This window comes from Pseudoflavonifractor gallinarum, assembly GCF_014982855.1.
Taxonomy (GTDB): Bacteria; Bacillota; Clostridia; order Oscillospirales; family Oscillospiraceae; genus Pseudoflavonifractor_A; species Pseudoflavonifractor_A gallinarum.
The window spans coordinates 1-55,987 of sequence record NZ_JADCKF010000011.1 but is presented as its reverse complement, the minus strand read 5'-3'; the positions used below and the strand labels follow the sequence as shown (position 1 = coordinate 55,987).

The 55,987-nt window shown below is 63.8% G+C and carries 54 protein-coding genes (1 of these 54 cut by a window edge); 15 read left to right on the top strand and 39 right to left on the bottom strand.

The annotated features are described in order from the left end of the window. The 3 genes from INF37_RS12225 to hemW all read right to left on the bottom strand — a co-directional run. Positions 1-340: the 5' portion of a TraX family protein gene (locus tag INF37_RS12225; RefSeq protein ID WP_215654309.1), read on the bottom strand. It extends 149 nt beyond the left edge of the window; 340 of the gene's 489 nt are visible here — the first part of the coding sequence; the start codon lies at positions 338-340; the stop codon falls past the left edge of the window. 223 nt (positions 341-563) lie between these two features. Next, positions 564-3,656, bottom strand: a complete 3,093-nt coding sequence (locus INF37_RS12220) for a phosphodiester glycosidase family protein (protein ID WP_193538577.1) — start codon at positions 3,654-3,656, stop codon at positions 564-566. Positions 3,657-3,837: 181 nt separating this feature from the next. Next, positions 3,838-5,049 (bottom strand): radical SAM family heme chaperone HemW, encoded by a 1,212-nt coding sequence (gene hemW, locus INF37_RS12215; protein WP_186963517.1) that lies wholly within the window; start codon positions 5,047-5,049, stop codon positions 3,838-3,840. A gap of 197 nt (positions 5,050-5,246) precedes the next feature. Between hemW and INF37_RS12210 the strand changes: the two genes are divergently transcribed. From INF37_RS12210 to INF37_RS12195, 4 genes are read left to right on the top strand one after another with little or no spacing between them, the layout of a single operon-like run. Continuing rightward, entirely contained in the window at positions 5,247-6,191 is a 945-nt protein-coding gene (locus INF37_RS12210; protein ID WP_193538575.1) for an RluA family pseudouridine synthase, read from the top strand. 37 nt (positions 6,192-6,228) lie between these two features. Next, a complete protein-coding gene (gene mutY / locus INF37_RS12205; RefSeq protein ID WP_193538573.1) occupies positions 6,229-7,278 on the top strand; it encodes an A/G-specific adenine glycosylase in 1,050 nt (349 codons plus the stop codon). A 23-nt stretch (positions 7,279-7,301) separates the two neighbouring features. Next, positions 7,302-8,666 (top strand): aldehyde dehydrogenase, encoded by a 1,365-nt coding sequence (locus INF37_RS12200; RefSeq protein WP_193538572.1) that lies wholly within the window; start codon positions 7,302-7,304, stop codon positions 8,664-8,666. Between the two features lie 45 nt (positions 8,667-8,711). Further along, positions 8,712-9,281 (top strand): thymidine kinase, encoded by a 570-nt coding sequence (locus INF37_RS12195; protein ID WP_101691638.1) that lies wholly within the window; start codon positions 8,712-8,714, stop codon positions 9,279-9,281. Here the strand turns inward: INF37_RS12195 and INF37_RS12190 are convergent. Further along, a complete protein-coding gene (locus INF37_RS12190) occupies positions 9,267-9,449 on the bottom strand; it encodes a hypothetical protein (RefSeq protein ID WP_101691637.1) in 183 nt (60 codons plus the stop codon). The two genes, INF37_RS12195 and INF37_RS12190, sit on opposite strands and share 15 nt — an antisense overlap. 79 nt (positions 9,450-9,528) lie before the next feature. Between INF37_RS12190 and INF37_RS12185 the strand changes: the two genes are divergently transcribed. From INF37_RS12185 to INF37_RS12175, 3 genes are all read left to right on the top strand, one after another. Next, entirely contained in the window at positions 9,529-9,744 is a 216-nt protein-coding gene (locus INF37_RS12185) for a helix-turn-helix domain-containing protein (protein ID WP_101691636.1), read from the top strand. A 16-nt stretch (positions 9,745-9,760) separates the two neighbouring features. Further along, the gene (locus tag INF37_RS12180; RefSeq protein WP_193538570.1) at positions 9,761-10,651 is read left to right on the top strand and encodes a 4Fe-4S cluster-binding domain-containing protein; all 891 of its coding nucleotides are present in this window, start codon (positions 9,761-9,763) and stop codon (positions 10,649-10,651) included. A 66-nt stretch (positions 10,652-10,717) separates the two neighbouring features. Next, positions 10,718-12,136: an MATE family efflux transporter gene (locus INF37_RS12175; RefSeq protein ID WP_101691634.1), complete on the top strand. Its 1,419-nt coding sequence runs from the start codon at positions 10,718-10,720 to the stop codon at positions 12,134-12,136. 330 nt (positions 12,137-12,466) lie between these two features. Here the strand turns inward: INF37_RS12175 and INF37_RS12170 are convergent, their stop codons facing one another. The 4 genes from INF37_RS12170 to recG are packed head-to-tail and all read right to left on the bottom strand — an operon-like array spanning position 12,467 to position 16,479. Beyond that, complete coding sequence (locus INF37_RS12170) at positions 12,467-13,420, bottom strand: D-2-hydroxyacid dehydrogenase (protein ID WP_186963524.1); 954 nt, start codon at positions 13,418-13,420, stop codon at positions 12,467-12,469. A 48-nt stretch (positions 13,421-13,468) separates the two neighbouring features. Further along, positions 13,469-13,852 carry a C-GCAxxG-C-C family protein gene (locus INF37_RS12165; RefSeq protein ID WP_193538567.1) on the bottom strand — a complete coding sequence of 128 codons (384 nt, stop codon included), beginning with the start codon at positions 13,850-13,852 and terminating at the stop codon, positions 13,469-13,471. Positions 13,853-13,881: 29 nt separating this feature from the next. Next, a complete protein-coding gene (locus INF37_RS12160) occupies positions 13,882-14,340 on the bottom strand; it encodes a GNAT family N-acetyltransferase (RefSeq protein WP_101691631.1) in 459 nt (152 codons plus the stop codon). Positions 14,341-14,388: 48 nt separating this feature from the next. Then, positions 14,389-16,479, bottom strand: a complete 2,091-nt coding sequence (recG, locus tag INF37_RS12155; RefSeq protein WP_193538565.1) for an ATP-dependent DNA helicase RecG — start codon at positions 16,477-16,479, stop codon at positions 14,389-14,391. Between the two features lie 322 nt (positions 16,480-16,801). On the opposite strand from recG, the gene INF37_RS12150 reads away from it, so the two are divergent. Beyond that, entirely contained in the window at positions 16,802-20,236 is a 3,435-nt protein-coding gene (locus INF37_RS12150; protein WP_186963530.1) for a pyruvate carboxylase, read from the top strand. A gap of 69 nt (positions 20,237-20,305) precedes the next feature. On the opposite strand, the gene INF37_RS12145 is transcribed toward INF37_RS12150, so the two are convergent. The 3 genes from INF37_RS12145 to INF37_RS12135 form a co-directional block, all read right to left on the bottom strand. Continuing rightward, positions 20,306-21,673 (bottom strand): DUF4179 domain-containing protein, encoded by a 1,368-nt coding sequence (locus INF37_RS12145; RefSeq protein WP_193538563.1) that lies wholly within the window; start codon positions 21,671-21,673, stop codon positions 20,306-20,308. 2 nt (positions 21,674-21,675) lie between these two features. After that, the gene (locus INF37_RS12140; RefSeq protein ID WP_193538561.1) at positions 21,676-22,143 is read right to left on the bottom strand and encodes a sigma-70 family RNA polymerase sigma factor; all 468 of its coding nucleotides are present in this window, start codon (positions 22,141-22,143) and stop codon (positions 21,676-21,678) included. 134 nt (positions 22,144-22,277) lie between these two features. Continuing rightward, on the bottom strand, positions 22,278-22,568 hold the full coding sequence (locus tag INF37_RS12135) for a NifU family protein (protein WP_101691626.1): 291 nt from the start codon (positions 22,566-22,568) through the stop codon (positions 22,278-22,280). 157 nt (positions 22,569-22,725) lie between these two features. Here INF37_RS12135 and INF37_RS12130 point away from each other — a divergent pair, with 157 nt between their 5' ends. From INF37_RS12130 to INF37_RS12120, 3 genes are read left to right on the top strand one after another with little or no spacing between them, the layout of a single operon-like run. Further along, the gene (locus INF37_RS12130) at positions 22,726-23,076 is read left to right on the top strand and encodes a PadR family transcriptional regulator (protein WP_186963536.1); all 351 of its coding nucleotides are present in this window, start codon (positions 22,726-22,728) and stop codon (positions 23,074-23,076) included. Between the two features lie 13 nt (positions 23,077-23,089). Further along, positions 23,090-23,839 carry a permease prefix domain 1-containing protein gene (locus tag INF37_RS12125; protein ID WP_101691624.1) on the top strand — a complete coding sequence of 250 codons (750 nt, stop codon included), beginning with the start codon at positions 23,090-23,092 and terminating at the stop codon, positions 23,837-23,839. After that, positions 23,836-24,522 carry a hypothetical protein gene (locus INF37_RS12120; RefSeq protein ID WP_101691623.1) on the top strand — a complete coding sequence of 229 codons (687 nt, stop codon included), beginning with the start codon at positions 23,836-23,838 and terminating at the stop codon, positions 24,520-24,522. The genes INF37_RS12125 and INF37_RS12120 overlap by 4 nt, the downstream gene beginning before the upstream one ends. A gap of 61 nt (positions 24,523-24,583) precedes the next feature. On the opposite strand, the gene INF37_RS12115 is transcribed toward INF37_RS12120, so the two are convergent. The 27 genes from INF37_RS12115 to INF37_RS11985 all read right to left on the bottom strand — a co-directional run bounded on the left by INF37_RS12115 (position 24,584) and on the right by INF37_RS11985 (position 49,106). Beyond that, positions 24,584-25,168 (bottom strand): helix-turn-helix domain-containing protein, encoded by a 585-nt coding sequence (locus INF37_RS12115; protein ID WP_193538560.1) that lies wholly within the window; start codon positions 25,166-25,168, stop codon positions 24,584-24,586. A 55-nt stretch (positions 25,169-25,223) separates the two neighbouring features. Beyond that, on the bottom strand, positions 25,224-25,691 hold the full coding sequence (locus INF37_RS12110; protein WP_193538558.1) for an alpha-amylase: 468 nt from the start codon (positions 25,689-25,691) through the stop codon (positions 25,224-25,226). Next, positions 25,692-26,267: a DUF2313 domain-containing protein gene (locus INF37_RS12105; RefSeq protein WP_193538556.1), complete on the bottom strand. Its 576-nt coding sequence runs from the start codon at positions 26,265-26,267 to the stop codon at positions 25,692-25,694. Continuing rightward, entirely contained in the window at positions 26,264-27,319 is a 1,056-nt protein-coding gene (locus INF37_RS12100; RefSeq protein ID WP_193538554.1) for a baseplate J/gp47 family protein, read from the bottom strand. Before INF37_RS12100 ends, INF37_RS12105 begins: the two co-directional genes overlap by 4 nt. Before the next feature lie 13 nt (positions 27,320-27,332). Then, the gene (locus INF37_RS12095; RefSeq protein ID WP_186963544.1) at positions 27,333-27,677 is read right to left on the bottom strand and encodes a hypothetical protein; all 345 of its coding nucleotides are present in this window, start codon (positions 27,675-27,677) and stop codon (positions 27,333-27,335) included. Next, positions 27,668-28,048, bottom strand: coding sequence for a hypothetical protein (locus INF37_RS12090; RefSeq protein ID WP_235964328.1), 381 nt, complete (start codon positions 28,046-28,048; stop codon positions 27,668-27,670). Before INF37_RS12090 ends, INF37_RS12095 begins: the two co-directional genes overlap by 10 nt. A 1-nt stretch (position 28,049) precedes the next feature. Further along, positions 28,050-28,991, bottom strand: coding sequence for a hypothetical protein (locus INF37_RS12085; protein WP_193538552.1), 942 nt, complete (start codon positions 28,989-28,991; stop codon positions 28,050-28,052). Next, positions 28,991-29,554, bottom strand: coding sequence for a LysM peptidoglycan-binding domain-containing protein (locus INF37_RS12080; RefSeq protein ID WP_193538648.1), 564 nt, complete (start codon positions 29,552-29,554; stop codon positions 28,991-28,993). The genes INF37_RS12085 and INF37_RS12080 overlap by 1 nt, the downstream gene beginning before the upstream one ends. 34 nt (positions 29,555-29,588) lie before the next feature. Next, positions 29,589-30,155, bottom strand: a complete 567-nt coding sequence (locus INF37_RS12075) for a hypothetical protein (RefSeq protein WP_193538550.1) — start codon at positions 30,153-30,155, stop codon at positions 29,589-29,591. Then, complete coding sequence (locus tag INF37_RS12070) at positions 30,152-30,361, bottom strand: molybdopterin oxidoreductase (RefSeq protein ID WP_193538548.1); 210 nt, start codon at positions 30,359-30,361, stop codon at positions 30,152-30,154. Before INF37_RS12070 ends, INF37_RS12075 begins: the two co-directional genes overlap by 4 nt. Beyond that, the gene (locus INF37_RS12065; RefSeq protein WP_235964326.1) at positions 30,322-30,786 is read right to left on the bottom strand and encodes a hypothetical protein; all 465 of its coding nucleotides are present in this window, start codon (positions 30,784-30,786) and stop codon (positions 30,322-30,324) included. Before INF37_RS12065 ends, INF37_RS12070 begins: the two co-directional genes overlap by 40 nt. Continuing rightward, the gene (locus tag INF37_RS12060; protein ID WP_101691614.1) at positions 30,783-31,172 is read right to left on the bottom strand and encodes a hypothetical protein; all 390 of its coding nucleotides are present in this window, start codon (positions 31,170-31,172) and stop codon (positions 30,783-30,785) included. Before INF37_RS12060 ends, INF37_RS12065 begins: the two co-directional genes overlap by 4 nt. A 16-nt stretch (positions 31,173-31,188) precedes the next feature. Further along, a complete protein-coding gene (locus INF37_RS12055) occupies positions 31,189-32,223 on the bottom strand; it encodes a phage tail sheath C-terminal domain-containing protein (RefSeq protein WP_207730492.1) in 1,035 nt (344 codons plus the stop codon). Further along, the gene (locus INF37_RS12050) at positions 32,220-32,726 is read right to left on the bottom strand and encodes a hypothetical protein (RefSeq protein WP_186963549.1); all 507 of its coding nucleotides are present in this window, start codon (positions 32,724-32,726) and stop codon (positions 32,220-32,222) included. Before INF37_RS12050 ends, INF37_RS12055 begins: the two co-directional genes overlap by 4 nt. 4 nt (positions 32,727-32,730) lie before the next feature. Next, on the bottom strand, positions 32,731-33,042 hold the full coding sequence (locus tag INF37_RS12045) for a hypothetical protein (protein WP_101691612.1): 312 nt from the start codon (positions 33,040-33,042) through the stop codon (positions 32,731-32,733). Continuing rightward, positions 33,039-33,386, bottom strand: a complete 348-nt coding sequence (locus tag INF37_RS12040) for a hypothetical protein (RefSeq protein ID WP_193538546.1) — start codon at positions 33,384-33,386, stop codon at positions 33,039-33,041. The genes INF37_RS12045 and INF37_RS12040 overlap by 4 nt, the downstream gene beginning before the upstream one ends. Positions 33,387-33,414: 28 nt before the next feature. Beyond that, positions 33,415-34,446 (bottom strand): phage major capsid protein, encoded by a 1,032-nt coding sequence (locus INF37_RS12035; protein WP_193538543.1) that lies wholly within the window; start codon positions 34,444-34,446, stop codon positions 33,415-33,417. 25 nt (positions 34,447-34,471) lie between these two features. Then, positions 34,472-34,813 (bottom strand): hypothetical protein, encoded by a 342-nt coding sequence (locus tag INF37_RS12030; RefSeq protein WP_193538541.1) that lies wholly within the window; start codon positions 34,811-34,813, stop codon positions 34,472-34,474. 44 nt (positions 34,814-34,857) lie between these two features. Next, complete coding sequence (locus INF37_RS12025) at positions 34,858-35,784, bottom strand: hypothetical protein (RefSeq protein ID WP_193538539.1); 927 nt, start codon at positions 35,782-35,784, stop codon at positions 34,858-34,860. After that, positions 35,781-36,974: a phage portal family protein gene (locus INF37_RS12020; RefSeq protein ID WP_101691607.1), complete on the bottom strand. Its 1,194-nt coding sequence runs from the start codon at positions 36,972-36,974 to the stop codon at positions 35,781-35,783. The genes INF37_RS12025 and INF37_RS12020 overlap by 4 nt, the downstream gene beginning before the upstream one ends. An 18-nt stretch (positions 36,975-36,992) precedes the next feature. Further along, positions 36,993-38,249, bottom strand: coding sequence for a PBSX family phage terminase large subunit (locus INF37_RS12015; protein WP_193538537.1), 1,257 nt, complete (start codon positions 38,247-38,249; stop codon positions 36,993-36,995). Further along, positions 38,239-38,547 carry an XRE family transcriptional regulator gene (locus INF37_RS12010; protein ID WP_101691605.1) on the bottom strand — a complete coding sequence of 103 codons (309 nt, stop codon included), beginning with the start codon at positions 38,545-38,547 and terminating at the stop codon, positions 38,239-38,241. Before INF37_RS12010 ends, INF37_RS12015 begins: the two co-directional genes overlap by 11 nt. A gap of 401 nt (positions 38,548-38,948) precedes the next feature. After that, positions 38,949-40,400: an aldehyde dehydrogenase family protein gene (locus INF37_RS12005; RefSeq protein WP_193538535.1), complete on the bottom strand. Its 1,452-nt coding sequence runs from the start codon at positions 40,398-40,400 to the stop codon at positions 38,949-38,951. Between the two features lie 21 nt (positions 40,401-40,421). After that, positions 40,422-41,573 (bottom strand): iron-containing alcohol dehydrogenase family protein, encoded by a 1,152-nt coding sequence (locus INF37_RS12000; RefSeq protein ID WP_193538533.1) that lies wholly within the window; start codon positions 41,571-41,573, stop codon positions 40,422-40,424. A gap of 254 nt (positions 41,574-41,827) precedes the next feature. Further along, complete coding sequence (locus INF37_RS11995; protein ID WP_193538530.1) at positions 41,828-43,057, bottom strand: S-layer homology domain-containing protein; 1,230 nt, start codon at positions 43,055-43,057, stop codon at positions 41,828-41,830. A gap of 28 nt (positions 43,058-43,085) precedes the next feature. Beyond that, positions 43,086-48,020, bottom strand: coding sequence for a fibronectin type III domain-containing protein (locus INF37_RS11990; protein ID WP_193538528.1), 4,935 nt, complete (start codon positions 48,018-48,020; stop codon positions 43,086-43,088). 279 nt (positions 48,021-48,299) lie between these two features. Continuing rightward, entirely contained in the window at positions 48,300-49,106 is an 807-nt protein-coding gene (locus tag INF37_RS11985) for an AraC family transcriptional regulator (protein WP_180956730.1), read from the bottom strand. Between the two features lie 645 nt (positions 49,107-49,751). Here INF37_RS11985 and INF37_RS11980 point away from each other — a divergent pair. The 4 genes from INF37_RS11980 to INF37_RS11965 all read left to right on the top strand — a co-directional run bounded on the left by INF37_RS11980 (position 49,752) and on the right by INF37_RS11965 (position 54,989). Beyond that, the gene (locus INF37_RS11980) at positions 49,752-51,182 is read left to right on the top strand and encodes a GntP family permease (RefSeq protein WP_193538526.1); all 1,431 of its coding nucleotides are present in this window, start codon (positions 49,752-49,754) and stop codon (positions 51,180-51,182) included. Between the two features lie 182 nt (positions 51,183-51,364). Then, complete coding sequence (ilvD, locus tag INF37_RS11975; protein WP_101691598.1) at positions 51,365-53,086, top strand: dihydroxy-acid dehydratase; 1,722 nt, start codon at positions 51,365-51,367, stop codon at positions 53,084-53,086. Between the two features lie 200 nt (positions 53,087-53,286). Next, positions 53,287-54,180 (top strand): dihydrodipicolinate synthase family protein, encoded by an 894-nt coding sequence (locus tag INF37_RS11970; protein WP_193538524.1) that lies wholly within the window; start codon positions 53,287-53,289, stop codon positions 54,178-54,180. Beyond that, complete coding sequence (locus INF37_RS11965) at positions 54,180-54,989, top strand: SDR family NAD(P)-dependent oxidoreductase (protein WP_101691596.1); 810 nt, start codon at positions 54,180-54,182, stop codon at positions 54,987-54,989. The genes INF37_RS11970 and INF37_RS11965 overlap by 1 nt, the downstream gene beginning before the upstream one ends. A gap of 87 nt (positions 54,990-55,076) precedes the next feature. On the opposite strand, the gene INF37_RS11960 is transcribed toward INF37_RS11965, so the two are convergent. Continuing rightward, the coding region (locus tag INF37_RS11960) for an electron transfer flavoprotein subunit alpha/FixB family protein (protein WP_193538522.1) at positions 55,077-55,987 on the bottom strand (911 nt) is incomplete at its 5' end.

The following is a 55,987-nucleotide window of genomic DNA, read 5'->3' as shown; positions in this document are numbered from 1 at the left end:
AATTATATCCCAGCATGACCAGCGTCTCAAACCGGGTCGGATAGGGCACATAGGACAGCGCCAGCAGCACGGCCGAGCCGGCCAGCCACAGCCCGTTGCGCAGAGCGACCCGGTCCCGCAGGACGTAGGCCGTGAGCATAAAGGGCAGGACTATGATCCCTCCCTCTGCCAGAACGGCCCCCAGGACCAGGACGGCGGCCACACCGCCGATACACAGGACCTTTTTCCCCCGGTGTGGGGTGTTCCTCCCCTGCTCCAGGATGTTCAGCATCAAAACGCCCAGCGCCAGTGTGAAGAAGATGTTATTGGATATATACAGCCCCTTCGAAGCGCCCAGCATGTGATAGAGCGCATTTCCCGCCGCAGCGCGCAGCAGGGCCGATTGTAACAGGTCCGGTCATGCTCCGTCAACACACCCAAGGGAATCCATCGCTTTTCTTTATGAAAACGTAAGATATTCTCTTTTACCACGAAAAACTGCCGCTCCCCGGAGTGTTCCGGAGAGCGGCAGTTTTGCTTCAGCTTCTCATGTTGGCGGCCTGATCCCACCCGGTCGGGAGGGCTCAGCGCATGGTATAGAGCATGGTGGCCACTTCGCCGCGGGTGATGGACTGGTTGGGATTGAGCTTGTTGCCGTATCCCGACACCACGCCCTGGCCCACCAGGATGCGGACATAGTCCAGGGCCCAGGCGGGCACGTCTCCCGCGTCGGCCGCGGTGAGGGCGGGGGCCTCATACCCCTTGGCCTGGGTCCGGCCCAGAATGGTCATGACCTCCACACGGCTGATGTTGGCATTGGCGTTCAGGTAGAGCTTTCCGCCGCTCTCGCTGCCGCTGAGGATGCCCAGGCTGTACATGGCCTTGATCTCTCCCAGGGCCCAGGCGGGCGCCTGATCGGCGTCGGCAAAGGGCAGCTCCACATCGGCGTACTGCTCCAGATCCAGGTCCAGCCAGCGGGCCACCAGGGCGAAGAACTCGCCACGGGTGATGTTCCGGTCGGGGGCAAAGGTGAGGGGCTCGCCCGGTGCCCCGGTGCCGGAGGTCACGCCGGTGTCATAGAGGTAGGTGGCATACTTGGCCGCCCAGTGTCCCGTCATATCGGTAAAGACATTGGCATGCGCTGCGTCGGGGGCGATGTCTGCCGAGGCCCGGGCCAGATTGCCGCTGGCGTCGCTGGCGGTCACGGTGACCCGGTGGGCCTTCCCATCCGAGGCGGGCAGGGTGGCACTCAGGCTGTTGGTGCTCTCGTTCCAGGTCACCTCCAGGGGCGTGCCGTCATAGGTGGCCTCCACATTTTTGGCGTAAATGGTCTTATCCACATCGTCGGTGACGGTGGCGGTGAGCTGGCTGCCCGAGACCTTTACCGTCACATTGGGTGCGGCATTGTCCTCCATCTGCTGGTTGGCGGTGGTCAGCTGGTCCACCCAGATGGTGCCCTGGCTCTGCGCTCCGCCGCCGTAGATGATGTTCAGTCCGCTCAGCGCGGTAGCGCCCTGCGGCAGCTCCACCGAGATCTTCTTCCAGCCGGTGAAGTCCAGTCCGGTGAGAACCACAGGCTCCACCGCGGCTCCCTCGCCGCTGCCCACGGTCACGCTGGCGGTCAGGCTGTTGCCCGAGCCGTCGCCGTAGACCCACAGGTCCAGTCTGCGCTCCCCGTCGGTGATGGGCAGGTTCACGCTCAGGGCGGCGGTGCCGTTCTGGGCGGCGTCATAGTCCAGACGCACGCTCTGGCGGCCAAAGCACACGTGCTCCAGTCCGGTCTCGGGGGCGGCGGTGACGGTCTCGCCGCTCACAAAGGCGGACAGGTCGCCCTCACAGTTCTCCAGGGGCAGGATGTGTCCGGCCACGCTGACGGGGATGCTCACGCTCTTCCCGCCGGCGCTCACGGTGAGGGTGCCGCTGGCTCCCTCGCTCCCGGCGGTAAAGACGCCGTTGGGGTCCACGCTGCCCACCGCCGGATCACAGGTCCAGGTGTAGCTGCTGTCCTGGGAGACCAGGGAGAGCTTCCGGTAGACCGCGTCGGCCTTCAGGTTGACCTGCTCTCTGGGCGCCACATTGAGGGAGGTCACAGACTTTCCGCTGCTCTCATTCCTCAGGGAGATGGAGTCGGGGGTCTTGACCACCGTCATGGTGGCGCTTCCCTCCGCGCCGCCGCCGCTGGCGGTGACCTGGGTGGTGCCGCTCTCACTGCCGGCGGTAAAGAGGCCGTCTGTGGTGACCAGTCCGTCCCCATTCTGGATGAAATAGCTCACCGGTGTGGTGTCGCTCATGGGGTAGTAGGCGGTGTCCAGGGCCTGGGCGGAGAGCTGGATGCTGCTGCCCGCCAGGAGCATAGCGTCGCTGGGGGTCACATAGTAGGAGCCCAGGACTCCGGTGGCCGTCAGGGTGGTGGTGAGGAAAATGGCGGTGCTGTTGGCCCGCTGGGAGCCGCCCGAGGGCTTGTTCACCACGCCCAGGGTGCTCTCGCCGGGATAGGTGGCGCCCAGGGTGGTGGAGCCGCCGCCGTCCAGAGCCACTGCCTCCACGCAGCCCAGCTCGATCAGGCGCATGGCCACCTGCTCCAGCGTCGCGCCCACGCTGTACCCGGACTGGTCCCCGTCAATGGTGTAGAAGACGACGCTGCCGTCTGCCTTCAGACCGATGGCGGTGCGGGCCCGGCGGGTCTTGGCGTTGGGGTCGTTGATGAAGCTGGCGTAGTCCACCTGTCCGGCGTTCACCAGGCGGCTGGGGGCGCCGGTGGCCTCCACCGCCTCGGTCCAGCGGGTGTCGCTGGTGGCAAAGTCCACCTCCACCGTGTCCCCGGCCTTGAGGGCCTTGAGGGGGGCGGTGGCCGCCTCGCCGCTCTTATTGTTGACCGTCAGGACATATTTCCCGCTGGGGATGGCGATGGAAGAGTTGGATTCCAGCACCTGGTCCACGGTGAAGGTCATGCGGCTCATGACCGCGGGGGCCTCCCGCCGGGTGAGGACCGCTCCGTCCTCCCGGGTGACGGTCTCGCCCACTCCGTCCAGCACCGGGGTGAGGATCACGTCCACGCCCGCGCTGGTGTTGTTGGTGGTGCTGCCGAAATCACTGTTGAGGAGCACATACCCGCCCGTATCGCTGCGCACTTTATTGAGGCCGCCGGCGATGTTGTAGGTCTGGCCCCCGAAGTTGGCCCGGACGGCGATCTTGGGCTGGCCGATGAAGGCCGTCCCGTCCTCCCGGAAGCCGATGCCGTAGTACCAGGAGCCGCCCCCCTGGGAGCTGTCGGCCGACGGGGTGGAGCGCAGGATGCCGTCGGTGATGATGACCCCCTCGGGCGCTCCGGTGGAGAAGGAGTAGTAGCCCCCGTTGATGCCGCCGACCACCCGTTTGCCCTGACTCTCCAGGGTCTTGGCCATGGTGGTGAGGGTCTCCCGGCTGGTGATGCTCTTGCCGTAGGCCATGGTGGGCCGCACGTCGGCGTTGGGGGTATAGGTCAGATAGTTCTCGGTGCGCAGGTCGGAATAGGTGTCGCTCCAGAAGATCTGGAAGTCCACGCCCGTCCCGGGAGAGAGTCCCACGCTGCCGCTGTGGATGTCATGTCCCAGCGCCACCGACGCAGAGGCCGCGGTACTCCCCACCATGACCAGGGCCATGGCCGCGGCGGCGGCGCGCTTGCTCCAAATGCTCATGTACAAAAAACCTCCTTGGCTGTTCACAGCCGGTCCAATCCCGATTCCTCACCAGCCGGAGAGACCCTCTCCGGCCAGGAAAAGGCGCCCGGGCAAACCGCTCCGGGCGCGCCAATACTTTGTTATGTTAACACATCGCCGCTCATTTGTAAACCGAAAGCCGTCTTTCTCCCCGATTTTCTCAGGATTGGCCCGGTTCCGTGTCCCGGACGTTCCGGCGCAGGCGGGGAAGCAGGGTGTCCAGGGCCGCCTTCTCCTGGATCTCCAGCAGGGCGCCGATGAGCTGGTTGGACACCAGGAACCCCTGGGGCGTAAAGTACCACCGCCGGTCCTGCCGGGCGGCCCAGCCCCGGCGCTCGTACTCCTCCAGCTTCTGCTCGATGGGGTCGAAGTTCATAAAATACTCCCGCCGGTACTCCCACTCCTCGATGCCCCGGGTGGTGCGCAGTCGGAGCATCAGATACTCCCCGCCCCGCTCCCGCTGGGGGATGAGCTCGGACTCGTCCACGATGTTCCCGCCGTGGAGCACCCCCTCGATATAGGCGTCCAGGTCCCGCACGAAGGAGTAGCGCCGTCCTCCGAAGTCGGAGTGGGCCCCCGGCCCGAAGCCGATGTAGGGCCGTCCCATCCAGTATTTCAGGTTGTGCCGGGACTGGAAGCCGGGCCGGGCGAAATTGGAGATCTCATACTGCTTGTATCCGGCCTTGGCCAGCCGCTCCACCATCCACAGGTACATGTCGGCCTGCATGTCGTCGTCGGGGAGGATCTCCCCCCGCTCCACCCGGGTGTAGAGGGGTGTCCCCTCCTCCACCTTCAGGCCGTAGCAGGAGAGGTGCTCCGGCTCCAGGGCCAGGGCGCTCTCCACGCTCTCCTTCCAGGCCTCCATGCTCTGGTGGGGCAGGCCGTAGATGAAATCCAGGCTCACATTTTTGATCTTGGCCTCCCGGGCGGCCTGGACCGCGGCCTTGGCCTGGGCAAAGGTGTGGGGCCGGTGGAGCCCCTCCAGGTCCCGGTCGCAGCAGGACTGCACCCCCAGGGATATGCGGTTGACCCCCGCCCGGCGCAGGCGGCAGAGCATCTTCTTCTCCACGCTGTCGGGATTACACTCCACGGTGACCTCGGCGTCCCGGGCCACGTCAAACCGGCGGCAGACCTCGCCCAGCAGCTCCCGCAGGCGCTTCTCGCCGTAGTAGCTGGGGGTGCCTCCGCCAAAATAGATGGTATCGACCTGATGGCCTCGGGCCAGAGGGGCCGTCTCCCGGATGTGGGCGATCAGCGCCTTCTGATAGTCGTCCATCCGCCCCTCCCGTCCGGCCAGGGAGTAAAAGTCGCAGTAGTCACATTTGCTGCGGCAGAAGGGGATGTGGATATAGATTCCGAGTTTTCCAGCCATACAGGTACACCTTCCGATCAGGGTCTTTCTATTCTCTATATTTTTTTATTATACCCTGTTTCTCCCCAGTTGAAAAGCGTTTCCAGCTTCTTCCGTATCCGGCAGGGCGGCGGCCTTGACTTTTCCGCCCCCCCTGCTATACTTCATATACCCGCTCCCGCCCGGCCGGGAGCCCTTTGCACACAGGAGGAATCGGCATGGAAGATCATTCTCCCCGGCGGCTCACCCTCACCGTCTCCCCCGCCCAGGAGGGGAGCACCGTGGACACCCTGCTGCGGCGGACTCTGGGCCTGTCAGGCACCTCGGTGAAGCGGGCCAAGCGCGTGCCCGGCGGCATCCAGCTGGACGGCGTCTCCGTCTTTGTCACGGTCCGGGCCCGCTCCGGGCAGCAGCTCTCCGTCCTGGTGGGGGACACCGAGGCGGATGAGACCCTCGTCCCCACCCCCGGGCCCCTGGACATCCGCTATGAGGACGCGGATATTCTCCTCCTCAACAAGGCCCCCGGGGTGGCGGTCCACCCCAGTCCGGACCACTTTGACCATACGCTGGGTAATTTTGTGGCCTATTATTACAAAACGTCGGGGCAGATCGCCCGGTTTCGCCCGGTCAACCGGCTGGACCGGGGGACCTCTGGCCTCATGTGCGTGGCCAAGCACGCCCACGCCCACGAGCTTCTCAAGGAGCAGCTCCACACTCCCGCCTTCCGCCGGGTCTACCTGGCCGTGTGCGAGGGGTGCCCCCCATCCGACCGGGGACTGGTGGATGCCCCCATCGGCCGGGCGGAGGACTCCCTCCTCCGGCGGGAGGTCCGCCCCGACGGCGCCCCCGCCCGCACCCGGTATGAGGTGCTCTCCCGGGGCGCGGGGCGGAGCCTGGTGCGCCTGGAGCTGGAGACCGGGCGCACCCACCAGATCCGGCTCCACATGGCCCACCTGGGCTGTCCGCTGACGGGGGACTTTCTCTACGGCCGGGAGGAGCCCCACCTCATCCCCCGTCCCGCCCTCCACTCCTGGCTTCTCTCCCTGCGCCACCCCATCACCGGGGACGTGCTGGAACGGACGGCCCCCCTGCCCCCGGACCTGCTCCGCCTGCTGGAGATTTCTTCCCTCTCTCCCTCTCTTGAAGGCCCGGAGCGGGTATGATAGAATAAGGGGCAAACTCTTTCCCCGGAGGACAATCGTGAATCAACTTGAACAGCTTCCCATCCCTCTGCTCCAGTGGTTTCAGGAGCACGCCCGGGTGCTCCCCTGGCGCAGCGATCCCACCCCCTACCACGTGTGGATCTCGGAGATCATGCTCCAGCAGACCCGGGTAGCGGCGGTACTGGACTACTACCGCCGTTTTCTGGACGCCCTCCCCACCGTGGCCCATCTGGCCGCCGTGGAGGAGGATACCCTTCTCAAGCTCTGGCAAGGACTGGGCTACTATAACCGGGCCCGCAACCTCCAGAAGGCCGCCCGGCAGATCATGGAGGAGTTCGGCGGGGTCTTTCCCGCCTCCTACGAGGAGATCCTCTCCCTGGCCGGGGTAGGGGAGTATACGGCGGGGGCCATTTCCTCCATCGCCTTCGGCATCCCGGTCCCCGCGGTGGACGGCAATGTTCTGCGGGTGGTGGCCCGGATCACCGGTGACCGGGGGGACATTCTGAACGCCGCTACCAAGGCCCGGATCCGCGCCGCCCTGCTGGAGACCATGCCCAAACAGTTCCCGGGTGCCTACAACCAGGCCCTCATGGAGCTGGGCGCCCTGGTGTGCCTGCCCAACGGCGCGCCCCTGTGCGAGCAGTGCCCCGCCGCTTCCTTCTGTACCGCCTATCAGGAGGGGCTCACCGGCGAGCTCCCGGTCAAGGCCCCCAAGAAGGCCCGCCGGGTGGAGAAACGGACCGTGTTTCTCCTCTTCCACGGCGGCAGGGTGGCCCTCCGCCGCCGCCCCAAGCGGGGCCTGCTGGCGGGACTCTGGGAGTACCCCAACGAGGTGGAGGCCGGCCCCGCCGCCCTGGAGGCCTGGGGCGTCACCCCCCGCACGCTGGAAGCGGGGGGCGCTGGAAAGCACATCTTCTCCCACATCGAGTGGCACATGCATGCCCTGTTGGCCGAGACGGCGGACGACACCCTCCCCGACGGCTGGGTCTGGGCCGACGGGCGGGAGCTGGAGGAGGTCTATGCCATCCCCAACGCCTTCCAGGCCTTCTCAGATACCGTATCCGCCCGGCTGCGTTCCTCCCTCTGACATCACACACCAAAGGAGCGACTATGAATTTTACCGCCTTGATCGCCGCCCAGCGGCGCTACTTCAACGAGGGCCTGACCCGGAGCATCTCCTTCCGCCGGGAAATGCTCCTGCGCCTGAAACGGGGCCTGGAAAAACATGAGGATGCCCTCCTCTCCGCTCTGGAGCAGGACCTGGGCAAGTCCCGCTTTGAGGCCTACGAGACCGAGCTGGGCATCGTCCGCTCCGAGCTCCGGGACGCCTGGAAGCACCTGGAGAAATGGGCCCGCCCCCGCCGGGTGCCCACCCCCCTCTCCCAGTTCCCTGCCGTCAGCCGGGTCTACCGGGAGCCCTTCGGGGTGGCCCTCATCCTCTCGCCCTGGAACTACCCTCTCCAACTCACCCTGGTTCCCCTCATCTCCGCTCTGGCGGCGGGGTGTACCGCGGTGGTGAAGCCCTCGGCCTATGCCCCCGCCACCTCCCAGGCGGTGGCCGACCTGCTGGGGGAGGTCTTTGAGGAGCGCTATGTGGCCTGCGTCCAGGGCGGACGGGCCGAGAACGCCGCCCTGCTGGAGGAGCACTTTGACTTCATCTTCTTCACCGGCAGCACCGAGGTGGGGCGCACCGTCATGGCCGCCGCCGCCCGGCATCTGACCCCGGTGGCCCTGGAGCTGGGGGGCAAGTCCCCCGTCATTCTGGCCCACGACGCCGATCTGGACCTGGCGGCCCGGCGCATCGTGTGGGGCAAGTTCCTCAACGCGGGCCAGACCTGTGTGGCCCCCGACCATGTTTGGGTCTCCGCCGAGGCCAGGGACTTTTTTGTGGAGAAGCTCAAGACCTGTATCACCCGCTTTTACGGGGAGCGGCCCCTGGAGAGCCCCGACCTTCCCCGCATCATCAACGACAAGCACTTTGAGCGTCTGCTGGGCCTCTTAAAGTCGGGAACCACCGCCTGCGGCGGCGCCTGGGACGCCTCTTCCCGGCGCATCGAGCCCACCGTCCTGGTGGACGTCACCGAGGACATGCCGGTCATGGGGGAGGAGATCTTCGGCCCCATCCTGCCGGTGCTCACCTATGAGGATCTGGACGAGCTCGTCCTCCACCTGCAGAGCAAGCCCCGGCCCCTGGCCCTGTACCTCTTCACCCGCAACCACTACCGGATGGACCGCATCAGCGCCCTGCTCCCCTTCGGCGGCGGATGCGTCAACGATACCATCGTCCACCTGGCCAACGGAAACCTGCCCTTCGGCGGCATCGGGGAGAGCGGCATGGGCCGCTGCCACGGGGAGTGGGGCTACCGCACCTTCTCCCACGAGAAGGGCATCCTGCGCAAGTTCTCACTGGACATTCCGGTGCGCTACCCGCCCCACAAGGGCAAGAGCCTGAGCACGCTCAAGAAACTCATGTGACCATATCAGAACCTATACAGAGAAAAACGGGGGAATGGAACGACCATGGCAAAGCTGTATTTTCGCTACGGCGTGATGGGGTCCAGCAAGACCGCCAACGCCCTGATGGTGCGCTATAATTACGAGGAGCGGGGGCAGGACGCCCTCCTGGTCAAGCCTGAGCTGGACCAGCGGGACGGGGCCCGCTTCGTGGCCTCCCGGGCGGGACTGAGCCATCCGTGCATCTATTTTACCGACCTGATGAAAAAGACCCCGGAGGAGCTCAAGGCCTACGCCTGTATCATTGTAGACGAGGCCCAGTTCCTCACCCGGGAGGAGGTGCGCTACCTCACCGACCTGGTGGATGAGCAGAACATCCCGGTCATCTGCTACGGCCTGCGGGCCGACTTCAAGGGGGACCTCTTCCCCGGCTCTCAGGAGCTGCTCTCCTGCGCCGACATCATCGAGGAGATCAAGACCATCTGCTGGTGCGGCAAAAAGGCCACCTGCAACGCCCGCTTTGACGAGCACGGCAACGTCCTCAAGGAGGGCGAACAGGTGGTGCTGGGGGCCAACGACCGGTACATCGGCCTGTGCCGCAAGCACTGGAAAGAGGGCAATCTAGGGCCGAAGTAACTCCCCGGCGGTGCTCTCCAGCATGAGGAGTACCCCCAGCCGGAATCCCTCTTCAAAGGCGTAGCGGCTGTGTCCGGCCACGGGGTTGTCCCGCAGCTCCTCCGGCCAGCGCTCCGGCTTGGGATAGCCCACAAAATAGTCGTAGAGTAAGTTAATCATCAGCGACATATTTATCCCTCCACAATATACAGTCAACTGTGTATTGTGATTTTAACACACAGTTAACTGTGCGTCAAGGAGGCCGCATATGTTTTCACAGCGGATTCGTCAGCTCCGCCAGGAACGGGGACTGACGCAGACTGAAGTGGCAGAGGAAGTTCACCTCTCCATGCGGGGATATCAGGACCTGGAATTGGGCCGAAAGCCAAAATATGATACCCTCCTCCACATCGCGGATTTTTACGGCGTGTCAGTGGACTGGCTGATGGGCCGCACCCCGCGCCGGGAGGTCTGGAAGGAATGAGAAAGGAAGGACCGCCATGATCTGCAATCTCTGTCCCCGGAAGTGCGCCGCCCTGCGCACCGACACCCGCGGGGAGGGACGCTGCGGCATGCCCTCCCTTCCCGTGGTGGCCCGGGCCGCCCTCCACCAGTGGGAGGAGCCGCCCCTCTCGGGCACCCGTGGGGCGGGCACCGTCTTTTTCTCGGGCTGCCCGCTGGGGTGTGTGTTCTGCCAGAACGAGTCCATCAGCCACGAGAACTTCGGCCGCCCCATCTCGGTGGAGCGGCTGCGCGCCATCTTTCAGGAGCTCATCGGCCAGGGTGCCCACAACATCGACCTGGTGAATCCCACCCACTTTGCCCACGCGGTGCTCCAGGCCCTGGAGGAGCCCCTGCCCGTGCCGGTGGTGTGGAACTCGGGGGGGTATGACGCGCCGGAGACCCTCCGCGCCCTGGAGGGGAAGGTGGACATCTACCTCCCCGACCTCAAGTACCTCCGCCCCGAGACGGCGGCGCGCTACTCCGACGCCCTCGACTATCCGGAGGTGGCCTGTGCCGCCATTCTGGAGATGTACCGCCAGACCGGCCCCTGTGTCTATGACGAAGAGGGCCTGCTCCGGCGGGGGGTCATCATCCGCCATCTGGTCCTCCCGGGGCGGCTCAGTGAGGCCAAGGCCGTCATGGACTGGGTGGCCGAGCACTTTGAACCCGGTCAGGTCCTCTTCTCCCTCATGAGTCAGTACATCCCCTGGGGCCGGGCGGCGGAGTTCCCCGAGATCAACCGGAAGCTGCGCCCCTCTGAGGCCCGCAGCGCCCGGCAGTACATGGATGCCCTGGGTCTTTCGGGCTTTACCCAGGAGGACTCCTCCGCTGCGAGTACCTTCATCCCCTCCTTCGATCTCATCGGGGTGGAGAAGCCTGCCCTCTGATTTTCCCGCAATTTCCGAAAACGTTTCGTATATTCGACTTTATTTTCAACTGTTAGGAGTGAATTTATGGCCCTGAGTCGTTTTGGCTCCAACCCGCGTATGAAGGTCATGTGGCATCTCTCTTGGCCTGCCATCATCGAGCAGGTGCTGGCCACCATGGTCAGCTATGTGGACACCGCCATGGTGGGCGTGCTGGGCGCGGCGGCCACCGCCTCGGTCTCGGTGAACGCCTCCTCCATCTGGCTCATCAACGGCATTCTGGCCGGGATCGGGGTGGGCTATTCGGTGCAGGTCTCCAACGCCATCGGCGCGGAGGACGACGCGCGGGCCCGGCGCATCATCCGGCAGGGCATCCTGGCCACGGTGGTATGTGGTATGGCCGCCCTGCTTCTCTTCCAGCTGCTGGCCCCCTTCATTCCGGTCTGGCTGGGCGCGGAGCCCTCTGTCCGTCCCACCGCCACCGCCTATCTGCGCTGGTACACCCTCTGTATGCCCTTCGCCGCGGCCAGTGCCATTTTCTCGGCCATCCTGCGCTGCATGGGCAACACCAAGACCCCGCTGATCTTCAACTTCTCGGCCAACCTCATCAACCTGATCCTCAACTTCTTCCTCATCTATGAGACGCGCACCGTCACCGTGGGCGGATTCTCCCTCACGGTCCCCGGTGCGGGACTGGGGGTGGCCGGAGCGGCCATTGCCTCGGCGGTGGCCTGGGCCTTTGCCGGGTCCATGCTGCTCTACGTGGGCATCCGCCAGGGCCCCCGCTTCCAGGTCCGGTTCCGGGAGGGCTTCCGGCCCGACAGCAGCATCATCCAGATGGCCCTCCACCTGGGCCTCCCCTCCGCCCTGGAGCGTGCCACCATCAACCTGGGCCAGATCGTCATGACCGCCCTGGTGGCCTCCATCGGCACGGTGGCCCTGGCGGCCAACCAGATCGCCACCACCGCCGAGGGCCTGTGCTATCTCCCGGCCTACGGCATCTCCTACGCCAGTGTGGCCCTGGTGGGCCAGTCGGTGGGGGCCCGCTCGGCGGAGAACGCCCGGGCCTACGGCTCCCTCTCAGCCAAGGTGGCCCTGGTGCTCTGCACCGGCCTGGCCGTCCTGCTCTTCCTCTTCGCCCCGGCCCTGGCCTCCCTCTTCAACTCCGATCCCCAGGTGGTGGAGCAGTCCGCCCTGATGCTGCGCATCGTCTGCTTCGCTGAGCCCTTCTTCGCCCTGTCCATCGTGCTCTCCAGCAACCTGCGGGGCGCCCACGATGTGCGCTACCCCATGGTGGTGGGGCTCATCTGCATGTGGGGCGTGCGCATCGTCCTGGCCCCCATTCTGGTGATCTACGGCAAGCTGGGCCTGGCCGGCGTGTGGATCGCCATGAGCGTGGACCTGATCCTCCGGGGCATCCTGTGCACCCACCGCTGGCACAGCGGAAAGTGGGTCCACATCGCCGGACTGGACGCCCAGCCCGCGGTCCACACCACGCCCTCCTGATGTGGATAAAAAGAAAAAACACCGCCCGTCTCCTGTTGTGAAGAGACGAGCGGTCTGGCTGTCGATAACGTGTATTTCTGCGCTTTGTGCTGCAAGCGCCTCGCAGAGTTCCGCCGTCCGCAGACGGCGGAAGAAGGTCAAATCGTGTTTTCCGGCGGCATGTACGTCGGAAAACACACTTCTCAGGCCACAAGTGTGCGAGCGAAAGCGAGTGCGCGCAGCGGCCTGTATCCCCTCGAAAAAATGCTTGCATTTTTGAGAAGCGTGTCGAAGTTTTTCGACACGCTAACTGCCCGTCTCCTGCTGCACAGGAGGAGACGGGCGGTATTTTTATTTCATCCGGTTGCGGAGCGGTTCTCCGGCCAGATAGCGGCGCAGGTTGTCCAGTGCGATTTCCACCAGCCGGTCCCGGATGGCGGGAAGGTGATCGCCCCCCGCCACGTGGGGGGTGATGAGGCAGTGCTCGGCCCGCCACAGGGGATGGTCCTCGGGCAGGGGCTCCGGGGAAGTCACATCCAGGCCGGCCCCCCAGAGGTGTCCCTCCTCCAGGGCCTGGGCCAGGGCGTCGCAGTCCACGGCGCTCCCCCGTCCGGCGTTGAGGAGGATGGCGTCCTCCTTCATCCGCCCGATGCGGGCCCGGTCCATGAGCCGGTCGGTCTCCGGGCTGTGGGGGAGGACCAGGGCCACCACGTCCGCCTTGGGCAGCCACTCGTCCAGCGCGGACAGGGGGTGCATCTCGTCGATGCCCTCCGCCCCCCGCTCGGGGGAGCGGCGCAGGCCCACGGTATGTGCCCCCATCCCCTTGACCAGTCGGGCAAAGGCGGAGCCGATGTCCCCGGTGCCCGCCACCAGTACGGTGGCTCCCGCCAGCGTCTTGACCTCTCCCAGCGGTGCCCAGCAGTGCCGGTTCTGGGTGTCCCGGTACTGGTGCAGGCGCTTGCACAGGGCCAGAAGGGTGGCGAACATATGCTCGGACACCGCCTGCCCGTAGGCCCCCACGGCGGAGGTGAGCATGGCCCCCTCCCGCAGCACCCCCTCCTTCAGATAGGGGTCCACCCCAGCGCTCCAGGTCTGGAGCCAGCGGAGCTGTCCGGCCTTTGCCACCCGGTCCGTGGGGGCACAGCCCAGAATGACGGTGGCCCGGGCATACTCCTCCTCGGGGGCCTCGGGGGAAAAGCGGGTGGCCGCCACCGGGCGGAAGATCTGTTCTACGCCGGGCGCGGCCGCTGCAAAGGCCGCGCGCTCCTCCCCGGTCAGGGGCAGAAAATTCAAAATCGTTTCCATGACGGGACCTCCTCCCTATGATGCGTCCTGATGGCGCAGGCGGGATATTTACTCTCCCAGCAGGTCCTGGAGGATCTCCACCGCGTCGTAGACCATCCGGTCGCAGTGGGGCTTGCGCTCCTCGCCGTTCTCCTTGGCCCGCTGAAGGAGCCCCGCGCAGTCCAGCGCCTGGTTCTTCTCCCGGAAGCGGCGCAGCAACTCCCGGCTCTCGGCCTCTCCCTTTCCGGCCATACCCAGCACCATGAGCGCGCCGGTCACGGCCCCGCAGGTGGAACCGTGGCGCATCCCGGCACCGAAGTGGGCCCCCAGCTGGAAGGCGGCCTTCTCGTCCAGGCCGCACTGATCTGCAAAGGGCAGGAGCACCGCCTGGGCGCAGTTATAATGTACGTTGGTATCGCCCCGCAGCGCGCGGCAGGCTTCCATTCGATCCATACAATGATTCTCCTTTTCTCACAATTGGCTTAGGCCTGGAGGTCGCCCTCCAGCACCATCTGGCGGTAGTCCAGGAACTGGAATCCCAGCCGCTGGTAGAGCCGGATGGCCCCCTCGTTCACGTCGGTGACCTCCAGACGGATGCGGGGGTAGTTGGGGTACTGCTCCTTCACCCAGCGGAACACGGCGGTGCCGTAGCCCTTGCCCCGGCAGGCGGGGGTGAAGTACATCTCCTCAAAAAAGACGCAGCGGCCTCCCACCTCGCCGGAGTAGCACTCGGTGAGGTAGGCATAGCCCACGGCCTGCCCGTCCTCCACCAGGAGCATGCCCCGGAGGAGGGGCTCAGCCGGGTCCACCGCGTCCCGGAAGGTGCGCTCCAGGACGGCGGGGTCGGTGTCGTGGTCCACGGCGGGACTCTGGTAAAAGGCCTGGACCATGGGCATGACCACATCGTGGTCAGCGGCGGTCATGGCGCGGATCTCAAACATATGGATTTCCTCCTGTGTGATCGTGATTTGAATTTGTTGTTCGGTCCATCAATTAAAGATGTCGGCGTGCTCGGTGAAGAGCCGCCGGATCTGCTCCTTCAGGGGCTGGTGCTCCGGCCGGTCCAGGGTGGGGTCCTCGGCCAGCAGAGCCTGGGCGGCTTCCTGGGCCTCCTTGAGCAGGCGGGTGTCCCCGGCCAGGTCGGCGATGCGCATCTGGGGCAGGCCGTGCTGCCGCTTGCCGAAGAAGTCACCGGGTCCCCGGAGCTTCAGGTCCTCCTCCGAGATGCGGAAACCGTCGGTGGTCTGGGTGAGGACTTTGAGCCGGGCACGGGTCTCCTGGTTCCGGTTGGAGGTGATGAGCACGCAGTAGGACTGGTGCTTTCCCCGGCCTACCCGGCCCCGGAGCTGGTGGAGCTGGGAGAGGCCGAACCGATCGGCGTTCTCCACAATGATGAGGGAGGCGTTGGGCACGTCCACCCCCACCTCGATGACGGTGGTGGAGACCAGCACATCCAGCGCGCCCCCCGCAAAGGCGGCCATGGCGGCCTCCTTCTCCCTGGGCTTGAGCCTGCCGTGGACAAAGCCCACCCGCAGGTCGGGAAAGACCCCCTCCTGGAGGTCCTTGGCGTAGGCAGTGACCGCCTTCAGGTCGGCAAAGCCGGGGGGCGGCTCCACCCCTTCGGGGGAGGGCTGGGCCTCCTCCACCGCGGGACAGACGATGTAGACCTGCCGCCCCTCGGCCACCTGCCGCCGGACGAACTGATACATACGCGCCCGCTTGTCCTCCCCCACCAGGAAGGTCTCCACCGGGGTGCGCCCCGGGGGGAGCTCATCGATGACGCTCACATCCAAATCCCCATAGATGATGAGGGCCAGGGTACGGGGGATGGGGGTGGCCGACATGACCAGCACATGGGGGGAGAGCCCGCCCCCCTTGGCCGCCAGGGCGGAGCGCTGCCCCACGCCGAAGCGGTGCTGCTCGTCGGTGATCACCAGGCCCAGCCGGGCAAAGTCCACCCCCGCGGAGAGGATGGCGTGGGTACCCACCAGCAGGTCGATCTCCCCGGCGGCCAGGGCGGCGCGGACCTTCTTCTTCTCACTGGCGCGCATGGAGCCGGTGAGAAGTCCCACCCGCAGACCCGCCGGTGCGAGCACCCCCGACAGGGTGCGGAAGTGCTGCTCGGCCAAAATCTCGGTGGGGGCCATCAGGGCGGCCTGCCACCCGGACTTCCAGGCCAGGAAGCAGCAGGCCGCCGCCACCATGGTCTTGCCCGAGCCCACATCGCCCTGGACCAGCCGGTTCATGGGGCGGCCCGAGGCGCAGTCCTCCGCTGCCTCCCGGATGGCCCGCTGCTGGGCCTGGGTGAGGGCGAAGGGAAGGAGCGCAAAAAAGGGCTCCAGGCTCTCCCGCTGGAAGGCAGGGCCGGACGCCCCCTCCCGCCGGGAGCGGAGAAAGGCCAGACCGCAGGAGAGGTAGAAGAGCTCCTCAAAGATGAGCCGCCGCCGGGCCAGATCCAGTGCCTCTTCGGAGACTGGAAAGTGGATGTTCTGGTAGGAGTAGCCGCAGGCGGCCAGGGCGTGCTCCTGCCGCACCCGGAAGGGGAGGATCTCGGGCATCTCCTGGGCGCAGTCCTGGGCGCACCGGAGGGTGAGCCCCGAGAGCAGGTTGTTGGAGATCCCCGCCGTCAGGGGGTAGATGGGCATGATCCGCCCGGTGAAGCGGGGGCGGTCCTCCGGCTCAAAGACCGGGTTGGTCATCCTCCGGCGGGGAGGCAGGCCCTCCACCATACCGTAGAAGATATAGCTCTCCCCGGGGACCAGGGCGTTTTTCACATAGCCCTGGTTGAAGAAGGTGATCTCCATGGAGCCATGGGCGTCCACCACCCGCACCTTGGTCAGCTCCAACCCCTTGCGGACGTAGGAGCGGCGGGGCGGCTCGGCCACCATGGCGGCCACGCACACGGGGAGCCCCACCGGGGCCGCCGCGATGGTATAGTGCTTCCGCCGGTCCTCATAGTCCCGGGGGAAATAGCGCAGCAGATCCTCCACGGTGGCCAGGCCCAGCTTCTCCAGCCGGGCCGCCCGCGCCTCCCCGATCCCGGGCAGCTCCCGCACGCCGGAGCCCAGGGTCAGTTCCATGCCGATCCCTCCTCTCCCCGGGCAATATCCTTTAGTTTACCACAAATCATCGGACAGCGGCAAGGCCGTCCCCGCCGCCGGAAGACTCTGGTGGTTTTTCCCAAGGGTTTCTTCCTTCGGGCACGGAATCCTGTCTCTTCTACCAAAAATGCAATTTTGACATAAAAGGATTGCAAAACCAAGAGTCTAGACTTATAATATTCGTAAAACAAATGGCTGTTTTGAAGGAAATAAAGGCAAATTCACCGAAGCATCCCAAGAATGCACAGCAAGGTATTGCAGGAATTCCTTCATATTAATGCAAGAAAGGACGGTATTCCCCATGGCAGAACACTCCTTCGGAAAAGTCCTGGTGGCAAACCGCGGCGAGATCGCCATCCGCGTCTTCCGCGCCTGCTACGACCTGGGACTTCACACGGTGGCCATCTATTCCAATGAGGATACATACAGCCTTTTCCGCACCCGTGCGGACGAGGCCTATCTCATCGGGGAGAACAAGAGCCCCCTGGGCGCTTACCTGGACATCCCCGCGATCATCGACCTGGCCAAGCGGCGCAATGTGGATGCCATCCACCCCGGCTACGGCTTCCTGAGCGAGAACGCCGACTTTGCCCGGGCCTGTGAGGAGGCGGGGATCGCCTTCATCGGCCCCTCCTCCAAGATCCTGGGCCAGATGGGCGACAAGCTCACCGCCAAGGCCATCGCCCACGCCTGCAACGTCCCCACCATCCCCGGCTCCACCCAGCCCCTGAAGGACGGGGACGAGGCGCTGGAGAAGGCCATCTCCTACGGCTTCCCCATCATCCTCAAGGCGGCCGGCGGCGGCGGCGGCCGCGGCATGCGCCGCTGCGACAGCCCCGAGGAGGTCAAGCCCGCCTTTGAGCTGGTCAAGAGCGAGGCCAAGAAGGCCTTCGGCAACGAGGACATCTTCATTGAGAAGTACCTGGTGGAGCCCAAGCACATCGAGGTGCAGATCCTGGGCGACCAGTACGGCAACGTGGTCCACCTGGGCGAGCGCGACTGTTCCCTCCAGCGCCGCTACCAGAAGGTGGTGGAGTTCGCCCCCGCCTGGTCGGTGCCCGAAAAGACCCGTCAGGCCCTCTACGAGGACGCCGTCAAGGTGGCCAAGCACGTGGGCTATGTCTCGGCCGGCACGGTGGAGTTCCTGGTGGACAAGGACGGCAACCACTACTTCATCGAGATGAACCCCCGCATCCAGGTGGAGCACACGGTCACCGAGATGGTCACCGGCATCGACCTGGTCCGGGCCCAGATCCTCATCGCCGAGGGCAAGCCCCTCTCCACCCCCGAGATCGGCATGGCCAGCCAGAGCGATCTGAAGATGAACGGCTACGCCATCCAGTGCCGCGTCACCACCGAGGACCCGGCCAACAACTTTGCCCCCGACACCGGCAAGATCACCTCCTACCGCTCCGGCGGCGGCTTCGGCGTGCGTCTGGACGGCGGCAACGCCTACACCGGCGCAGTGATCTCCCCCTACTACGACTCCCTGCTGGTCAAGGTGACCTCCTGGGACTCCACCTTTGAGGCGGTCTGCCGCAAGGCCCTGCGCGCCATCAGCGAGGAGCATGTCCGCGGCGTCAAGACCAACATCCCCTTCGTCACCAACATTCTGAACCACCCCACCTTCCGGGCTGGCAAGTGCCACACCAAGTTCATCGACGAGACCCCCGAGCTCTTCGAGTTTGAGAACAGCCGGGACCGTGCCACCAAGGTGCTCAAGTACATTGCCCAGATCCAGGTGGATAACCCCTCCGCCGAGCGGGTCCAGCGGGACATCCCCCGCTTCCCGCCCTTCGAGCACACCCCGCCCAAGTGCACCGGCCTCAAGCAGCTTCTGGACGCAAAGGGCCCCGAGGCCGTGCGGGACTGGGTGCTGGATCAGAAGAAGCTCCTCATCACCGACACCACCATGCGCGACGCCCACCAGTCCCTCCTCTCCACCCGGGTGCGCACCCGGGATATGCTCAAGGGGGCCGAGGGTACCGCCGAGATCCTGAACGACTGCTTCTCCCTGGAGATGTGGGGCGGCGCCACCTTCGATGTGGCCTACCGCTTCCTCCACGAGTCCCCCTGGGAGCGGCTGGAGATGCTGCGGGAGAAGATCCCCAACATCCCCTTCCAGATGCTTCTGCGCGGCGCCAACGCCGTGGGCTATACCAACTATCCCGATAACCTCATCCGGGCCTTCGTCCGGGAGGCCGCCCGCACCGGCATCGACGTGTTCCGCGTCTTTGACTCCCTGAACTGGATCCCCGGTATGGAGGTGGCCATGGACGAGGTCCTCAAGCAGGGCAAGCTCTGCGAGGCCACCCTCTGCTACACCGGCGACATCCTGGATCCCAAGCGGGACAAATACACCCTGGATTACTATGTGAAGATGGCCAAGGAGCTGGAGCGCCGGGGCGCCCACATGCTGTGCATCAAGGATATGTCCGGCCTCCTGAAGCCCTACGCCGCCAAGAAGCTGGTCACCACCCTCAAGAACGAGGTGGGCCTGCCCATCCACCTGCACACCCACGACACCTCGGGCAACCAGGTGGCCGCCTACCTGATGGCCGCCGAGGCCGGCGTGGACATCGTGGACTGCGCCATCGACTCCATGTCCTCCATGACCAGCCAGCCCTCCATGAACGCGGTGGTCTCCGCCCTCCAGGGTCAGGAGCGGGATACCGGTCTCGATCCCGAAAAGCTCCAGAAGCTCTCCGACTACTGGGCCGACGTGCGCCTGCGCTATGAGAACTTTGAGGCCGGGATCAAGAACCCCTCCACCGACATCTACCGCTACGAGATGCCTGGCGGCCAGTACACCAACCTCAAGAGCCAGGTGGAGAGCCTGGGCCTGGGCCATCAGTTCGAGGACGTCAAGGAGATGTATGTGAAGGTCAACCACATGCTGGGCGACATCGTGAAGGTGACCCCCTCCTCCAAGATGGTGGGCGACCTGGCCATCTTCATGGTGCAGAACCAGCTCACTCCCGAGAACGTCGTGGAGCGGGGCGAGGCCCTCACCTTCCCCGACTCGGTGGTGTCCTACTTCAAGGGCATGATGGGCCAGCCCGCCTGGGGCTTCCCGGAGGATCTCCAGAAGGTGGTCCTCAAGGGCGAGGAGCCCATCACCTGCCGCCCCGGCGAGCTGCTGGAGCCCATCGACTTCGACAAGGCCCGGGAAGAGGTCCAGAAGTTCTACCCCGAGGCCTCCGAGCGCACCGTCATCTCCTGGTGCCTGTATCCCAAGGTGGTGGAGGAGTTCTGCCGCCACCGGAAGGAGTACGGCTACATCATGCGCATGGGCAGCCATGTGTTCTTCAACGGTCTGGCCCTGGGCGAGACCAACAAGATCAACATCGAGGACGGCAAGACCCTGGTCATCAAGTACCTGGGCCTGGGCGACCTGAACGAGGACGGCACCCGCAACGTGCAGTTCGAGCTCAACGGTATGCGCCGCGAGGTGGCCGTGCCCGATAAGCACGCGGTCTCCCAGGTGCGTCCGGTCACCATGGCCGACCCCGAGGACAAGAGCCAGATCGGCGCGTCCATCCCCGGCATGGTCTCCAAGGTGAGCGTCAAGCCCGGCGACACCGTGGAGGAGAACCAGGTGGTGGCCGTTATCGAGGCCATGAAGATGGAGACCAGCGTGGTGGCCCGCAAGGCCGGCACCGTGGACCAGGTCCTCATCCAGGAGGGCTCCTCCGTCAAGGCGGGCGAGCTGCTCATGACCATCAAGCTCAAGTAAATCGATCTGTCCATAAAAGTGGGGCATGGCCTTTCGGCCATGCCCCACTTTTATCTGTTTTTCCTTTTCTTACCAAAGCGTTACTTCCATCGGCTCTTCCAAAGTATGCCGCTGTGTAAACTGAAGGTCCAGCTCCACGGTGCTCCATGGATAATCCTCCAGGGTCAGGAGCTGGGCAAACCACCCGTCCGGGATGACCGTTTCATCGGAGGTGCCGCTCCAGAGGCTCTGCTTCCACCGGTAGCTATACCGCCGGATCGACCGCTCCTCCCCCGGCTCTCTCCAGTAATCCGTGCCCAAGAGCCCATAATAGTCGCTTTCTTCTTGTTCCGCCAGGACTGCGATCTCGGCGATCCGGTCGCTGATCCGGTGAGTATATATCTCCATCCCCTCGGGCAGCACGCCCTCCACCGCTCCGGTCTCCAGATTCACCGTCACACGCTCCCGGCCCTGGTCCAACCATTCCAGCCGGGTGACAGAGAGCGTCAGATGAGCGGGATCGGAAAAATAGATGGTGTCGCACATCCGGCGGCTACCGATGGCTCCCACCGAACCGGCAGGATTGTCCTCGTACCGCCGCCCGGTCTCATCTTCCAGATAGAAGTCCATCCCGGCCAGACGGGCGGTGTTGTCCGGGTGCTCCTCCACCGTCAGGCGGCCGTGGGTGGGATAGCTGTCCAGGCCAAAGCGCAGGCGCTGTCCGTCCACCTCCACCCAATCCCCTACAGGGAGGGAACGGCAGTCGTTCAGGCTTTGGGTGTCCATCGGGAAGGTAAAGACGAAAGTGGCCTCCGGCTCTTCCCCATCCGCACTCTCCGTCCCGGGCGCTGTCTCCGGAGCGATTCCGTCGGTCTGGCGCTGCCCTTCCACCCGACACTCCATCCGCATCTCCTCCGGGAACTGGAAGGAGTCGTCGGCCACCAAGCTCACCGCATTGGCCAGGGTATCTCCCGCAAAACTGACGCTGGAGATCCCCAGTCCCCCCTGGAGTTCCTTCCCCGCTCCATCCAAACATTTGGCCTTCACCAGGTAGCTCTCATAGGGCCCCTCCGCCTCCATGAAAAAGCTGATCTGCCCCTGGTCCAGGATCAGGTATTCCAGACGCAGGGTAATGCCATTGTCGGTCTGGCTCTGGCCGATATACTGGGCGTAGTCGTGCTCCACCGCTGCCTTCAGGCTGGGAGAGAGGGCCACAGCCGCCATCAGCTCCCGCAGCCCCGGCACGCCGCTGCACGCCATGGCAAAGGGCATGGAGGTGTTCACCAACACCACAAAGGCGGTGAACACGCCTGCCAGACTGGCCGCCGGGATCCCCAGCCTCCTCCCCCAGCGCCGGCGGCGCCGGCGGGCGAGTGAGCGCTGCACCGTGTACTCCAGCGCGGGCGGGGTCTCCTCCAGCTCCCGGAGGATGGCTTCATATTCCTGTCTCCGATCCATGCTCACACCTCCTGTTCGCTCAGTTCCAGCCGCAGCAGTTCCAGGGCCCGCCGCTGCCGGGTGGATACCGTTCCCGCCGGAAGCTCCAGCGCCCGGGCGGTCTCCGCCAGGGTATACCCGGAGAAATAGCGCAGCACGATGACCGCCCGCAGCTCCCGGGGGAGTCGCTCCACTGCCTCCCGCAGCGGAAGGGCGTCAAAGGCCTCCACCGCCGTCTCGGGCAGCTCTTCCATGGCCCGCTCCCGCTTGCGCCGGCGCAGCTCGCTGTTGCACACGTTGATGAGGATGCGGGTGAGCCAGGTGTCGAAGTAGGCCGGCTCCCGCAGCTTTCCACAGGCCAGCAGGCCCTTGTAGACCGCCTCGTCCACCGCATCCAGAGCGGCATGCTCCCCGCCCAGATAGAGCCGGGCCGTCCGGTAGAGCCGCACCTTGAGTACCTCGGCCCGCCGGATGTATTCCGCTTCCTTCACAGCCCTTCCCCCCTTCCACCCATTAGACGCGGTTCCGGCTCCCTTTCATTGCCCCCAACCAAAAATTTTCTTCCCGAGACAGCAAAAATCCCCGGCGGAGGTCCGCCGGGGCTCAGCTTTTCGGTATGCTTCTCTCAGCGCTTCCACTTGGGGTCGCCCCGGAGGATGGACTTGGCCTGCTCCCACAGCTCGTCGCTGACCGTCTGGTCCACCACCACCTGCTTGATCTCGGGCAGGGCCTCCATGAGCTCGGCCTGGATGACGCTCTCGGTGGTCAGGTAGGCCGAGGGGCAGTTGGAGCACTGGCCCAGGAGCTGGATGTGGACCACGCCCCCCTCGTACTTGAGCACCTTCAGGTCCCCGCCGTGCTCGGCCAGCTTGGGGCGCACCTTTTCATTCAAAACTGCTTCGATCTTCTCCAGCATCGTTGACACTCCATTTCCGGTCACATAGTTCCCTTTTACCATACCATTTCCGGCCCAAAAATACAATTCCAAAATTTCCGCCGCGCCTTGACATACCTCGATTATCTAGGTAAAATATACCTAGATAAGAAAGGTATACGGAGAAAGGAGGTCCCACATGAAACCCGACAAAAATCTGCTCTCGGGCAGCACCACCCTGCTGGTCCTCTCCCTCCTCGCCTCGGGGGACAAGTACGGCTATGAGATGATCGCCGCCCTGGAGGAGAAGAGTGACCACACCTTTACCCTGCGGGAGGGCACCCTCTACCCCATCCTCCACGGTCTGGAGCGGGAGGGGGCGGTCACCGCCTATGAGAAGGAGGCCCCCTCGGGCCGCAAGCGCCGGTATTACCACATCACCCGGACCGGTCTCACCCTTTTGGGGGAGAAGCGGGAGGAGTGGCGCACCTTCCGCCATCTGGTGGATGCCATTGTGGCCGAGGGGGAGGGCTCCCTCTCCCCGGCATAACGGGGGTGCTCCTATGCTGAATCCCTTTTCCCGCTACTGTGAGCAGGTGTGCCGTCTCATCCGTTCCAAAGACGGCCGCGCCGCCGTGACCGAGGAGCTCACCGCCCATCTGGAGGACCATGCCGCCGCGCTGGAAGACCGGGGCGTCCCGCCCGACGTGGCCCGGGAACGGGCCGTGCAGGCCATGGGGGACCCCTACGCCCTGGGCGCCGCACTGGACCGGCTCTATCCCTACTGTCCCCGCCGTCTCCCCATCCTCTTCACCGCCCTGGCCCTTCTCTTTCTTCTCTTGGGCGCGTTTCTCCTCTCCCACGGCTTTCCACTGGAGGAGCGGTTTCTCTTTCCGGGAGATTACCCCTCTCCGCCGGAGGAGCCTGTCCTCTCCACTGGCACAGCCCGAGGCACCGGGCGGCTGGGGATCTACACTATCCGCGCGGAGGGAAGTGCCTCCCTGGTCCTGCCGGACTACGAGGATGCCCGGCGGGAGGTCCATATCCCAGTCACCATCTCCCACCCCCAGTTCTGGCTGGAACACCCCGGCGACGGGCTGGAGTATGCCAACGCCACCGAGCTCTCGCCTTCCTCTTATCGGCTGAACGTCCGCTTTTCTCCCCAGTGGTCCCGGCTGCTGACCACCGGCGGGGAGCTGATCTTTTCCCTGGAGGAGGACGCATCCCCCACCGCCCCCCTGTCCCTCCGGGCCTGGAACGGCGAGCAAGTCACGTTCACCGTGACCTGGGATAAGGAGGTGGGTGCAAAATGAGACGACGGATTCTCTGGCTCCGGGCCTACTGGCCCCTTCTGGCCAGCCTCCTGTTTCTGGTCTTCTCCCTGCTCTTCCTGTGGGCCTGCACCGGCTTTGCCATGCCCACCCAGGAGCTGGCCCTGGTCCGTCTGGAACAGCAGGCCATCCTTCCCCGGGGCACTACGGTCGCCCGGGGCAGTGTCCGGATGGAACACGCCTTCCCGGCGGACGATCCCCCCAGCTCCTTCACCTGGGTCCTCCGGCAGTATGAGGACGGATACCGGCTTTTCAAACTACAGCACTTCCTGGGGCTCTGGCGGGATACCTCCACTCCGTGGCTGGATACCAACTTTCCCCTCTCCGAGCCGCTCTGTCTGACCATATTGGAAAACTCCATGTATAACGAATCTCTGGGGTGGAAGGACGGCATGCCAGATTGGACCTGGTATTCCGAGATCTGTGCCCTGGCCTTTACCACCGACCCGGCGGTGGAGCGGGTAGAAGCCACCGTGGGCTGGCGGGGCGGAGCTCAAAACGGGGACCATCTCACCACCCTCTCCCTCACCGAGACCGCCCCGGACAGCGGGATCTGGCTCCTCCAGACCGATGTCTCCATGCCGGACAGCGGTTCTCTCTCCTATACCTGCCGGGCCTACGATGCCGCCGGTACCCTTCTCTGCACCTATTCCAACGAGGATTGATCGCTTTTATGATAAAAAGCCCTGATCCCGGACATATTCATGTCCGGGATCAGGGCTTTTGTCACAGCAGTTGATAGAACAGTCCGTGCTCCGTGCAGTAGTGGAGCAGCTTTCCATGGCCTCTGCGCGGAATGCGCACCTGCATCTCCCACTCCGGATAGGTGCGGATGAGCAGGCACCGCTCCCCCGTCACAAAGGCCACAAAGGAGAGAAAATGCCCCTTCTCCATGGGGTGTTCCGCTGTGAGGAACCACTCATCCTCCACCGCCTCCGCTTGAAGCCGATGGGCGCCCTCCGCTCGCTGGGGCGTGAGGGCCTCCAGCCTCCGACCGCAGCAGGAGACCGAGGCCTCCCCGGTGGCTGTCACCACATTGCCGCAGTGGGGGCAGACAAAAAAACGAATTCGCTTCATACTGTCTCCCTTCTCCCGGCTGGGCTCCAGATCTCCCGAGAGCATCCGCTCCAGGTCCACTCCAAGCCGGGCCGACAGGGCGGGCAGCAGGGACACATCGGGACACCCCTGGGCACACTCCCACTTGCTCACCGTCCGGTCACTGATGTGCAGGGCCTCCCCCAGCTCTCTCTGGGTCATGCCCCGCTCCCGCCGGGCCGCCCGGATCAGGGCGCCGATCTTTTCACAGTCCATGTGCTGCTCGCCTCCTCGTCCCTCTCAGTATACCCTATGCCGCTCCCGGGCGCAATCAACGCTGCGTGGAGTCCGCCTGCCACACGCCCGGGGTGTTGGGCGGCCACACATTGCCGTCCACCAGAGAGACATAGACCACGCCCTCATACTCCACCTTTGCCCCCTTGGGGTAGGCGTCGTGGGCCCCCAGAGGCTGCCGCCACAGGGGGATGGCCTCCGGGTCCTCCTCGGTCACCCCCAGAGGGGTGTAAAGGCTGGGCGTGGAGGAAATCGGCCAGTCGGCCTGGGAGGTATGGTCCTGCTCCACCCGGTAGAGATTTCCCTCCCCGTCGGCAATGCGCCCCCCTCTGGCGTAGTATATCCCCGGGCTCCACTCGTCGAACAGATCGGCTACCGTACTGGCGGTGCCGTCATCCAGCTGTGCGGCCCGGATGCGGGCCAGACGCTCTATGGCCTCCTGCACCCGGTCGCTCTTTTCCTTGGTATAGCGGATCACATGCCGCCCCTCTTGTTCTGCGCGCACTCAGATCTCCTCCTTCACCAGTTTCTCCAGCTCTCCCCAGCTCAGTCCCATTGCCTCGATCTCCCCCCAGCAGGAAAACCGTTCCTCCAACATCTTCCAGGTAATATACCAGTACACATATCGGATGAGCAGATGGCAGGGCAGGATGTCCTCTAAAATTTCCCGGATCTCGTCAAATCCATCCGGAATGCCCGGCACATCGGGAAAGCGGACCTCCACGGTCCCGGGGGTATCCGTCTCACTGACCACCGCGTTGACGCCGCATCCCCGAAGGTTGTCGTTGATGGCCGCCAGGGTGAAGCTGTCCCCGCCGATCCGCAGCAGGGCAGCCAGGGCCTCTCGCCGGTCCTGGGGGGTCTGTGCCACCGGGCGGCGGCGCAGAAGGGACTCGATCTGGTCCAGTCCCCAGCTCTCCGCCGTGGTGAGGAGCATCTCTCGTTCCAACTCCTCCAGCGCTCCGGCAGGACCGTCCAGCGCCATGCCGATGCTCTCCAGCTCGGCGCCGTTGAGGGTCCCCTCCAGCCGGTAGACCCGCAGGGGAGCCAGCATCTCTTTCAAATAGCGGGCACAGCTCATGGCATCTCCTCCACGGTCACGCCGCTCAGCCGCGGCAGTTCCTGGGGCTGAAGGACCACGTCGGCCTGGGGCGCCGTCACCGTGCAGTTGCCCACGGCGGGGACGGAGAAGACCCGTCCGCTCAGCTCAGCCCGCAGGACGCTCTGGCCCAGCCGGGTCCCATCAAACCAGCTCTCCACCGCCGTTTTGGCCCCCGCCTTGGCCTCCTCCATGGAATAGCCCTGTGCGGGAGCCACCTGGACCGACACGGCCACCTCTCTGGGCGTCGGAGCCTTCACCTGCACATCCACGGCGATCTCCCGCCGGAGCTGGAAATAGGCCCGCACTTCTTCCAGCAGGTCCTCTCCGGGCAGTCCCTGCCGGGTGGAAATCACCACGTCCACCGTCCCCACGCCCCGGCTCCGGGGGAGAACAGCGGCGGCGGCCACCTCCTCAAAGGACATGGCCCCCTGCTCGTAGAAGGCGGCGTTGGCCCCATTGGGCATCCGCCGGAAGGTCTCCAGCACCCGGGCGCGGAGCTCCTCGTCGGTCTCGGCCGCGCTTCCCCCGGTAAAGGTCTGGGGATTGCTGCACCGGCTCACCCCCACCGGCGGGAGGGCCATCATGGTCACCGTCTCCGCACCCACATTGCCGCCGCTCCCGGTCTCCACCGCGCGGGCAGGCACATCCACCTGGAGGGAGCCTGCCGGGACCGTGGCGTCCTCCAGCGTCTCAAAACGGATCAATCCCGCCGTCATACACACCGTCCCGGCCGGGATGAGCACACCGGTCTCGGCGGCGGCCGCCAGGAAAAAACGGATGATCCCCTCGGCGGCGGCCGCCTCCCGCCGCTCCACCCCCCGCAGCTGGGCGTGCTGATCCAGCCATTCGCCTGTGGCCGTCTGGGGGAAGCACTGCCGGGTCACCCAGTCGCTCTGTACATACAGGGCGTGGACCTGGGCCGCCACCGCATACAGACGCACCGCCAGATCGCTCTCCCCGGTCATGGCCGTCCCGGTCAATCTCTGGAACTCCGCGAGCATCTCGCGGTAGAGTTCCTCCATCTCTTTCATGTCCTCTCCCCTCTCATAGCGCGAGTTCCGCCTCCAGGGGCGTCCCTTGCCAAGTCAGGCGCACGGTGAGCCAGGGCGTTCCTTCCCGCTCCTCCAGTACGCACTCATCGATCTCCAGATCCCGCTCCCCGGCTAGTGCCTGGGACACATACTGCGCCGCCAGAGCCGCCCGTTGCTGTTCTTTTGCCCGGGGAAGCCGCCACAGCTCGCTCCCCACCTGGGGCAGCAGGGGAAAGGCCCCCCGCCGGGCACTGAGCTGGAAGAGGACCCGCTGGAGGATCTCCTCGCCCCCCTCGCTCCGCTTTACGCCGCCCCGTCCGTCGGATACATAGTCCCCGTTCTGCATCATCAGCTCCATATCTCTCCCCCTCCCGTCCCCGGTAGGGGGACACCGTTGACCAGTACGTCACCCTCCAGCCGGATGGTACCGTCCGCCCCCAGGGTGATGGAGGCGCCGCCCTCACTCTGGATCCGCACCTCTCCGGGCGCTACATTGGCCGTTATTCTGGTACCTGCCACACAGGCCCCCTCCCCCTGGGCGCCGGTCTTGAGGACCAGGACCTCTGCACCCAGGGCGGGCCGCCAGCAGTAGCCGCCCGGGGCAAAGACGGGCAGGTCCCGCCGCTCACCGCTCTGATAGACGGCGGCCGGGTCCCCCTCCAGGGTGACCACACCCACCTGGGCGGGACTCTCCCACCGTTCCGGCCTTTTCTGGGACAGCCACATCATATCACTCCTCTCGTATCAGCTTCAGCTCAGTAAAGCCGCCCTCCCGGCCCACACCGGTCTCACAGGCGCGTACCCGCCAGCACCCGGTCAGCCGCGGGCGGAGCACATCCAGGTTCAGGCGGTCTCCCACCCAGGCGGCCCCGATCCCGGCCAGACGCAGGGTGAGGACCTCCTGTTCCCGGGCAGACTCTCCGATCTGATAGGACCCGCTGTACCGCATGGCCTCATAGCCCCGCGTTCCGGGCAGGGTGAGGACCTGTCTGCACCGCCCGCCCCGGGCCAGGAAGGACTCGTTCCGCACTGTCTGGGACACGGTCCCCATCCGGTCCCGCACCAGAACCTCGGAGAGTACCCCGTACCGTTTTTCCCGCCAAACTGCGGAGATCAGTGGGGTCTTCCCGCTTAGGGTGCGCTCGGTTCCGCTCCTCCATCCATCCAGGTGGAGGACCCCCTGCCGGTCAAACCAGGGTTCCACTCCGTTGCAGCGATGGACAAAGGTCTCCACCGCCGTCCAGGCGCTGGCGCCATTTTCCACCGTGAATCCTTCCACCGCCCGCAGGCTCTCTCCTCCGGTGCAGCGGATGCCGTAAGGCTCCACATACCCCCGCCGGATATCCTCCCAGACGGCGGCCTGATACTGGGCCCCCACTGTCTCATTGTCCAAGAGCAGCGCCGCCATCCCCCGTCCACAGAGGGTGAGGAGGCCGCCCCGGGCATCCCAGCTGGTCTCCACCTCGTCCAGCCGCCCGGTAAAAAGGCGTTCTCCTCCCTCCTCGGCCCAAAAGGTGACCCCCTCTCCCCAGAGCGCGCTGCGACTCTCCCCCCAGGTGCACTGGAGGGTAAAGCTGTCGCAGGGGGTCCCCACACCGTAAGAAAAGGTCCACTCCAGCGCCTGGGGCAGCCTCTCCTTCCGGCCGTCCCAGGTCTCGATCCAACACTCCATCAGGAAATCCGCACCTTCTCTCCCACCCGGATATAATTGGGGTTTTTGATCTGGGGATTGCGTGTAATGAGGTCCGTGAGGGATATCCCGTAGGCCTGGGCGATGCTCCACAGGCTCTCGCCCCGCTCTACCGTGTGCCAGGTCTCCCCCGTTCCGGTATTGGTGCTCCCCTGGCCGCTCGAAGAGGCACTCCCCGTCCCGGCCATGGTGATACCGGTGTTTTCCTCCTCAAAGGTCTCCCAGAAGGTAAAGGTATAGCTCACATAGTCTCTGCGGGGCTCCTGCCGAAGAGACAGCTCCACAAAATAGGCCTTTGCACACTGCCACACCGGGTGGACCAGCAGCCCCGGCCCCTCCCGGTAAAAGACAGAGGCCAGCTTTTGGAACTGGGCATAGGCGTCCTCCCCCACGAACTCCCCCTCTCCCCGCATCACCCGCCGGGTGGGTCCCAGATCCTGGAGGTGATAGCGCCCGAAGGGCACCTTGTTCACCGCCATACTCCGCTGGTATTCAATCGTATAGGTCCTGGGATTGTGGGGCCAGGTAAATTCTTTGTAGCGCATGGCGCTCAGCATGCTCCATCCTCCTTCTCTCCGCTCAGTAGAGTGGACGGGCCCCGTCATAGCGCCGGGCGTCCCGCTCCACCAGCCGGTCCAACTCTCCCACCGGGAGGGGGGCGGCCCCTTCCTCCGGCTCGGTCCGGCTCAGCAGCAGCCCCCCTGCGTTTCCCCGCTGACGGGCATAGGCCACCGCCGCCTGTCCCATCTTCAGCTGAGGATAGATCCCGCTCTCCCGGTGAGCAGTCCCTGAACTGTATCGGGGGGACGCCCAACGGGGAAATGGGGATGTGTTTCCACTCCGGAGCACTTCCAGGACGCTCTCCTCCCCGGAGGCTCCCCCCTCCGGAAGGGCTTCCTCCGCCTGGGCAGAGGGCTCCTCTTTTTCCTCCCAGACAGGCTCCCGCTGCACCGCCGCTCTCTCTGTCTCCAGCCACGCCGGAAAGGAGTCCGCCGCTTCCGGTGCAACCATTTCCCCCTCCGGAGCGCGCTCTGCCCTTCCTTTTTTCCACACCGTGCCGCCCTCCGGTGGAAGTTCCAGGGAAGCGGTCTCTTTCTCGTCCTCCCAGACCTGTTCCTCCAGGAGCATCGCCAGATAGTCGATCATGGCCTCACCCCCCGGCTCAACGCCGCAAAGCGCTCAGGATCAAAGGCCGCATTGTGGCTCTCCTCCCAGAGGCCCGTGGGCTCCCCGCACACGGGACAGCGGCCCTCCTGGGCCTGGCTGCGGCAGGTGGGACAGAGCCGGGCCAACTCCTCCTCGTCGTCCAGCATCAGGTGGAGGGCGCACCAGAGGTAATCCCGCTCCAGCATGGCTGCGGCCCGCTCCTCGCAGGGCAGCACGCCGAAGGTCTTGAGCACACGCCAGCGCAGCCGTTCTTCCGGCGTGTGCTCCAGGCTTTTTTTAGGGCAGCGGCCCTCTCTTCCTCCCGGATGGAGGGATTTTCCGCCCGGTCAAATTCGGCCCATCGGCGGGCCAGGTCTCCGATGCGCCGGGCACTCAGCCCCTCCAACACCGCGCCCCCGTCTGGAAAAACCGGAACGCCGTCCTTCTCCAGCGCCCGGGCCAGGAGGCAGGCGTTGGCGCAAAGGGCCTTCTCCCGGCCATTGCGCGCCAGCTCTTCGCTCTCCCGCCCCGCCTCCAGGGTCTCCCGGGCGGAGAGGAGGCGCAGGGTATACCCCTCCCCCGCCTCCAGCCGCCGGGCGCCGGCGCTCAGGATCTGCCACAGCCCGCTCATACGGTAGTCTCGATGCGCTTGGCGGCCACCACCGTGATCTTCTCCACCACCATAGCGCCCAGCGCGCCGCTCTCCTGGATGCTGCTCCACTGGCAGCCGGAATAGAGGATCTTCCGGTCCGGCTTGCAGATGACCAGGCTGAAATCCTCCAGGGAATGGAAATCGATGCCGTCCCGGATGGCCTCGTCGGTGGCATAGAGCCGGGTCAGCTCGATCACATGGGTGCGCTGGCCCGGGATGGCGGCCACCGGCTGATCCTCACCGAAGGCCTCCACATTCTTGCTGGTCTTGCTGCTCTTGGCGGCGTAGCTCTGCACCACCGCCACCTTTTTGCCGTCCACCTCCAGATAGATGTCGCTGCTGGTGGGAAATCCCGCTACATTCATCGCCCTTCCTCCTCTCTTACACCGTGATATGGGCGCTCAGCCAGATCTGGTTGAGGCCGTGGGCCACGGTAAAGGAGAACTCCACCACACACACGTTGGGATTCTCCTCATCCGCCCGGGCCAGCACCTCGCCGTAGTCGGTGATAATCTCCCGGCTGCGCTTGTTTTCCAGTTCCAGCACCACTTGGGAGCGGATGGCCCCCCGGCTCTGCTCCGTGTTTTTGGCCCGTCGGAACTTGGCGCGCAGGGCGTTGCGCACGGCGGGGATCACATCATCCACGATCCGGATGGTGGTCAGCTCCCGCCAGGTATTGTCGGGGGCCTCTCCGGTGGTGGTCCGGGTGGTGACCCCGCGCACCACGGAGCATATGCCCCCCACCTCCTCCACTGGGGTCACGCCGCCCCGGACCAGCAGATCGATCTCACTGTCTCCGTATGCGGCGCTCAGGCCGCCCACTCCGATCAGCTCCGCGCCGCCCAGGGGCACGGCGGGATCGGTCTCCCCCGCAATGGCCCCTGCCACGGCGGCGGCCAGCTCCGCGCCCTCTCCTTCGGCGAGCGCGGGGGCCACCAGTACGACCCGTTCGCAGTTGAGGGCTTGGGCCCGCTCAGTGAGCTCACTGACACCCTCCGCTCCGCCGCTGACGACGGCAATGCGCTCCCGCCGGGCGGCTGAGGCCTCCAGCACGCTCTGCCGCAGGGCCTGCTGCACGCTCAGCTCGGTGCTGTCGCACACCACGGCGGTCAGTCCCTCGGCCTGTTCCAGCAGGGAGAAGGCGGTGTCATAGCCCTCCTCTCCCGCCGCCACGGCATAGACTGCCGATGCGCCGTTCTGAAAGAGCAGGCGGATGAGTCCCGTCAGGGTATCCCCCTCCCCAAAGGTACTCACCGCCTCCTCATACCGGCTGAGCCGGTAGAGGGTATTTTTGTGCTCGCTGCCGCTCTTGGCCGCGATGCCTACCACGCCGCCTCTCCGGCTGGCGCTGACCAGTGTGGACGCCTCGTAGGAGGAGTAGACTCCCGGGCGCTCATGGCTTGTGATCTGCTTCAAAACTGTGCCGCTCCTTTCACCTCAAATTCCAGGAAGGTCCCGCCCTCGTCGGCCACGGCATAGAGGAAGGCCTCACACACCGCCTCCGCCGGGCAGCGGTAGCGGTCCGCCGTCCTGTCATAGTCGGTCTCTCCACAGGAGAGACTCTTGATCTTCAATCCGTCCGGTCCTCCCCGGTGGAGGGCTTCGGCCATGCGGTCAAAGGCCGCGCGCACCTGCTTCTCTCCCTCCGTCCCGCCAGTCCCGGCGTAGAGGTCCAGCCCAAAGGTCAGGGTGACCCGCCGGCCATATAATTCCTCCCAGCGACCGCTCTCCTGGTTGTAGCGCTCCCCCAGGTAATTCTGAAACCCCGCGTTTTCTCCCTCGCATGCCCGGAGGGAGACCGCCGCCACCGCTCCCTGGGGGCGTGCCCGGTTCTCCTCGGGCCAGGCGGTGATGGCGGCCACGCCGTTTTCATTCAGATACCGGGCCATGGTCTCCCGGATGGTATCCAGTGCTGTCATTGCTTCACTCCTCCGGCCGGAGCATCCCCCACCAGTGGGAGACCGCTCCGCCCACATAGATGGCCTGGGCAGAACAGACCCGGTAGTACTCCTCTCCGCACCGCAGGCGGTCTCCCCAGCGCAGGGGGAGCTCGGCCGCCCCCAGGTAGAGGAAGCGGTCGGCCCGCCTGCGCCCCAGCGGGGTAGGCAGGACCTGGTCGGAACGCTCACTGCGCTCCAGGATGGGCTGCACAAAGGCCATGCCGGTGCGTCCGTCCTCCAGGACGACCTGTCGTCCGTACCGCCGCAGGAGGCCCGGCAGAACATTCCTTCTCATCCTCTCACCCCTCGAAAACAGAACCCGTCATCCTCCAGATAGGGGCTCAGGGTGCGCTGGGCCTGGGCATAGTACCAGGCGCTCCCCTCACCGCTTCGGGCGGAAATGCGCATATCTCCCGCGGAAAAGTCGGTTACTCCGCCCCGCAGGCCCTCCAGTCCCCCCAGCGCCAGCCATGCCGCCGCCAGCGGGAAGCATTTTCCGCAGCTCTCGGGGGTACAGCCGGAGCGCAGCCGCAGCCGCAGTTCCTCCTCTGCCCCGGCACACAGGGTGCGCAGGGCCTCCTCCTCTCCCTCGCTCACCTCGCCCAACTGTCGGGCCAGCTGGTAGATCTCCTCTTCCATCCCGTCTCTCCCCCTCTTCTCCGGATTCTTATACGTTCAGCACCTTGGCCGCGTCGGCAAAGAGCTTGGCAAAGCCGCTGATGCTGGTGATGGCGGCCCGCTCCAGCTGGCGGTCGATGAGCTTGTCGTATTCCACCATTACATCGCTGCCCTGCACCATCTCCAGGGCATAGTTCTTATCCAGGCCGATGATCTGACCGCTTCCCAGGGCGGAGGTGCGCAGCAGGTTGGCGCCCAGGGGGCTGACCAGCTTGCCGGTGCCCTGGAAGTTGAGGCCGGTCAGGGGATTCTGGAACTCCTCCAGCTTGAGCATCTTGAGCATCACATCGCTAGAGACCAGCAGGGTGTTCATCTCATAGGGGTCGAACTGGGCCCAGAAATCCACCAGATCCTCGTAGGTCAGGGTGCCCTTGGAGCCTCCGATGGGCGAAGTGCCCACGGTGAAGGACTGAGCGGGATTGTCGTTTCCGTCTCCGTGGAGGAGCACGTCAATGGCGTCCTCCAGATGCATCCGGTTGATGTGGGCGCCGATCTGGCGCAGGGTCACGGAGAACAGGTCCAGCTTCTGATAGCGCACCGCCTCATAAGAGGCCACCAGCATTCTGCCCCGCTTGTGCAGGCGCACCAGATTCTCCTGGGTGCGCACCTCGGTCTGGGGAATCTCGGCGCCCTCGGCCACATGGCGCAGCTCCTTGTCCTTCTCCTGGGGGACCGAGGCGATGGAGCGGTAGTCCATCCCATCAAACCGGGTGACCGCCGCGGTGATGCTGGGCAGGAGATTGCTCTCCTCCATGCCCTGCCGTACCGAGCGGGCGATGTACTCGGGGAAGAGCACCGCCGACTGGGAGGTGGCAAAAAATTTCTCCACCACGTCACTGGCCGGTCCCTTCACCTTGATGTCGAAGCGCTTGAGCTGCCGCTGGTAGGCGTCCAAACCCTCCAGCGCGGTGCCCTTGTACTGCTCGGAGGGATCCTCCTGCTCCAGCACCTGGGCAAAGGAGCGCCCGGCCTCCCGATACATGCCCTTTTCCAGTCTCAGATTGTCATACTGACGACCCATGATTCATCCCATCCTTTCTTTCTGCTTAGAGGAGCACCGCAATGGTGCCCGCTGTGGTGTCGGCCTCGGCGACCAGATAGGGGGTGCCCCCCTCCTCATCCGTCTTCATGCCGCCGCTTGCGTCGGCCGAGAGCTTGACCCGCCCGGCGGTCACGCCGGTGGCCTTGACCGTGGCGAAGCCCCGCACCTGAACCGCGGCGCAGCCATTTTTCACCACCACGGCCACGCCGTCCACGCTTCCGCCATCGGTGCAGGGCTCCACCATTCCGTTTCCGCTGACCCGGACGGTGTGGCCCTCCACAACGCCCTCGCCGACCTGGAAGGTGGCCAGCACCTGGCCGATGCCCTCAAAGGATACCTGTTTCATCTCGTTTTCTCCTTTCTCCTCCCCTCAAACGGGGGTATATCTGCTCAGATTCGGAATACCTCGTCGCCGCCTTCCCTCCCGGTGCGGGAGGAGGCGTAGCTCAGCTGACTTCCCTGGGGGTATGCCTCTTCCACTTTGGCCTCATAGAGGCGTTTGAGGGCGGTCAACTCCTCCTCCCCCAGCCGCTCCACGATGGAGCGGAGGGTTTTCTGCCGCAGCCCCGGCTCGGCCATTCCGCCCAGGCGGGCCACCTCTTCCCGCAGGGAGGAGAGATAGCGCCGTCCCCGGGCGGCCTCCTCCTCCAGGCGCTCCAGCTCGGAGCGGCACTCCGGATGGGACTGTACCAGATCCTTCAGGGTGGGAGAGAGGCCCTTGATGACCCCCGCCCGCTCCTGGGCGGGCACCGCCACAAAGGACCACTCGTAGGCGTCGGTGGCCTGGAGGAGCTCGGCCCAGCAGCGCTGTCCGTGGTACTCCTCTCCCTTCACGTGGGTGCAGCGGCTCCGGTCCTCCAGATCGGCGCCGCAGATGGAGCACACCCGGCGCGCCACGCTGCACCCCACCGACACCTCCCGCTTGATGCCCCCCTCGATCTCGGCAATGAGATCCTTGTTGCTCTCGGTGCGCATCATGTAGGCGTAGCCCTTCAGGTAGCAGCGGCCCTCGCCGCCCTCGGCCGTGCCCTCCTCGTCCACCACCTCGGTGCGGTAGATGCGGGCCACCTGTTCCCGGGCGCTCCACCGGTGGTCAAAGATGCCGCACTTGCCCACGAAGAGGGGGGCCAGCTCCTCCAGTGTCTGCCGGGGAAAGCGCTCCCCGTCCCGGTCCACCCGGTTGTCGCACAGGCGCACCGCGAAGGGGTAGATCTCCTCTGCCGTCAGCGGACTGCGGCTCTGGGCATGGATGAGGGCCAGATCCTCTTCTGAGAGGTCCACCCCTTCCTTTACCTGCGCCCTTTTGGATAGCTTCATGGTTCTCCTTCCTTTCTCTGCCGGTCTTGCGCACCGGCCTGTTCCATCTCCAGACGGAGCTTCTCGCTCTGCTGCCGGTAGAGCTCCGCCCGGGCCTCTTCCACCAGATCCTGGAGGTTGATGTTGTCCCATGTGACCTCCACGCCGGTCTCATACCCGTGGACCCGCAGCCAGATCTCGCAGATCCGCTCCACCACCGGGGTGAGGGAGCGGCGGATGGCGGTGATCTCGCTGGTCATCATATCGGCCTGCTGGGTGCTCATCCGCTCGGTGGAGGACCAGCTCAGCCCCAGCAGAAAGGGCGGGATGCCGGTGCGGGCCACCAGCTCCTCCAGGATCTGCCGCACGGGCACCTCGCTGTCCAGGACCTGGTTGTCCGCGCCGATCACTTTGATGTCCACATCGCCCACAGCCACGAAGTCCCGGATGCTGCCCTGCTTGCCCTCCTGCATGGCGGCCGACCACTCCCGGGCGATCTGCATGCCCCGCTCCTGAGCATAGGCCCGCTCCATACCGTCGCTCCCGGGCTTGTAGACCACGGCAAAGCGCACATTGCCCATCCGCTCCCAGTTCATGCCGATGGCCTGATAGATCTTGAGCAGAATGCCCGTGAGGAAGGGCATGGAGCGCAGCAGGGACACCCCGTAGGGGCTGTCGGTCTCCGGCTGAAAGGGGGTGAAGAGAAGCAGATCCTGCCGGGGCAGCTCCACCGGCTCTCCCCCACTCTGCCGGGCGCACAGGGCAAAATCCAAGGGACTCTCCCCCTCCCGGATCTCGATGTCGGCCACGTTGGCGCACAGCAGAGCGGCCACCTCTCTGTGCCGCCGGTCCAGCACCACCTCCCCCACTGCCCGGCCGCAGGTGAGAAGGGAGTCCAGATAGCAGTCCAGAAAGGACTCCAGTCCCCGCTGTCCCCGCCCGGTGGGGACCTGGCTGAGAAAGCGCCGCAGGCCCGCCCGGGCCGCCGGGTCTGCCGCCTCCACCTCCACGCCGCCCACCAGGCGGATGAGCTTCAAAATAGCGGCGTCCACGATGGGGACCGCCTCCCGGATGCTCCGGTACAGGGCAGTCTCACCGCTGTGCAGCGGCACATACCCGTCCCACGCCCCGAAGGGATGTTTTTCCGGCTGCCGCAGCTGTATCTGCGGCACAGCCTGCGCCGGTTTTCGGCGCCTGTCCAGCCAGCCCATACTGATTCCTCCTGTCCATCAAAATACCCGCCGCTCCACAAAGCCGCCGCTCAGGCATCCCGCCTGCTCCCGGCGCTTGACCAGGGCGGCAAAATAGCGGATGTCGTCCATGGCGTGGTCAAATTCCTTGCGCACCTTGTCCTCCGTCCCCCGCCGGTCCCAGCAGTAGAGGGAAAATTCCCGGATGCTGTCCCGGCAGGCGGGTGTGATCACCAGCCGTCCGCTGCGCAGCAGCTCGGCGGTGATGCGGATGCCCCACAGCACGTCGTTCTCCGCCTTGACCACCCGCCAGCCCGCGCGGCGCAGGGTCTCCAGAAAGCTGGCTGCCGAGGGGTCCACCACCACGCAGGAGATCTCCCGTCCTCCGGCCAGCCGCTCCAGATCCTGGGCATACTCCCCGTCGGTTTTCTGCCGTCCCTCCCGGCGGGAGTCATAGTAGTACTCCTCCACCCGGTACCACACCCCGTCCTTCCGTCCCCACAGGCCGAAGGAGGCGGGATTGACCGTGCCGTAGTCGCAGGAGATGCGCCACTCCTCCATCTCCCCCTCGGGGGGCGCTCGGACATAGCTCTCGTCAAAGAAGTCGTATACCCGCCCCTCAGCGGCCGCCCACTCCCCTAAAACAAAGCGGAGGTAGAAGGTGCCGCTGTACAGCCGCTCATAGCGCTGCCGGATCTCCGGGGAGAGGGAGGGGTTATCCGCCATGGTGAAGTGGAGGTGGAGGGCTCTGCGCTCTTCGGCCCTGCAGATCCACTCCCGGTAGAACCAGTGCTCCGGCCCCTCCGGGTTGCAGTTGAACCACAGCCGGCTTCCGGCCACGGAGCAGCGGGCGCAGGCCTGCTCCACAAAAGAGCGCGGCATAAGGGTCACCTCGTCCAGCAGCACCCCCGCCAGGGTAATCCCCTGGATGAGGGAAGCGCTCCCCTCGTCCTTTCCTCCGAAGAGGGAGAAGCGGTTCTCCCTTCCCCCAAAGCGCACGGTGATCTCGTTGCGGCTCACCCGCTCCTCACAGTGAAAGCCCAGCTCCCGCAGCACCGGCAGCAGCTCCCGCACCAGATTGCGGCGCAGGGACCCCACCGTCTTGCCGCACAGGGCAAACTGTCTCTGGTGAAAGCTGCCCATGGCCCAGCAGAAAAAGGAGAGTCCGCAGCACAGGGTCTTTCCGCTGCGCACCGCGCCGTCACAGAGGATGGCCTCCTTCTCTACCCACGGGGAGGAGGGGCACCACCAGGTCAGTACGGTCCGCTGCTTCGGGGAAAAAGTCTCAAAGCGCATCCTTTCCTCCCGCTCCATTTTCCAGCGCCCGGTAGAAGGACTCGGCGGGACTGGTCTCTCCCTCCCGCAGGACGGCCAGCAGCCGTTCCATGGTCTGCAGCGGGTCGCTGAGTTTGACCTCCACGCCGCCGTTTCCGCTCCGTTTCAGCTCCGAGAGCAGGAAGAGATCCATCCCGTCGATCTCCTCCACCTGTTCTTTGTCCAGAAAGGCCAGCTTGACGGCGTCATTGGGCCGGCTGCGCACGATCCGGCGCATCTGCTCCAGGACCTCCTTTTTCTCCTTCCGTCCTCGTTCCATATCTGTGTTCTCTCCTCCTTCTCACCCTTGGAGCCCCAGGGCCAAATGTTGCACGTTTGCGTACACCAATCCGGAGAAAAAGAAAAAAGAGCGGTATATCCGCTCTTTCAGACGGTCGATAACGTTTATGTCTGCGCTTTGTGCTGCAAGAGCCTCGCAGAGTTCCGCCGTCCGCAGACGGCGGAAGAGAGTCTAATCGTGTTTTCCGGCGGCGTGTACGTCGGAAAACACTCTTCTCAGGCTGCAAGTGTGCGAGCGTCAGCGAGTGCATGCAGCGGCCTGCATCCCCTCGAAAAATGCCTGCATTTTTGAGAAGTGTGTCGAAGTTTTTCGACACACTGAAAGAGCGGTATACCCGCTCTTTGCAGGTATACCGCTCTCTCCGTGCCGGCTGATGGCTCTCAGATTCCAAAATCCACGCACAGGTGTTTCACTTCTGTATATTTCAGCATGCCCTCGGCACCGCCCGCCCGGTCCATGCCGCTCTGTTTGTACCCGCCCGTCTCGCACTCGGGCAGGAGCTTATTGTAGCAGTTGACCCAGGCCGAGCCCGCCCGCAGGCGGCGCGCCACCCACATGGCCTTGTCGATGTCCCGGCTCCACACGGCAGAAGCCAGTCCATAGGCCGTCCCGTTGGCGATGGCAAGGGCCTCCTCTTTTGTTTTAAAGGTCTGCACCACCAGCACCGGCCCAAAGATCTCCTCCTGGACCACGCGGGCGTCCATGGGCGGATTGAGGAAAATAGTGGGTGCCAGGTAGAACCCCTTGTCCAGGCCCCCTTCCGTCAGCCGGTACCCGCCGGTGATCAGCTGAGAGCAGGCCTTTCCCTCCTCCATATACTCCAGGATGGTATCCAGCTGGGTCTGGGAGATGACCGGCCCCAGGGTAGTACTCTCCTCCATGCAGTAGCCCGGACGGAGCTTCTCGGCCTCCTCCTTCAGGCGGGGCAGGAAGGTATCCACCAGCGACTCCTCCAGCACTAGGCGGGACCCCACCGTGCATAACTGACCGGCATTGGTGAAGATGGCCTTGAGGGCAAAGGGCAGGGCCTTATCCAGATCGGCGTCGGCAAAGATGATGTTGGGGGACTTTCCGCCCAGCTCCAGGGAGACCTTCTTCATGGTGTCGGCGGCCGTGCGCATGATGGCCTGCCCGGTCTCCAGTCCGCCGGTGAGGGAGATCATGTCTACCTCGGGATGCTCAGCCAGGGCCTGACCGGCCGTTCCGCCCCGGCCGGACACGGCGTTGACCACGCCCTTCGGGAAGGCCGGGATCTGATCCAGCAGCTCCAGAACCGCCAGAGTGCATCCGGTGGTCTGGGCCGCGGGCTTGAGCACACAGGTACAGCCTGCCGCCAGCGCGGGCGCCATGTCCCGCATGAGCAGCGTCACCGGGTAGTTCCAGGGGGTGATGACCGCCACCACGCCCACCGGTTCCCGGGCCAGCACCGAGAGGAGCCCCGGCTCCACCGCGGTGCTCGTCCCGTAGAGGGTCCGGGCCGCGGCGGCATAGTATTCCACATAGCCGATGGAGCTGTTGAGTTCAAAGCGGGCCTCATTGATGGGCTTGCCGGTCTCCAGCGCCAGCCGGGTGGCCAGCTCCTCCAGATTGGCCCGCATGGCGGCGCCCCACGCGCTCAGGCACTGGGAGCGGAGCCGGGGATTGAAGGCCCAGTTCTCCTCCTCAAAGGCCCGCCGGGCTGCCGCCACCGCCCGGTCCACATCCACCTGCCCCGAGGCCGGTACACGGGAGACCAGTTCCCCATCACAGGGGCAGAAGATCTCCATGGTCTGTCCGCCGGCAGCCTCCTGCCAAACGCCGTCCACCAGGTTCCGATAAGTACGCACTTGCATCGAATGTCCTCCTCTCATCTCTCAGCGGGTCTGATCGGCCAGGATCTCCAGATAGAGCTTCTCACACTGCTTCTGGCTGATGGCGCGGGGGTTGTTGGCCAGCAGGAAGCCGGGGAGGTTGCTGGCCACCAGTTCGGCGTCGCTCTCCTTCATGCCGAAGGAGGCGAAGGGCACCCGCACGCCGGTCTCGTCGAAGAGGCGCTCCACCGCGCGTACCGAGGCCTGCGCCGCCTGGTAGGGGTGCATTCCGGCGGTGTTTTCCCCCAGAAGGGCGGCAATGTGTGCAAAACGTTCGGGCCGTGCCATCAGGTTGAAGTCCATGCAGTATTTCAGCAGCACGGCATTGGCCTCGCCGTGGGCCATGTGGAAGAAGGTGCACAGGGGGCTGGAGAGGGAGTGGACCAGGCCCAACCCCGCCTGATCCATGGCCACGCCGGCCAGCACGCTGCCCATGGCCATGTCCCGCCGGGCCTCCAGATCCTTCCCGTCGGCACACACCCGCCAGAGCGCCCCGCCGATCAGCCGGATGGCCTCCTGGGCCATGGCATCCGTGATGGGATTGGCTCCCTTGCCCACATAGGCCTCCACCGCGTGGGAGAGGGCGTCCATACCGGTGGTCGCCGTCAGGTAGAGGGGCAGGCTGGCCATGAGCTCGGCATCCACCAGAGCCACCGCCGGGAAGAGGGCGGGGCTGTTGATCCCCTTCTTGCAGTTGCGGTCCACAATGACGGCACACATGGTCACTTCACTGCCGGTTCCCGCCGTGGTGGGAATGGCGATCAGGGGCAGCGCTGTCTGGGAGAAGGGTTTTCCGTTCCACTGGTAATCCACCAGCGGTCCCTCATTGGTGGCCAGAGCGGCCAGGACCTTGGCCGTATCGATGGAGGAGCCGCCGCCCAGGGCCACCACCTTGGTGGGACGATAGTCCCGCACGGTCTCCATGGCCTGCTCCACCAGCGGGGCGTCCGGGTTGGGGGAGACCGCGTCGTACACCAGGTGATCCGCCCCTGTCGGGGTGATGACCCCCTCCACCCGCTCCACCAGGCCCACCGCCCGGAGGCCCGGGTCGGTGACCAGCAGCACCCGGTCCGAGGGGCTCAGAAAACCGCCCAGCTCTTTCAGGCATCCGATCTCAAAGTGGATATCCACCGGCATGTGGTACTTGGTAATCATCTCAAAAACCCTCCTAAAAAATAAAATCAGCCGTCCACACGGTATCTCTACCAGTGTTACGGCTGCGTTCTCCGCGCAGGGATCAGGCGGTCTCCCGTCTCTCCACTGCGTTATCCCACTCGGGGACTATTTTATTTTCGCCAGAGCTTCTGTGGTCATTATGCCACACTCTTATAGTCTTTGCAAGTCTTTTTTTATAAAATTTTACTCCCCTCTCCAAAAACAGGAGAGGGGAGTAGGTCAAAGAGCGTCTCTCAGTTCTCCGGTTGGCTCCACTGGATGTACTGCATCAGCAGCATCGCCACCTCCGCGCGGGTAATGGGCGCCTTGGGCGCAAAGCGTCCCTCGCCCTGTCCCCGCATCAGTCCGGCCGCCTGTACCGAGGCCACCGCATCCCGGGCATAGGAACCGATCTCATCCTGATCGGTGAAATCCAGCGTTCCCTCCGGCAGAGGGGTCCCCTGCACCGCACAGAAGCGGCTCAGAAGGGCAGCGGTCTGCTCCCGGGTGACGTTCTGATCCGGGGCAAACTGCCCGGGCAGGACCCCCATGGCCACACCCCGGTCATAAGCCCAGGCCACCGCTTCACTGTACCAGGCATCGGCCGGCACATCCGTAAAGATACCTGCGGCATCAGGGGCCTTCTCGCCGGACAGACGGTAGAGGACGGTCACCAGCATGGCCCGACTCATATTGGCCTGGGGCGCAAACCGGGTCTCCGACTGTCCGTAGAAGAGCCCGCGCTCCACCACGAACTCCACCGCTCCGGCATACCAGTCTCCCGGCTGCACGTCGGTGAAGGAGGGCGTAGAGGGCTTTGTCTCCTCCCGCTCGAAATAGACCACCAGCCGATCCTTTCCGGACAGCCCGGTCAGCACGTTGGTCACTTGGATCTCCTTGCCATTGAGCAGGATGCGGGCAATGCGGTATCCGGAGTCAGGCGTGATGACCACCCGGCCGCCCCGCTCCGCCCGGACCTGCCCGCCCTCTCCCTGTACGGTGATTTTGGGGGTAGAGCTGCTCTCCCCATCACTCCCGTCCTCGGAGGAGGATGCGGTATCCCGCTTTACCTCCAGGGCCAGGTCGGCCCACTCGGTGCGCTCCAGGCTCCGGTCCAGGACCACCGCACGGGAGGCCTTGGTGATTTCCGTGCCCGAACTCACCTTCAGGGTCCCCATCTCCAGCCGGCCATCTGCACGGCTCAGCGGATTGCGGTCGGCGGCATACAGGGTGATCTCTCCCTGGTCGGCCCGGACGGTCATGGCATAGCTCTCCGCCCGGCCGGTAAACTGGATGTCTTTGGTCTGTGTCACGCTGAGGGTGACCTGGGCGGCATAGCGTTCGGAGGCCACCTCCGTCAGCGTCACGCCGGCGTTCTCGCCCGCCCGGTCAAAGGACAGCTCCACCCCCGCCGCCAGGGCGGGGAACTGGAGCATGGCGCCCATCGTGAGGGCGCAAATTCCGGTACGAAACCAGGAATGCATGAAATGGTTCCTCCTTCTGATCTCCCGCTCACTCTTCCGTCGTGAAACGAATGGCGGGCATACTGTCATAGCGCGGCACGCTGATGAACAGGGTATCGCTGGTCATGCGCTCCCCGTTCCCCTCGATGTCCTCACCGCGGTAGAGCTGGGCTTTGAGCTCAATCAGTACCGCAGTGCCCGCGCTGGGCTTCTCTCCGTGGTCCTCATTGACAGCCTTGAAGAGGTCCTGATCCAAGGGCACAAAGAGGAAGAAGCCGTCGCTGATGTCGCTCACCGCTCCATCCTCGGGGATCTCGGCAAAGAGCAAGGCATCGCCCTCCAGGATCTCTTCCCGCAGCACAGGGGCCTCGTCGGAGGCAGGCTTCCGCTCCTGGAATTTACCCAGGATGCGCACCTTGTTGTACAGGGGATCTCCCCGGTAGCTGCCGGTGATGATCACCGTTCCGGCCGGGATGCTCTCCTTCCCCTCCTCGGTGTCATAGGTAAACTCCTTCTCCAGCACGCCAATGGATGCTCCCGGTGTGAACTCGATGTTGTCCCCCGGATAATCCAGCAGCTGGATGTCCTCCAGCGCCATCTCCTCCGGGATTCCGGTGAGGATGATCTGGGCCGCGTCATAGATCCAGATCCGGGTATCATCCGCGTCGGCACCCGGCTTCTGGAAGTAGCACAGGAAGGTCTCGCCCCCCTGGAATCTGGTCTCCCGGGCCAGCGTCCAGCCCTCCAGAGGCTGGGCCCCGGCGTCATCGGTGACCCAGGCCTGTACATTCCCCTCGGCCGGGATCGCTTCTCCGGTGAGGAGCAGTCCAGCCGTGGAGAGCAGGCCCTCCCGTGCCGTGATGTGAACCCGTCCCATCTCGTCCCGGCGGATCTCGTAAAGCTCGGGAGAGAGAGTCTTCTCATAGGAGATCCGTACCTGCTGTTCCTCGGACACGCCGGCCTCATAGCCCAGCTTGTCGATGGCGCGCACCTGGTAGGTAAAGACCATGTGATTGGCCGCACCCACCTGGTCCGTATAAGTCTGTACTGCCGTACCGTCCGCGCACAGGAAGGCCACCGGCGTTCCATTGCGCAGGATCTCATAGCCCTGCACCATAGCGGGGTCGTCCACCGAGATGGTCAGCTCCACCGTTTTTCCGCCGGAGGCGGTGCTCTCCAGCGTGGGGGTCACATGGGCCCGCTCGGCTCCATCCAGGCGCAGGCGGCGGGACTCGTCGCTCAGATACCAGATCTCCCGCTCCTCGGGTTCGCCCTGGGCGGCCAGATACGCCAGGGTCTCCTGGCTCAGCTCCATGCCCCAGTGCTGGAAGAAGGCGGAGAGATCCTTCCCGGCGACCTGACTGGCCAGACGGGCGATCCGGTCGTTGACCGGGACGTTTTTCTCTGCGTCCGACTTCCACAGGGTAAAGAAGCGGTTGTAGAAATCCAGGGGACCACTCCCCTCCAGAACGCTTCCGCCCTCATCGTAGGCCAGGTGGAGCTGCCAGTACATGCCCAGCTGTACAAAGACGTTGGCGGCCTCGCCGGGCTTGCCCAGGGCGGTCTTCTGGAAGATGTCCGAATAGAATCCGCTCTCCTCCAGGCGGGAACGGCCGGTCAGCTCGCCGGTCTCCTCGGCGGTCTGGGCCACCAGAGAGTAGATGTTGTTGGTGATCTCGGCCTTTCCGATCTTGTCCATGTTGTGGCCGATCTCATGGGCGATGCCCCATCCGAAGAGGGCGTTTGCGCCCGTCCCGGTCTCGGCCAGCGGAGCACCGGTCACCATGCCGCTGGTCTCGCTGAACTCGATGCCCACATAGCTGCCGGCGGCAAACATGAACGCACCGGAGAACATTCTGGAGAAGCGGATATTGTGCCGCGTGCTCATGGGATACTGGTAGTCTGCAAAGGAAGTGTCGGCGCTTATGATTCCCTGTGTCTTATTGGCCAGGAAGAGCAGCTCCTCCCACGCGCACAGCGCGTCATAGAGCTTGTCCGTCATGACCTCCACAGAGGCCTGGGCTCCGCCCAGACCGGCCAGCACCTGGGTGGCGGGCAGGGAGAGGAGCATACCGGGACCCCCCACCTCGGTCACATTGCGGATGCTGGTCTTTTTCGCCTGGTCATTGCTCAGGCTCAGTCCGGCCACGTAGGTCTTGAGGGCCTCCACATAGGGTGTGAGCTGTTCCTTGCGCTCCTGCTCGCTGTGGCCATACCAGTCCGCTCCGCTCAGATCCAGCATGGGAATGACAGAGATCACGTTTTTGTTCTCCGACACATCCCGGATCTGGAGCTGAATGTCTTCCCCGTGGGAACCGGCGTACTCCACATACAGGGAGCCGCCCCGCTCTCCCAGGCCGCTGTTGCCGATGACCTGGAGCCAAATCTGGTTGCGTCCGTTCCGGAGCGCATACTCCGCCCGGGTGGCATTGGTCTCGGAGTACTGCTGCCACTGCACCAGCTTGACCGACTCGCCGGGCTGGATGCCCTGGACATAGACGGTGATCCAGGCGCCCGAGCGGGCGGACACGCCCAGGGGCTGAAGGGCCGACGCACTCTGGCCGAAGGCAGCCTGGTCGGCTCCGGCGCTTCGGCTCTGAAGGCCGGAGTACACCATCAGCTCATTCCGGCGGCCCTCCAGGAGCTGCTGGGCATTGTCCAGCTCGTCCAAGAGGATCTTCCGATCCACATAGTAGGCCTCGGCACGGCTCGCCCGGGTGCGGAGCGCCTCAATGGTTCCTTCCTCCACACCCTGCGCCAGCTCGGTATGGCTCTCGTTGGCAAAGAGGGCGTTGATCTCATCAGCCAGTCCGTCATACTGATAGAAGGCGATCTCGGACAGGCTGATGTTGCCTGCGCCAGCCCACTGAGAACCCTCCACCGTAATGGTTTTCACGTCCGAACGGGGGAACTTGACGATAAAGTAGGTGTTATTCTCCCCCTTCTCAAAGGAGACCTGATCTTCCGGTACAGCCTGCCCGTTGATGCTCACATTGAACTTGTCAAAGAAGTTGCGGTAGGGACGCTTTTGTCCGCTGGGCTCGTTGCCCAGGTCGGGGACATAGATGAGATAGTCCATGGAATAGGCATGATCAAAGGTAAAGGTAAAGGCCCTGGACCGATTGTACGTGCTGGCGACCCAGCTAGTGCGGTAGTCCCCATCATATACGGATCCCGGCAGGGTTCCCTTGCTCACCGTCCAGTCGGTGTTGCCGGACGGATAGTCCGCCGAGACGATGATACTCTGATTATCCAGCCGGTTTGCGGTGGGCAGATCGGGGGTCTCAAACTCTGCGGCCTTGGGGGTACCCAGCACCGTCTCGGAATAGGGGCTCTGTCCCAGCTCATTGACGCCGTAGACTCTCACCTCATACTCCGTTCCGTTCTCCAGGCCGCCGATAACAGCGCTGTTATTCTGGAAGGAGCCGGACAGCGTCTGGAAAGCAGCCTCCCCCTTCTTGCGGTACTCAACCCGCACATACTGGGTACGCTTGCCCGGCTGCCAGCTCACGGTGAGCAGGCTGTCTCCCGGCTCCACCTGAAGGCGGTCGGGCCGGTCCGGGCGGCTCTCCACCTTGGGTGTGGCTGTGACCACTTCCGAGCGCGCACCCTCCCACCGGCTCCCGCCGGCATCCGAGATGGGGGTCACGGCAAAATAGTAGGACTTAAGCGCCTCCAGCTTGGAGATCACACAGGTGGTCTCTCCGCTCTCCACGGACTGGTTCAGCGCATCGGGGCTGGTGCCATAGTCCACCCGGTAGCCGGTGACATTGGCTACGCCCTTCCAGCGCAGGGTGACCGACTCCACACCGGCCTCTGCCCGCAGCTGCTCCACCTTCGGCTTATGGACCGCGGGCTCCTCGGGCACGATGTCCTGGAGGAAGCGGATCTGCTCCACGACCACCGGCTCATCGCCCTTGGTCTCCACCCGGATGGTGATCTTCTTGACCGGCACCCGGTTCCCCAGGGAAATGGTCACCGTTCTGCGCCCGTCATCGGTCCGGGTAATGGCGTACACTCCCTCAGGCAGTGCCTGGGAGAAGGGGATCTCCAGCGTCTCTCCGCTGGCTGTCTCAGCCACGACAACGCCGGTTTCCACCGGATAGGCCGCCGAGCTGACGATGGCCACCTCTTCCATCTCCACCCCTTCCTCGGTGAGCGGGATGGGCAGCGTGATGGTATTCTCCTCTCCCTTGGGTGAGAGCTTGACGCTCTGGCCATTGTCCGCAAAGAGGTCGGACACGGTTCCCTCTACCACAGCTGCCGCCGTCACGGCTTCCTGGATGCGCTCCAGATCCAGCGTGTTGGCGGGGATCAGCGCGGTCTGGAAGATCTGCGCCGTGCCCTGGGCATCCTGGGCCATGGTGACGGTAGCCAGATCGGAAATATCCACCACGCCGTCCCCATTGAGGTCACATGCGGCATCCGCGGTGTCCAATGCATCCCGCACCCGGGCTACATCCCGCTGATCGGCCAGGCCGTCGCCGGTCACATCACCCAGCGTAAAGGTGGCGTCTCCCGTTCCCAGGACCACACCTTTGGAGTGGGTATCCAGGGTGAGCTCCGGGGTGGTATAGGGGCAAAAACCGGTTCCCTCCAGAGAGAGCGCATAGGTATTCTCCCCCTCCCGGGCAGAGAGCCCGGCAAAGGTCATATCCACATAGCGTACCTCTTCTCCCTCGGTGCGCAGTGCGATCTCTACACTTCCCTTCCCGCCGTCCGGGAGGGTCTGCGCTTTCTCCAGGCCGGCCTGGAGCAGGGCCGCTCCATCCCGCTTGAGCGTGACTTTCGGGGCTCTTGCCTTCCAGCCGGAGACGGTCATGGGGTAGTCCAGACGCAGCGTGACCGTAATTTCTCCCTCTGCGTCCTGCACAGTGCCGGCACCGCGTGTTTCCGCCGCCGCAGCCACCGGAGCGGTCCCCAGCAGGGATACGCCCATGGCGCCTGCAAGCAGTCCAGATAGCGCTCGTCGATACCAGTTCATGTCCACATATCTTCCTTTCCTGATCTTCCTGTTCTTTTCTTATGGCGGCAGCTCTTCTCTGCCTGCCCCAATCGGATGGGAAATATTTCAGCCGGCGTATTGTAACATAAAACACATAGGTTTGGTAGACTTTATATTAAAATGTAACCATTTGTTTCTTTTTTCTTTCTGCCTCGCAGCCATTTCTCCAATTTATTTCTCTATTTACAGCTCATTCCGTGTCAAAAAGTACAAAGCTCCTCCATTTTCAGTCCTGAAAACGGAGGAGCTTCCCCTCTATTATATTCCATTCTTCCGGCACTGCTCCGCATAGGCTTTTGGGGAAAGTCCCTTGACCCGCTTGAATGCGCGGGAAAAGTAGAGCGGATCCTCAAATCCCACAGAATTGGAGATCTCCTGTACCGAGTACATCCCGCTGGAGAGGAGGCGGCAGGCCTGTTCGATCCGGTATTCCACAATAAAATGTTTGGGGGATACCTGGAACCGTTCCTTAAAACTGCGGTAGAGACTGTTCTGGCTGGTGGAGACAAACTCTGCCAGCTGCTCCACCGTGATGGGCTGTTCATAGTGACTCATCACATAGCGGGCGGCCTGTTCCGCACAGTCCTCCCTGTCCCGCTCCCCGGCTGTTCCTCCACGCCCATGGTCAACCAGAAACGCCAGAAAGAGATAGAGCCTCCCGGTAAGCGCGCAGCCGCTCCATGCAGTCGTTCCGTAGTCTGAATAGAGCTCCAGCAGCAAACGGCTGATCTCTTCGGGATAAAATCCCCGCAGTACCGGGCGGTCTGGAGCAAACGGGGTCTGCTCCACCAGTCCGCCGGCCTCCCGTCCTTGGAATCCCACCCAGACATACTCCCACGGCTCCTGCTCATCGGCATAATACAGAATGCTGGTATTGGGATAGACCAGAAAGGTATCCCCTGCGGAGAGGGTATAGTGCTGCTCATCCACCACAAAGTCTCCCCGCCCGGCGAGAATGTGGTGGATCAGGTAATGGTCCCGTACGCCCGGTCCCCAGCGGTACCCAGGTACACACTGCTGCCGGCCCGTATTCTGTACAAAGAGCGAGCCGACTCCGTGTTCCAACTTAAAAGAATGCTTATAGAAATCGTCCGCTCGCATGATTTCTTTCACCGCTTTCTGATCTATGCTTTATGATTTGATTTTGTTATACCATAGCTTTTTCCGGTGTGTCAAACCACTTTCTGCATTCTGTTCTCAGTCGTTTTTTGTCTCTTTTTATCCGGTCACCTTATTAATTTTTATATTGGAGAAAGTAAATCCAGACCAAATCGCAGAAATAAGTTTCATATTGTTTCATCTCTTTTGATTCAGACCATCAAGTTTACAACATTTTATTCTAAATTTTCTACTTTTCACTCCGTTTTTTATTGTATCTTGACAAATCCAACCAAAGCGGTTATTATAATCACGTTAAAATGTGCATCCATAAAAGGAGCGCATTTTTTAAGCATCATCTCCCGAAATGTGATTCCGTATAGCGGAATCACATGGAGATATGCACGGCAGGTCCACAGTTTTCGACTGTGCACAGAGGAAGGAGGAGTGTCTCAAACGTACGGAAACCCTACAGGAGGATACAGAACCCTATGTACCTCCGGTAATCCCATCGATTGGTCGAGCAACCGCGCATCCTGACCCGGTCCCGTCTGCATTCTTAGAAGGTTTTGCAGATGGGCAAGCGTTTGTTATGGAAAGGGAGTTTTTTGAGTGTCTGCTGTATTATTTCTCATTACTCTCGTAATCGCCATCGCCATTCTGGTGGTGCTGATTATGAAGGTAAAGCTGCATCCCACGTTTGCATTGTTCCTGGTTGGTCTGGGTATGGCTCTGGTCAACGGCTTCCCCTTCATGGAAGCCATGGGTCTTCTGACCAAGGGCTTTGGTAATACCCTTGGCAGCCTGGGTATCCCCATCATGCTGGGTGCCATTCTGGCTATGGGCGTACAGGATACCGGCGCCGCCAAGGCCATTGCCAACTTCTTCATCCGCCTGTTCCACGGTAAGAACCTGGAGCTGGCTCCCGCGCTGACCGCCTATGTGGTCTCCATCCCCGTGTTTGGCGATATCACCACCATCCTGTGCTCCAACATCGCCAACGTGCTCTCCAAGCGTAAGCACATCTCCATGTCCACCATGGCTTCCTTCACTCAGACCGGTCTGAACCTGACCCACGCCATGGTTCCCCCCACGCCCGGCATCCTGGCTGTGTCTGTCGCTCTAAGCGCCGACCTGGGCATGGTTATCACCTGGGGTATTGTCATCACTGCGATCGCCTTCTTCCTGACCTGGCTGGTCCTGAAGAAGTGGTGTGAGAAGGAATGGATCGAGCCCGTGCCCGCCGTGGTCGAGGGCATTGAGGAGACCAAGTCCAACAGCGTCTCCGACATCCTCATCAACGAGCCTGATCTGCCCAATACCTTTGCCGCTTTCCTGACCATCCTGATCCCGGTGGTCCTGATCGCCGGCGGCTCCTTCATCAACATGTCCATTCCTGAGAGCGTGGCGGAAGACGCCATGATCCGCACTGTGGCCGCCATCATGAGCGACAAGGTCGTGGCTCTGGGCGCCGGTGTGATCTACACCATGATCCTGGCCACCTTCCACAAGAAGTCCGTCCGTGCGAGCAACCTGGAGTCCACCGGTTCTGATCCCAAGGGCTTCAACGAAGTGGTGCTCAACAGCTGGATCGCCCGTGGTCTGGAAGTGGCTCTGGCCGCTCTCCTCATCACCGCTATGGGCGGCGCCTTCTCCGAGGTTATCAAGGCCTGCCCCGCCATCGGCGAGCTGACTGAGCTGATCGACAAGCTGCCCATCCCCGCCATCCTGATCCCCTTCTTCTGCGGTGCTATCATGATGACCGCTGTGGGCTCCATGACCACTGCCGGCATCACCGCCGTGGGCGTGGTTGGCCCCATGATGGCCACTCTGGGCCTGAGCCCCGTGGCCGCCACTCTGGCCATCGGTGCCGGCACCCTGTGCTTCAACCACGTGAGCAACAGCGGTTTCTGGGTGGTCAGCCGCTTCTTCAACCTGGGCACCATTACTCAGGGTCTGAAGTACATCACCATCCCCGATGCCGTGGCTGGCGTCTTCAGCATGATCCTGCTGCTGATCTGCAATATGATCGGAATCATCTGATCGCCTGCTAAGTAAAACTCTTCCAATCGAACACGTTTGAAAAAGCGAGGAGCCTTTCTCCTCCCACCAGAAAACCTGCCAAAGGAGAAATGGTCTGCTGCTTGCTTTACCGAGCATGGGGCAGGCCATTTTTTCCTCTTTTATTTCCGATTTGTTTTCTATGCCCAAAGGAGGACGCATTTATGAATCAGAAAAGCCATGCCGACCGTATGCTGTGGGCCCAGTTCGACGCTCTGGAGATGGGCACCGGCTGGGACGATCTTGATATCAACAAGCCCCAGATCATGGTGGAGAGCGCTTACGGCGACTCTCATCCCGGCAGCTGGCATCTGAACCAGCTGGTGGAGCAGGCCGTCTACGGCGTGTACGAAAAGGGCGGCAAGCCTGCCAAGTACTATGCCACCGATATCTGTGACGGCTGCGCCCAGGGTCATGACGGCATGAATGCCGTTCTGGCCTCCCGTGAGGCGCTGGCCAACATGGTGGAGGTCCACGCTTCCGCCGTGCCCTGGGACGGCATGATCCTCTCCTCCAGCTGCGACAAGTCCATCCCCGCCCATCTGAAGGCGGCCGCCCGTATGGACATCCCCACCATCTTTATGCCCGGCGGCTCCATGCGCCCCGGCCCCAATCAGACCACTTCTCTGGTGGCCGGCGATATCTCCCTGCGCCAGAAGCGCAAGGACGCCATCACCGAGCAGGAAGTCCGGGACTACAAGCTGACCGGCTGTCCCTCGGTGGGCGCCTGCACCTTCCTGGGTACTGCCTCCACCATGCAGTGTGTGGCTGAGGCCCTGGGTCTCACCCTCCCCGGCGCCGCGCTGGCTCCCGCTACCATGCGTGACGTGATCCAGTACGCCCGCTATGCCGGCCGCAAGATCATGGAGCTGGTGGAGAAGGACATCACTCCCAGCAAGATCATGACCCCTGCCGCCTTCCGCAACGCTATCATTGTTCACAGCGCCATCGGCGGCTCCACCAACGCCACCATCCACCTGCCCTCCATCGCCCGTGAGCTGGGCTATGACCTGCCCATCGAGCTCTTTGACGAGATCAACCATCAGGTGCCCCACCTGGGCAACATCAATCCCTCCGGCCAGCACCTGACCGAGTCCTTCTGGTTCGCCGGCGGCGTGCCCATGGTCCAGTGGATGCTGCGCGACATGCTGGATCTGGATGTGATGACGGTCACCGGCAAGACCCTGGGTGAGAACCTGGAGGATCTGCACAAGGACAACTGGTTTGAGCGCAACCTGGGCTACCTGCACAACTACGGCCTGACCCGTGAGCAGGTCATCTTCCCCGTGGAGAAGGCCCCCGAGAAGGGCTCTGTGGCCATCCTCAAGGGCAACATCGCCCCCGAGGGCAGCGTCCTGAAGTACTCCGCCTGCGCCATGAACCAGCGCGAGGTGGTCAACGCTGTGGCCCGTGTCTTCAACCACGAGGAGGACGCCCACGACGCCGTGGTCAACAACCAGATCAATCCCGGCGAGGTGGTCATCATCCGCTACGAGGGTCCCCGCGGCTGCGGTATGCCTGAGATGCTCATGACCACCGAGGCCATCGTGTGCGACGAGCGGATCAACGGCTCGGTGGCTCTCATCACCGACGGCCGTTTCTCCGGCGCCACCCGCGGCGCGGCCATTGGCCATGTCTCTCCCGAGGCGGCTGCCGGCGGTCCGATCGCCTTCATTGAGGAGGGCGACCTCATCTCTTACAGCGTCAAGGACCGCACCATCAACCTCACCGGTATCCACGGCAAGCCCTGCACCGTGGAGGAGGCCACCAAGGTTCTGGAGGAGCGTGCCAAGGCTGGTATCCTGCCCCGTGAGAAGCGCAAGGGCTTCTACAAGCTCTATACCGACCATGCTCTCTCTGCTATGAAGGGCGCCGGTCTGGAATAAGTTCCATCCCCATCCCCCCGTCTTCTGAACGGGGGGATTCTTTTTCCGTCGGGATTTGTCCCGGGCCCTTGACAAGGTTCCAAAAGCGCGCTATCATAAGGACAATTCCAGAAGGCGTTTTGGTTTTGTATTTTCAATTCGGAAAATGATTTCACGATACGGAAAATATGCGCATCGCGCAGAAAAGAGAGGGTATGAAAATGAAAGCAGCTTATTTGACCCCCGCGATCACCATGTTCCACGCCGACGGCAGCCTGGACCTGGACAGCCAGAAGAAGCTCTATGAGAACCTGATCGCACAGGGCATGGACGGCATTCTGGTCGAGGGCAGCAGCAGTGAATTTTTCGCCATGAATATGGAGCAGCGCCGCGCCATGGCAAAGTTCGCCATCGATACCATTGACCATCGGGTCAAGCTCATCGTGGGTACCTCCAGCATGGTAGCTGATGAGATCATCTCCTTCTCCAACTACTGCCTGGAGCAGGGGGCCGACGCGGTTATGATCCTTCCCCCCTACTACTTCCACTTTGACGATGAGGCTCTGCTTCAGTATTACGATCATCTGGCCGGCGCCATCGACGGCCCCATCTACATTTACAACTTCCCGGACAACACCGGATACACCATCTCTCCCCATACCGTGGTCAAGCTGGCTAAGCTGCACAGCAACATCGTGGGCATGAAGGACACCATCTCCGGTATGGACCACACCCGCGAGCTGATCAAGGTAGTCAAGTCGGAACTGCCCGACTTTGAGATCTACTCCGGCTTTGACGATAACTTTGCTCACAACGTCCTCTCCGGCGGGGACGGATGCATCGGCGCTCTCTCCAATGTGGTGCCTGAGCTCTGCGCCGCCTGGGTCAAGGCCTTCCGCAACAACGATCTGGACGGAATCGCCAAGGGCCAGCAGACCATCAACCGCCTGATGGATCTCTACACCGTCCGCAGCCCCTTCCTGCCCGTGCTGAAAGAGGCCCTGAAGCTGCGCGGCATTGCTGCCTCCAGCTCTAGCACCTTCCCCATGCCCAATGCCACCGTTGAGGATGACGCCCAGATCCGCGCCCTCTTCCACCGGGAGGGGATCCGCTGATGAATACGGCAGAATATCTCCACAGTCTCTTTTCTCTGGAGGGCAAAACCATTCTGGTGACCGGCGCGGCCGGCGGAATCGGCGCTGCCATCAGTGCCGGCCTGGCCCGTGCCGGCGCGGAAGTCGCCCTGTGCGGCCGCACGCTTTCCAAATGTGAGGAGCTGGTAAACCAGCTGAGCGCGGAGGGCTGCCACGTGTCGGCCCACCTTCTGGATGTGGCTGACCGCTCCAGCATCCAGTCCTGTGTGGACGAAGTGGTCGCCCGCTATGGAAAGATCGATGTGCTCTTCAATGTGGCCGGTATCAACAAGCGCGAGGGTCTCCTGGATGTGGAGGAAGAGACCTACGATCGCATCATGGACACCAACCTGAAGGGGCTTTTCTTCATGAGTCAGGCCGTTGCCCGGGAGATGTACAAGCGGAAGAGCGGACACATCATCAACATTGGCTCCCACAATGACGAGGGGATGCTGGGCGGCTGTTCGGTCTATGGCGCGGCCAAGAGCGGTGTGATTGCCCTCACCCGTGCCATGGCGGTGGAGTTTGCCCAGTATGGCATCCGCGCCAACGCCATCAGCCCCGGCCATATTTTGACCGAGCTGACCCAGGTAACCTGGGATCATCCTACCCGTTCCGTCTATCTGAAGGACCGGATCGCCATGGGACGCCCCGGCCGTCCGGACGAGCTAGTCGGTATGGCCATTATGCTGGCCTCCGACGCCTCCAGCTATATGACTGGTCAGGCCTACCATGTGGACGGCGGCTGCCTGTGCGGCGGCGCCCCCTGGGAGTATGACACCAAATATTGATCTGCTTATCAAGAAAAGAAGCGGGAGCACAGATGGTTCTGTGCTCCCGCTTCTTTCTATTTTATGCTGCTGTGAAAGGAAAACGAATTACTTGGAGGCCTTCAGGGCCTTGATGGACTCGATGAGCATGGGGGTGACCTTGAAGAGGTCGCCGGTGATGCCGTAGGAGGCCACCTCGAAGATGGGGGCGGTCTCGTTCTTGTTCACCGCGATGATGCACTCGGAGTCCTGCATGCCGGCCTTGTGCTGGATGGCGCCGGAGATGCCCAGAGCCACATAGATCTTGGGATGCACGGTCTTGCCGGTCTGGCCCACCTGGTGGTCGGCAGAGATCCAGCCAGCGTCCACCACGGCACGGGAGGCGCCAACCACGCCGCCCAGAACCTCAGCCAGCTCCTCGGCCAGGGCAATGCCCTTCTCCACGTCCTTGCTGATGCCGCGGCCCACGGACACCACCACGTCGGCGCCGATCAGGTCCACCAGCTTCTTGGCAGCCTTCTTCACCTCCAGGACCTCCACATGGATGTCCTCCTTGGTCAGGGCCACCGCGGGCTTCTCCACCACAACGGCGTCAGCCTTGGCCTGGTCGAAGGGAGCCTTCTTCATCACGCCGGGACGTACCGTCGACATCTGGGGACGGAACCGGGGGCAGATGATGGTGGCCATCAGGTGGCCGCCGAAGGCGGGACGGGTCATCTTCAAGTTGGTGTTCTCCTCAAAGACCGTGTTGTCCACGTCGATGGTGGAGGTGGTCTTCAGGAACTCCTTGTACTTGGTCACATCCACGTCCAGGTGGGTGCAGTCGGCGGTCAGGCCGGTGTGCAGACGGGCCGCACAGCGGGGGCCCAGGTCACGGCCGATGTTGGTCGCCCCGATCAGGAAGATCTCGGGCTTCTTCTCCTCCACCAGGTCGCAGATCACCTTGGCATAGCCGTCGGTGGTGTAGGTCTCCAGAAGCTCGTGGTCGCACACGTACACCTTGTCCGCGCCGTAGCCGC

What these genes read in the sequence shown, in the direction of transcription:
- INF37_RS12220 (WP_193538577.1), bottom strand. Translation starts at nt 3,656, where the DNA reads ATGAGCATTTGGAGCAAGCGCGCCGCCGCCGCGGCCATGGCCCTGGTC.
- hemW (WP_186963517.1), bottom strand. Translation starts at nt 5,049, where the DNA reads ATGGCTGGAAAACTCGGAATCTATATCCACATCCCCTTCTGCCGCAGC.
- INF37_RS12210 (WP_193538575.1), top strand. Translation starts at nt 5,247, where the DNA reads ATGGAAGATCATTCTCCCCGGCGGCTCACCCTCACCGTCTCCCCCGCC.
- INF37_RS12200 (WP_193538572.1), top strand. Translation starts at nt 7,302, where the DNA reads ATGAATTTTACCGCCTTGATCGCCGCCCAGCGGCGCTACTTCAACGAG.
- INF37_RS12195 (WP_101691638.1), top strand. Translation starts at nt 8,712, where the DNA reads ATGGCAAAGCTGTATTTTCGCTACGGCGTGATGGGGTCCAGCAAGACC.
- INF37_RS12190 (WP_101691637.1), bottom strand. Translation starts at nt 9,449, where the DNA reads ATGTCGCTGATGATTAACTTACTCTACGACTATTTTGTGGGCTATCCC.
- INF37_RS12185 (WP_101691636.1), top strand. Translation starts at nt 9,529, where the DNA reads ATGTTTTCACAGCGGATTCGTCAGCTCCGCCAGGAACGGGGACTGACG.
- INF37_RS12180 (WP_193538570.1), top strand. Translation starts at nt 9,761, where the DNA reads ATGATCTGCAATCTCTGTCCCCGGAAGTGCGCCGCCCTGCGCACCGAC.
- INF37_RS12175 (WP_101691634.1), top strand. Translation starts at nt 10,718, where the DNA reads ATGGCCCTGAGTCGTTTTGGCTCCAACCCGCGTATGAAGGTCATGTGG.
- INF37_RS12170 (WP_186963524.1), bottom strand. Translation starts at nt 13,420, where the DNA reads ATGGAAACGATTTTGAATTTTCTGCCCCTGACCGGGGAGGAGCGCGCG.
- INF37_RS12165 (WP_193538567.1), bottom strand. Translation starts at nt 13,852, where the DNA reads ATGGATCGAATGGAAGCCTGCCGCGCGCTGCGGGGCGATACCAACGTA.
- INF37_RS12160 (WP_101691631.1), bottom strand. Translation starts at nt 14,340, where the DNA reads ATGTTTGAGATCCGCGCCATGACCGCCGCTGACCACGATGTGGTCATG.
- recG (WP_193538565.1), bottom strand. Translation starts at nt 16,479, where the DNA reads ATGGAACTGACCCTGGGCTCCGGCGTGCGGGAGCTGCCCGGGATCGGG.
- INF37_RS12150 (WP_186963530.1), top strand. Translation starts at nt 16,802, where the DNA reads ATGGCAGAACACTCCTTCGGAAAAGTCCTGGTGGCAAACCGCGGCGAG.
- INF37_RS12145 (WP_193538563.1), bottom strand. Translation starts at nt 21,673, where the DNA reads ATGGATCGGAGACAGGAATATGAAGCCATCCTCCGGGAGCTGGAGGAG.
- INF37_RS12135 (WP_101691626.1), bottom strand. Translation starts at nt 22,568, where the DNA reads ATGCTGGAGAAGATCGAAGCAGTTTTGAATGAAAAGGTGCGCCCCAAG.
- INF37_RS12130 (WP_186963536.1), top strand. Translation starts at nt 22,726, where the DNA reads ATGAAACCCGACAAAAATCTGCTCTCGGGCAGCACCACCCTGCTGGTC.
- INF37_RS12125 (WP_101691624.1), top strand. Translation starts at nt 23,090, where the DNA reads ATGCTGAATCCCTTTTCCCGCTACTGTGAGCAGGTGTGCCGTCTCATC.
- INF37_RS12120 (WP_101691623.1), top strand. Translation starts at nt 23,836, where the DNA reads ATGAGACGACGGATTCTCTGGCTCCGGGCCTACTGGCCCCTTCTGGCC.
- INF37_RS12115 (WP_193538560.1), bottom strand. Translation starts at nt 25,168, where the DNA reads ATGGACTGTGAAAAGATCGGCGCCCTGATCCGGGCGGCCCGGCGGGAG.
- INF37_RS12105 (WP_193538556.1), bottom strand. Translation starts at nt 26,267, where the DNA reads ATGAGCTGTGCCCGCTATTTGAAAGAGATGCTGGCTCCCCTGCGGGTC.
- INF37_RS12100 (WP_193538554.1), bottom strand. Translation starts at nt 27,319, where the DNA reads ATGAAAGAGATGGAGGAACTCTACCGCGAGATGCTCGCGGAGTTCCAG.
- INF37_RS12095 (WP_186963544.1), bottom strand. Translation starts at nt 27,677, where the DNA reads ATGGAGCTGATGATGCAGAACGGGGACTATGTATCCGACGGACGGGGC.
- INF37_RS12090 (WP_235964328.1), bottom strand. Translation starts at nt 28,048, where the DNA reads ATGATGTGGCTGTCCCAGAAAAGGCCGGAACGGTGGGAGAGTCCCGCC.
- INF37_RS12085 (WP_193538552.1), bottom strand. Translation starts at nt 28,991, where the DNA reads ATGGAGTGTTGGATCGAGACCTGGGACGGCCGGAAGGAGAGGCTGCCC.
- INF37_RS12080 (WP_193538648.1), bottom strand. Translation starts at nt 29,554, where the DNA reads ATGCGCTACAAAGAATTTACCTGGCCCCACAATCCCAGGACCTATACG.
- INF37_RS12075 (WP_193538550.1), bottom strand. Translation starts at nt 30,155, where the DNA reads ATGATCGACTATCTGGCGATGCTCCTGGAGGAACAGGTCTGGGAGGAC.
- INF37_RS12070 (WP_193538548.1), bottom strand. Translation starts at nt 30,361, where the DNA reads ATGCTGGAGCGGGATTACCTCTGGTGCGCCCTCCACCTGATGCTGGAC.
- INF37_RS12065 (WP_235964326.1), bottom strand. Translation starts at nt 30,786, where the DNA reads ATGAGCGGGCTGTGGCAGATCCTGAGCGCCGGCGCCCGGCGGCTGGAG.
- INF37_RS12060 (WP_101691614.1), bottom strand. Translation starts at nt 31,172, where the DNA reads ATGAATGTAGCGGGATTTCCCACCAGCAGCGACATCTATCTGGAGGTG.
- INF37_RS12050 (WP_186963549.1), bottom strand. Translation starts at nt 32,726, where the DNA reads ATGACAGCACTGGATACCATCCGGGAGACCATGGCCCGGTATCTGAAT.
- INF37_RS12045 (WP_101691612.1), bottom strand. Translation starts at nt 33,042, where the DNA reads ATGAGAAGGAATGTTCTGCCGGGCCTCCTGCGGCGGTACGGACGACAG.
- INF37_RS12040 (WP_193538546.1), bottom strand. Translation starts at nt 33,386, where the DNA reads ATGGAAGAGGAGATCTACCAGCTGGCCCGACAGTTGGGCGAGGTGAGC.
- INF37_RS12035 (WP_193538543.1), bottom strand. Translation starts at nt 34,446, where the DNA reads ATGGGTCGTCAGTATGACAATCTGAGACTGGAAAAGGGCATGTATCGG.
- INF37_RS12030 (WP_193538541.1), bottom strand. Translation starts at nt 34,813, where the DNA reads ATGAAACAGGTATCCTTTGAGGGCATCGGCCAGGTGCTGGCCACCTTC.
- INF37_RS12025 (WP_193538539.1), bottom strand. Translation starts at nt 35,784, where the DNA reads ATGAAGCTATCCAAAAGGGCGCAGGTAAAGGAAGGGGTGGACCTCTCA.
- INF37_RS12020 (WP_101691607.1), bottom strand. Translation starts at nt 36,974, where the DNA reads ATGGGCTGGCTGGACAGGCGCCGAAAACCGGCGCAGGCTGTGCCGCAG.
- INF37_RS12015 (WP_193538537.1), bottom strand. Translation starts at nt 38,249, where the DNA reads ATGCGCTTTGAGACTTTTTCCCCGAAGCAGCGGACCGTACTGACCTGG.
- INF37_RS12010 (WP_101691605.1), bottom strand. Translation starts at nt 38,547, where the DNA reads ATGGAACGAGGACGGAAGGAGAAAAAGGAGGTCCTGGAGCAGATGCGC.
- INF37_RS12005 (WP_193538535.1), bottom strand. Translation starts at nt 40,400, where the DNA reads ATGCAAGTGCGTACTTATCGGAACCTGGTGGACGGCGTTTGGCAGGAG.
- INF37_RS12000 (WP_193538533.1), bottom strand. Translation starts at nt 41,573, where the DNA reads ATGATTACCAAGTACCACATGCCGGTGGATATCCACTTTGAGATCGGA.
- INF37_RS11995 (WP_193538530.1), bottom strand. Translation starts at nt 43,057, where the DNA reads ATGCATTCCTGGTTTCGTACCGGAATTTGCGCCCTCACGATGGGCGCC.
- INF37_RS11990 (WP_193538528.1), bottom strand. Translation starts at nt 48,020, where the DNA reads ATGAACTGGTATCGACGAGCGCTATCTGGACTGCTTGCAGGCGCCATG.
- ilvD (WP_101691598.1), top strand. Translation starts at nt 51,365, where the DNA reads ATGAATCAGAAAAGCCATGCCGACCGTATGCTGTGGGCCCAGTTCGAC.
- INF37_RS11970 (WP_193538524.1), top strand. Translation starts at nt 53,287, where the DNA reads ATGAAAGCAGCTTATTTGACCCCCGCGATCACCATGTTCCACGCCGAC.
- INF37_RS11965 (WP_101691596.1), top strand. Translation starts at nt 54,180, where the DNA reads ATGAATACGGCAGAATATCTCCACAGTCTCTTTTCTCTGGAGGGCAAA.